Origin of the sequence: Dielma fastidiosa (genome assembly GCF_000313565.1) — a bacterium.
GTDB classification, from domain to species: Bacteria; Bacillota_I; Bacilli_A; order Erysipelotrichales; family Erysipelotrichaceae; genus Dielma; species Dielma fastidiosa.
The window spans coordinates 343552-401222 of record NZ_HE578924.1 but is presented as its reverse complement, the minus strand read 5'-3'; the positions used below and the strand labels follow the sequence as shown (position 1 = coordinate 401222).

62 protein-coding genes (2 of these 62 only partly in view) are annotated in these 57671 nt (G+C 40.9%); 54 read left to right on the top strand and 8 right to left on the bottom strand.

The genetic code is table 11. From position 1 onward, the window contains the following. The 8 genes from DAHG_RS05450 to DAHG_RS05415 form a co-directional block, all read left to right on the top strand. Positions 1–739, top strand: the 3' portion of a protein-coding gene (locus tag DAHG_RS05450; protein ID WP_022937325.1) for a PTS ascorbate transporter subunit IIC. It extends 539 nt beyond the left edge of the window; only the last 739 of its 1278 coding nucleotides appear in the window; its start codon lies beyond the left edge, outside the window; it ends in the stop codon at positions 737–739. A 66-nt stretch (positions 740–805) separates the two neighbouring features. Beyond that, a complete protein-coding gene (locus tag DAHG_RS05445; protein WP_022937324.1) occupies positions 806–1561 on the top strand; it encodes an HpcH/HpaI aldolase family protein in 756 nt (251 codons plus the stop codon). A gap of 10 nt (positions 1562–1571) precedes the next feature. Next, positions 1572–2177, top strand: coding sequence for a KpsF/GutQ family sugar-phosphate isomerase (locus DAHG_RS05440; RefSeq protein WP_022937323.1), 606 nt, complete (start codon positions 1572–1574; stop codon positions 2175–2177). Between the two features lie 9 nt (positions 2178–2186). Beyond that, entirely contained in the window at positions 2187–3065 is an 879-nt protein-coding gene (dapA, locus tag DAHG_RS05435; RefSeq protein ID WP_022937322.1) for a 4-hydroxy-tetrahydrodipicolinate synthase, read from the top strand. Between the two features lie 14 nt (positions 3066–3079). Continuing rightward, positions 3080–3718: a beta/alpha barrel domain-containing protein gene (locus tag DAHG_RS05430; protein ID WP_022937321.1), complete on the top strand. Its 639-nt coding sequence runs from the start codon at positions 3080–3082 to the stop codon at positions 3716–3718. A gap of 157 nt (positions 3719–3875) precedes the next feature. Further along, entirely contained in the window at positions 3876–4460 is a 585-nt protein-coding gene (locus DAHG_RS05425; protein WP_022937320.1) for a helix-turn-helix domain-containing protein, read from the top strand. A gap of 456 nt (positions 4461–4916) precedes the next feature. Further along, on the top strand, positions 4917–5471 hold the full coding sequence (locus DAHG_RS05420; protein ID WP_022937319.1) for a GNAT family N-acetyltransferase: 555 nt from the start codon (positions 4917–4919) through the stop codon (positions 5469–5471). 160 nt (positions 5472–5631) lie between these two features. Next, positions 5632–5868: a hypothetical protein gene (locus tag DAHG_RS05415; RefSeq protein ID WP_022937318.1), complete on the top strand. Its 237-nt coding sequence runs from the start codon at positions 5632–5634 to the stop codon at positions 5866–5868. A gap of 142 nt (positions 5869–6010) precedes the next feature. On the opposite strand, the gene DAHG_RS05410 is transcribed toward DAHG_RS05415, so the two are convergent. Continuing rightward, complete coding sequence (locus DAHG_RS05410; protein ID WP_022937317.1) at positions 6011–6643, bottom strand: hypothetical protein; 633 nt, start codon at positions 6641–6643, stop codon at positions 6011–6013. Between the two features lie 208 nt (positions 6644–6851). On the opposite strand from DAHG_RS05410, the gene DAHG_RS05405 reads away from it, so the two are divergent. The 15 genes from DAHG_RS05405 (at position 6852) to DAHG_RS05335 (ending at position 20971) form a co-directional block, all read left to right on the top strand. Further along, on the top strand, positions 6852–8945 hold the full coding sequence (locus tag DAHG_RS05405; RefSeq protein WP_022937316.1) for a BglG family transcription antiterminator: 2094 nt from the start codon (positions 6852–6854) through the stop codon (positions 8943–8945). Between the two features lie 177 nt (positions 8946–9122). Then, entirely contained in the window at positions 9123–9329 is a 207-nt protein-coding gene (rpmE, locus tag DAHG_RS05400) for a 50S ribosomal protein L31 (protein ID WP_022937315.1), read from the top strand. Positions 9330–9409: 80 nt separating this feature from the next. After that, positions 9410–9997, top strand: a complete 588-nt coding sequence (locus tag DAHG_RS05395) for a thymidine kinase (RefSeq protein ID WP_022937314.1) — start codon at positions 9410–9412, stop codon at positions 9995–9997. 19 nt (positions 9998–10016) lie between these two features. After that, complete coding sequence (gene prfA / locus DAHG_RS05390; protein WP_022937313.1) at positions 10017–11090, top strand: peptide chain release factor 1; 1074 nt, start codon at positions 10017–10019, stop codon at positions 11088–11090. Beyond that, positions 11090–11947, top strand: coding sequence for a peptide chain release factor N(5)-glutamine methyltransferase (gene prmC, locus DAHG_RS05385; protein WP_022937312.1), 858 nt, complete (start codon positions 11090–11092; stop codon positions 11945–11947). Before prfA ends, prmC begins: the two co-directional genes overlap by 1 nt. Before the next feature lie 70 nt (positions 11948–12017). Beyond that, positions 12018–12395 carry a hypothetical protein gene (locus DAHG_RS05380; protein WP_022937311.1) on the top strand — a complete coding sequence of 126 codons (378 nt, stop codon included), beginning with the start codon at positions 12018–12020 and terminating at the stop codon, positions 12393–12395. 64 nt (positions 12396–12459) lie between these two features. Continuing rightward, a complete protein-coding gene (locus DAHG_RS05375; RefSeq protein WP_022937310.1) occupies positions 12460–13074 on the top strand; it encodes an L-threonylcarbamoyladenylate synthase in 615 nt (204 codons plus the stop codon). After that, a complete protein-coding gene (gene rpiB / locus DAHG_RS21730; RefSeq protein ID WP_022937309.1) occupies positions 13075–13515 on the top strand; it encodes a ribose 5-phosphate isomerase B in 441 nt (146 codons plus the stop codon). Between the two features lie 3 nt (positions 13516–13518). Next, positions 13519–14748, top strand: coding sequence for a serine hydroxymethyltransferase (glyA, locus tag DAHG_RS05365; protein ID WP_022937308.1), 1230 nt, complete (start codon positions 13519–13521; stop codon positions 14746–14748). A 106-nt stretch (positions 14749–14854) separates the two neighbouring features. Next, the gene (locus tag DAHG_RS05360; protein ID WP_022937307.1) at positions 14855–15532 is read left to right on the top strand and encodes a response regulator; all 678 of its coding nucleotides are present in this window, start codon (positions 14855–14857) and stop codon (positions 15530–15532) included. Continuing rightward, complete coding sequence (locus DAHG_RS18895; RefSeq protein ID WP_022937306.1) at positions 15529–16680, top strand: sensor histidine kinase; 1152 nt, start codon at positions 15529–15531, stop codon at positions 16678–16680. Before DAHG_RS05360 ends, DAHG_RS18895 begins: the two co-directional genes overlap by 4 nt. Before the next feature lie 87 nt (positions 16681–16767). After that, entirely contained in the window at positions 16768–18525 is a 1758-nt protein-coding gene (locus DAHG_RS05350; protein WP_110370646.1) for an HlyD family efflux transporter periplasmic adaptor subunit, read from the top strand. Positions 18526–18528: 3 nt separating this feature from the next. Then, positions 18529–19737, top strand: a complete 1209-nt coding sequence (locus DAHG_RS05345) for an ABC transporter permease (RefSeq protein WP_022937304.1) — start codon at positions 18529–18531, stop codon at positions 19735–19737. A 29-nt stretch (positions 19738–19766) separates the two neighbouring features. Continuing rightward, complete coding sequence (locus DAHG_RS05340; RefSeq protein ID WP_022937303.1) at positions 19767–20300, top strand: hypothetical protein; 534 nt, start codon at positions 19767–19769, stop codon at positions 20298–20300. After that, entirely contained in the window at positions 20297–20971 is a 675-nt protein-coding gene (locus DAHG_RS05335) for an ABC transporter ATP-binding protein (RefSeq protein ID WP_022937302.1), read from the top strand. The genes DAHG_RS05340 and DAHG_RS05335 overlap by 4 nt, the downstream gene beginning before the upstream one ends. A 45-nt stretch (positions 20972–21016) precedes the next feature. On the opposite strand, the gene DAHG_RS18890 is transcribed toward DAHG_RS05335, so the two are convergent. Beyond that, on the bottom strand, positions 21017–22048 hold the full coding sequence (locus DAHG_RS18890) for a MerR family transcriptional regulator (protein ID WP_022937301.1): 1032 nt from the start codon (positions 22046–22048) through the stop codon (positions 21017–21019). Positions 22049–22239: 191 nt separating this feature from the next. Here DAHG_RS18890 and DAHG_RS05325 point away from each other — a divergent pair, with 191 nt between their 5' ends. From DAHG_RS05325 to DAHG_RS05315, 3 genes are all read left to right on the top strand, one after another. Then, on the top strand, positions 22240–24021 hold the full coding sequence (locus tag DAHG_RS05325) for an FAD-dependent oxidoreductase (protein WP_026880827.1): 1782 nt from the start codon (positions 22240–22242) through the stop codon (positions 24019–24021). A 126-nt stretch (positions 24022–24147) separates the two neighbouring features. Next, positions 24148–24561, top strand: a complete 414-nt coding sequence (locus DAHG_RS05320; RefSeq protein ID WP_022937299.1) for a DUF3788 domain-containing protein — start codon at positions 24148–24150, stop codon at positions 24559–24561. Between the two features lie 29 nt (positions 24562–24590). Beyond that, the gene (locus DAHG_RS05315) at positions 24591–24977 is read left to right on the top strand and encodes a hypothetical protein (protein ID WP_022937298.1); all 387 of its coding nucleotides are present in this window, start codon (positions 24591–24593) and stop codon (positions 24975–24977) included. Positions 24978–25141: 164 nt separating this feature from the next. Here DAHG_RS05315 and DAHG_RS05310 read toward each other — a convergent pair whose 3' ends face one another. Continuing rightward, a complete protein-coding gene (locus DAHG_RS05310; RefSeq protein WP_022937297.1) occupies positions 25142–26866 on the bottom strand; it encodes an FAD-binding protein in 1725 nt (574 codons plus the stop codon). Between the two features lie 143 nt (positions 26867–27009). Here DAHG_RS05310 and DAHG_RS05305 point away from each other — a divergent pair, with 143 nt between their 5' ends. The 13 genes from DAHG_RS05305 (at position 27010) to DAHG_RS05245 (ending at position 37057) form a co-directional block, all read left to right on the top strand. Then, positions 27010–27882 carry a LysR family transcriptional regulator gene (locus DAHG_RS05305; protein WP_022937296.1) on the top strand — a complete coding sequence of 291 codons (873 nt, stop codon included), beginning with the start codon at positions 27010–27012 and terminating at the stop codon, positions 27880–27882. Between the two features lie 438 nt (positions 27883–28320). Then, a complete protein-coding gene (gene upp, locus DAHG_RS05300) occupies positions 28321–28941 on the top strand; it encodes a uracil phosphoribosyltransferase (RefSeq protein WP_022937295.1) in 621 nt (206 codons plus the stop codon). Further along, on the top strand, positions 28941–29129 hold the full coding sequence (locus tag DAHG_RS18885) for an AtpZ/AtpI family protein (RefSeq protein ID WP_022937294.1): 189 nt from the start codon (positions 28941–28943) through the stop codon (positions 29127–29129). Before upp ends, DAHG_RS18885 begins: the two co-directional genes overlap by 1 nt. Next, on the top strand, positions 29122–29484 hold the full coding sequence (locus DAHG_RS05290; protein ID WP_022937293.1) for an ATP synthase subunit I: 363 nt from the start codon (positions 29122–29124) through the stop codon (positions 29482–29484). The genes DAHG_RS18885 and DAHG_RS05290 overlap by 8 nt, the downstream gene beginning before the upstream one ends. Beyond that, the gene (locus DAHG_RS05285; RefSeq protein WP_022937292.1) at positions 29485–30201 is read left to right on the top strand and encodes a FoF1 ATP synthase subunit A; all 717 of its coding nucleotides are present in this window, start codon (positions 29485–29487) and stop codon (positions 30199–30201) included. Between the two features lie 21 nt (positions 30202–30222). Further along, positions 30223–30471 (top strand): ATP synthase F0 subunit C, encoded by a 249-nt coding sequence (gene atpE / locus DAHG_RS05280; RefSeq protein ID WP_022937291.1) that lies wholly within the window; start codon positions 30223–30225, stop codon positions 30469–30471. A gap of 34 nt (positions 30472–30505) precedes the next feature. Then, on the top strand, positions 30506–31024 hold the full coding sequence (gene atpF, locus DAHG_RS05275; RefSeq protein WP_022937290.1) for a F0F1 ATP synthase subunit B: 519 nt from the start codon (positions 30506–30508) through the stop codon (positions 31022–31024). Then, complete coding sequence (atpH, locus tag DAHG_RS05270; RefSeq protein WP_022937289.1) at positions 31012–31551, top strand: ATP synthase F1 subunit delta; 540 nt, start codon at positions 31012–31014, stop codon at positions 31549–31551. Before atpF ends, atpH begins: the two co-directional genes overlap by 13 nt. A 14-nt stretch (positions 31552–31565) precedes the next feature. Then, the gene (atpA, locus tag DAHG_RS05265; protein WP_026880825.1) at positions 31566–33086 is read left to right on the top strand and encodes a F0F1 ATP synthase subunit alpha; all 1521 of its coding nucleotides are present in this window, start codon (positions 31566–31568) and stop codon (positions 33084–33086) included. A 4-nt stretch (positions 33087–33090) separates the two neighbouring features. Continuing rightward, positions 33091–33927: an ATP synthase F1 subunit gamma gene (atpG, locus tag DAHG_RS05260; protein WP_022937287.1), complete on the top strand. Its 837-nt coding sequence runs from the start codon at positions 33091–33093 to the stop codon at positions 33925–33927. 11 nt (positions 33928–33938) lie between these two features. Next, the gene (gene atpD / locus DAHG_RS05255; protein WP_026880824.1) at positions 33939–35345 is read left to right on the top strand and encodes a F0F1 ATP synthase subunit beta; all 1407 of its coding nucleotides are present in this window, start codon (positions 33939–33941) and stop codon (positions 35343–35345) included. Position 35346: 1 nt separating this feature from the next. Beyond that, complete coding sequence (gene atpC, locus DAHG_RS05250) at positions 35347–35742, top strand: ATP synthase F1 subunit epsilon (protein WP_022937285.1); 396 nt, start codon at positions 35347–35349, stop codon at positions 35740–35742. 163 nt (positions 35743–35905) lie between these two features. Continuing rightward, on the top strand, positions 35906–37057 hold the full coding sequence (locus tag DAHG_RS05245; protein ID WP_022937284.1) for an O-antigen ligase family protein: 1152 nt from the start codon (positions 35906–35908) through the stop codon (positions 37055–37057). A gap of 27 nt (positions 37058–37084) precedes the next feature. Here the strand turns inward: DAHG_RS05245 and DAHG_RS05240 are convergent, their stop codons facing one another. After that, complete coding sequence (locus DAHG_RS05240) at positions 37085–37936, bottom strand: AraC family transcriptional regulator (protein WP_022937283.1); 852 nt, start codon at positions 37934–37936, stop codon at positions 37085–37087. 51 nt (positions 37937–37987) lie between these two features. Further along, complete coding sequence (locus tag DAHG_RS05235) at positions 37988–39427, bottom strand: arylsulfatase (RefSeq protein ID WP_022937282.1); 1440 nt, start codon at positions 39425–39427, stop codon at positions 37988–37990. 275 nt (positions 39428–39702) lie between these two features. Here DAHG_RS05235 and DAHG_RS05230 point away from each other — a divergent pair, with 275 nt between their 5' ends. The 7 genes from DAHG_RS05230 (at position 39703) to DAHG_RS05200 (ending at position 46603) form a co-directional block, all read left to right on the top strand. Continuing rightward, entirely contained in the window at positions 39703–41058 is a 1356-nt protein-coding gene (locus tag DAHG_RS05230; RefSeq protein ID WP_022937281.1) for a carbohydrate ABC transporter substrate-binding protein, read from the top strand. Between the two features lie 70 nt (positions 41059–41128). Next, positions 41129–42019 carry a carbohydrate ABC transporter permease gene (locus tag DAHG_RS05225; RefSeq protein ID WP_022937280.1) on the top strand — a complete coding sequence of 297 codons (891 nt, stop codon included), beginning with the start codon at positions 41129–41131 and terminating at the stop codon, positions 42017–42019. 9 nt (positions 42020–42028) lie between these two features. Further along, on the top strand, positions 42029–42913 hold the full coding sequence (locus tag DAHG_RS05220) for a carbohydrate ABC transporter permease (RefSeq protein ID WP_022937279.1): 885 nt from the start codon (positions 42029–42031) through the stop codon (positions 42911–42913). Between the two features lie 12 nt (positions 42914–42925). Next, complete coding sequence (gene gnpA / locus DAHG_RS05215) at positions 42926–45097, top strand: 1,3-beta-galactosyl-N-acetylhexosamine phosphorylase (protein WP_022937278.1); 2172 nt, start codon at positions 42926–42928, stop codon at positions 45095–45097. Next, entirely contained in the window at positions 45090–45257 is a 168-nt protein-coding gene (locus DAHG_RS21635; protein WP_022937277.1) for a DUF6903 family protein, read from the top strand. Before gnpA ends, DAHG_RS21635 begins: the two co-directional genes overlap by 8 nt. Positions 45258–45268: 11 nt before the next feature. Then, positions 45269–46360 carry an ABC transporter ATP-binding protein gene (locus DAHG_RS05205; RefSeq protein WP_022937276.1) on the top strand — a complete coding sequence of 364 codons (1092 nt, stop codon included), beginning with the start codon at positions 45269–45271 and terminating at the stop codon, positions 46358–46360. A 48-nt stretch (positions 46361–46408) separates the two neighbouring features. Beyond that, entirely contained in the window at positions 46409–46603 is a 195-nt protein-coding gene (locus tag DAHG_RS05200; protein WP_022937275.1) for a DUF1146 domain-containing protein, read from the top strand. Between the two features lie 109 nt (positions 46604–46712). On the opposite strand, the gene DAHG_RS21105 is transcribed toward DAHG_RS05200, so the two are convergent. The 3 genes from DAHG_RS21105 to DAHG_RS18880 all read right to left on the bottom strand — a co-directional run bounded on the left by DAHG_RS21105 (position 46713) and on the right by DAHG_RS18880 (position 49750). Continuing rightward, positions 46713–46859, bottom strand: a complete 147-nt coding sequence (locus DAHG_RS21105) for a hypothetical protein (protein WP_022937274.1) — start codon at positions 46857–46859, stop codon at positions 46713–46715. A gap of 167 nt (positions 46860–47026) precedes the next feature. Beyond that, positions 47027–48358 (bottom strand): HAD hydrolase family protein, encoded by a 1332-nt coding sequence (locus DAHG_RS05190; RefSeq protein WP_022937273.1) that lies wholly within the window; start codon positions 48356–48358, stop codon positions 47027–47029. Positions 48359–48466: 108 nt separating this feature from the next. After that, positions 48467–49750 carry a patatin-like phospholipase family protein gene (locus DAHG_RS18880; protein WP_022937272.1) on the bottom strand — a complete coding sequence of 428 codons (1284 nt, stop codon included), beginning with the start codon at positions 49748–49750 and terminating at the stop codon, positions 48467–48469. 108 nt (positions 49751–49858) lie between these two features. Between DAHG_RS18880 and spoIID the strand changes: the two genes are divergently transcribed. The 8 genes from spoIID to tilS all read left to right on the top strand — a co-directional run. After that, positions 49859–50791 (top strand): stage II sporulation protein D, encoded by a 933-nt coding sequence (gene spoIID, locus DAHG_RS05180; RefSeq protein WP_022937271.1) that lies wholly within the window; start codon positions 49859–49861, stop codon positions 50789–50791. A gap of 40 nt (positions 50792–50831) precedes the next feature. Further along, complete coding sequence (locus tag DAHG_RS05175) at positions 50832–51422, top strand: M23 family metallopeptidase (protein ID WP_022937270.1); 591 nt, start codon at positions 50832–50834, stop codon at positions 51420–51422. Positions 51423–51534: 112 nt separating this feature from the next. Beyond that, on the top strand, positions 51535–52524 hold the full coding sequence (mreB, locus tag DAHG_RS05170; protein WP_022937269.1) for a rod shape-determining protein: 990 nt from the start codon (positions 51535–51537) through the stop codon (positions 52522–52524). Positions 52525–52543: 19 nt separating this feature from the next. Continuing rightward, positions 52544–53623: an MraY family glycosyltransferase gene (locus DAHG_RS18875; RefSeq protein WP_022937268.1), complete on the top strand. Its 1080-nt coding sequence runs from the start codon at positions 52544–52546 to the stop codon at positions 53621–53623. A 47-nt stretch (positions 53624–53670) separates the two neighbouring features. Further along, on the top strand, positions 53671–54915 hold the full coding sequence (locus DAHG_RS18870; protein ID WP_022937267.1) for a hypothetical protein: 1245 nt from the start codon (positions 53671–53673) through the stop codon (positions 54913–54915). Positions 54916–55049: 134 nt separating this feature from the next. Continuing rightward, complete coding sequence (locus DAHG_RS05155; protein ID WP_022937266.1) at positions 55050–55610, top strand: hypothetical protein; 561 nt, start codon at positions 55050–55052, stop codon at positions 55608–55610. 57 nt (positions 55611–55667) lie between these two features. Beyond that, on the top strand, positions 55668–57527 hold the full coding sequence (locus DAHG_RS05150; protein WP_022937265.1) for a SpoIIE family protein phosphatase: 1860 nt from the start codon (positions 55668–55670) through the stop codon (positions 57525–57527). 120 nt (positions 57528–57647) lie between these two features. Continuing rightward, positions 57648–57671 carry the start of a tRNA lysidine(34) synthetase TilS gene (gene tilS / locus DAHG_RS05145; protein ID WP_022937264.1) on the top strand. It continues 1176 nt past the right edge of the window, so 24 of the gene's 1200 nt are visible here — the first part of the coding sequence; its start codon is at positions 57648–57650; the stop codon falls past the right edge of the window.

Sequence of the window (57671 nt, the reverse complement as noted above, 5' to 3'; positions counted from 1 at the left end):
TCACTTCAACTGTATTGGTTATGCTTTCTCTGGTTATGTTGGTAAATTATTTGCTGGTTCAAAAGAAAAATCTGATTCAAGCAATGTTAACATGCCTAAATTCTTTGAATTATTCCGTGACTTTATCTTCTCAATTGCATGCTTCATGGTTGTATTATTCTACATTGCTGTATTTGCATGCGTTGCAACAGGCAACATGGAAACAGTATTGGCAATGTCAGGCAATGACTTATGGTTTGTATATCCGCTGCTGCAAGGTCTGCAATTTGCTGCTGGTATGAGCGTATTGATCTATGGTGTTCGTCAGTTCATCGCTGAAATCACAGCTGCATTCGTTGCTATCTCTGAAAAATATATCCCTAATTCTAAACCAGCTGTTGACTGTCCTGCTATTTTCCCATTCGCACCTACTGCAGTTGTTATCGGTTTCGTCGGTGCATTCTTAGGCGGTCTGTTCGGTATGGCAATGATGGTTCTGTTTAAGAGTCCGGTAATTATGATTCCAGCTGCTGGTATCTGCTTCTTCTCAGGCGGTACTTGCGGTGTATTCGGTAATGCTTATGGTGGATGGAAGGGCGCTCTTGCCGGTTCATTCTTAGTTGGTATTGGTTTAGTTGCTTTACCTCTGGTTCTTTATCCGGTATTTGAAACACTTGGTATTGCTGGTGCTTCATTCCCGAACATCGACTACAATATTGTCGGAACACTCTTGTACAAGGTATTAAGCATTTTCCACTAATTAGATTTATAGTTGTACAGGAACAAGGAGTGAAAATTCCTTGTTCTTGCTTTTTAAGGAGAGCGTATGATCAAAAGTAAAATGAAACAGCAGCCATTATTTGGTACCCTGATAAAAATTGTAGATGATCCGGCGATGTTGATTATGGCAAAGGATGCGGGTATGGATTTTGTCTTTTATGATTGTGAGCATGGGATGATTCCTTATGATCGGCTGCATGATCTGATGCTGATGGGCAATGGCATTAAGATGCCATCAATCGTAAGAGCTGCACAGCTTGCGCGCAGTGATGTATCAAGAGTGCTTGACTGCGGAGCTGCGGGTGTGATGGTACCGATGATTGAAACAAGTGAACAAGCCAGACAGCTAGTGCAGTGGAGCAAGTATCCGCCGCTTGGCAGCCGCAGCTATTCAGGCGGTGCAAATACATTCTACAAACCATCAGGCAACCATCAGGAAAATATGCGTGAACTGAATCAGGCAACGATTACGATTGCGCAGATCGAGACCGTTAAGGGTGTTGAAAATGTCGATGAAATCGCTCAGGTAGAAGGCATTGACGCTTTGATTGTCGGGCCTGCTGATTTGGGAATATCAATGGGCAATCCCGATAATATGATGCATCCTGATGAGCTGGCTTTGATTCGTAAGGTTGCGAATGCTTGTAAAAGAGCAGATAAGGGATTTGGAATTATTGGGCCGCTGCCTTTGATTGCCGAATTTAAAAATGATATTGATCTGCTTATCTCAGCCATTGACGTAAATATTCTGCGTGATGGTTTAAAACAATATGTTAAAGGCTATCAGGATATTATTAAATAAAGGAGGATCTATGGAAACAAAGAAAGTAATCAAAGAATTCCTTGATATTGAATTCTCTGAAATACAAAATTATATCAATCATATTGATTATTCTGCCATTGAAAAGGCAAAGGATTTGATTCTGGCTGCGGAAGCTAAGAATAATCGCCTGCATGTGACAGGCATCGGCAAACCAGGACATGTAGCTGGCTATGCGGCTTCGCTGCTTTCATCTACCGGTACGCCAACCTATGAACTGCATGGGACAGAAGCTGTTCACGGCAGTGCCGGTCAGGTACTCAGCGGTGATGTGGTAATTGCTATTTCCAACAGCGGAGAAACATCAGAATTAAAGGCAACCGTTGAGACATTGAAAAAGAATGGTGCTAAGATCATCGCGGTTACGGGCAATCCGGATTCATGGCTGGCAAAGAGCGCGGAGGTTGCACTGATTGCCGGTGTTAAACATGAGGGAGATCCATTAAATAAGCCGCCGCGGGCATCTATTTTGGCAGAGATTGTCATGTTACAAAGCTTAAGTGTTTTACTCCAGGAAACCCGTGGTTTAACACCGCAGGAATATGTCAGATGGCATCCAGGCGGTGCGCTTGGTCAGTCGATCAGAGAAGGAAAGTAGGAAAGAACTATGGAAATAAAAGGTATTATTACCGCAATGGTAACTCCTTTTGATGAAAATCAGAAGATTAATGAGACAGCTGCCCGTCAGTTGGTTGATAAGCTGATCAGTCAGGGTGTACATGGCTTGTTTATTTTAGGCACAAATGGAGAATTTCATGTGCTGAGCGATGATGAAAAAGTAGAATTTGCTAAAATTGTAATCGATCAGGCAGCCCATCGTGTACCGGTTTATGTCGGTGCCGGCGCATGCGGAACTCAGGAAACAATTAAATTGGCACAGCGGATGGAAGCTGTCGGTGCTGATGCGTTATCCGTGATTTCCCCTTATTTTATCGCTCCAACTCAGCAGGAACTGGCTGACCATTACCGTAAGGTTGCGGAAGCTGTAAATATTCCAATTATCATGTATAACATTCCGAAGAATACCGGTATTAATATTGAACCAGAAACCGTCAAATCATTGATTGGCGTTAAGAATATTGCCGGCATTAAAGACAGCAGCGGCAACATGGAAAATATGCAGGGTTATATTGACGCGGGTAAAAACAGTGATTTCGTAGTCTTAGTTGGTTCTGATTCAAAGATTCTGCCGGCTTTGAAGATCGGTGCCGCAGGAGCTATTGCCGGTACAAGCAATGTTATTGCGGAATTAGATGTGTCAATTTATGAAAATTACTTAAAGGGCAATTTGGAAGCTGCCGAGCAGGCACAGAAGGATATTGATGTTCTGCGTGGTGTTTTAAAGCTAGGAACCGTGCCGTCAGTGATGAAAAGAGCAGTGACTTTATTAGGCATTAATGTGGGGGATGCGCGTTATCCAGTAAGCAAGCTGCCGGCCGAGGCTGATGAACAAATTAAAGCAGCACTTGCTTATTATAAATTGTAAGAGGGGAATGGGATATGTTTAAAACAGATATCATAACAAGAATTGAGAAAACCGGCGCAATGGCCATCGTTCGTACAGAAACCATTGAGCGCGGCATTGAAATTGCGCAAGGCTGTTTAAACGGCGGCGTAGATGTTTTGGAAATCAGCTATACATTACCTAATGCCGGTGAAGTGATTGAAGCGATTAATCAAAAATTTAATGATCAGCTGGTAGTGGGTGCCGGTACGGTACTCGATGCAGAAACGGCACGTTTAGCAATTCTTAAGGGTGCTAAATTTATCATTGCTCCTAATTTCAGCAAAGAAGTTGCCAGATTATGCAATCGATATCAAATTCCTTACGCACCTGGCTGTACCACAATTACCGAAATGGTTGAAGCGGTGGAAGTTGGTGCTTCCTTTATCAAAGCTTTCCCAATCTCTAATTTCTATGGCCCAGAGCTTGTATCGGTACTAAAAACCCCAATCCCGGTTATGCCGATCCTTGCATCAGGCGGCATCACTTTGGATAACTTATCTGATTGGATAAAAAAAGGTACTGAATGCTGCGGCTTCGGCGGTTTGCTGACTAAAGGGACATCTGAGGAAATTACGGAAAATGCGAAAAAGATCCGTGCGATTATTGATGAAACTCGTTCAGCAATGAAATAATTGAGTAATCATAAAGAAAACTGTCATGTTGATATTCACATGGCAGTTTTTTTGTTGAGTGTATTTGTTTCAATGTATAAGCATGACTCTACGCAGCGTAGGTTGTTCCTTAATATGAATAATGGTATTCTAAGCTAGTAAAGTGAGGGTATATGAAATGAATACTTATATAACAGGCTCTGCAATTAAAATGTTAAGAGAAAAGCAATGCATGACGCAGCTTCAGCTGGCAGAAAAGCTGAACGTGAGTGATAAAACTATTTCCAAATGGGAAACAGGAAAGGGATTACCTGATATCTCATTAATTGAACCATTAGCCGCAATTTTAAAAGTTTCACTTCCGGAATTATTATCCGGTGAGCAAATTATAAATACGAATCGCTCGGCTAATATTATGAAATCAAATCTTTATGTTTGTCCGATATGCGGAAATATTTTACATGCCACTGGCTCGGCAATGATTTCCTGCTGCGGCGTCACACTGCCGTCTTTAGAGAATGAGCAGGTTGATGATGAACACCAAATAAGCTGTGAAAAAATAGAAAATGAATATTTTGTCTCACTTCATCATCCCATGACCAAAAATCATTATATTTCTTTTATGGCATATTGTACCGGTGAACGATTTGAATTGGTAAAACTGTATCCTGAAAGTTCTATTGAAGTACGGTTTATCTGCCGTGGACATGGCTTATTGTATTGGTATTGCAACCATCATGGCTTATTCATGAAGAAAATTTAGGGGGATAAGTAATTGTATTTAATGGAAGTCCGGCAGGTGTAAATAGCACCGCTAATCTTATTGCCGAAGCATTTTTAAAGGGTGCTATGTCAGCCGGAGCGGAAATAGAAAATATCTTTTTGAAAGACATCGCATCCTTCAATGTCATCAAGTTTACGCAGATATTATGAATGAGCTGAATACTCCGCTCATGTCCACACAAGATTATGTAACTTACATTCAAAAGGTTTAAAGATATTAAATACCTGTTACGATCAAGAATCATGACAGGTATTTTAGTTCATCATTAATAACTCTTGTTACACAATACTATTTTGCTGAAGGAATTAAAGATTAACTGCTTGTGGAAAATGCATAATATTCTTTTCAGAACACAAACCTAAATGACGTTATGGAAGCATTATGTTATTATGTACTTAAAGAAAAAATTGAATTTTTAGTAGGAGGAAATATTAAATGAATACTGAAATTCTTGGTAAGAAAGATGGTTATATAATACGATTGGCCAAAATTCAAGATGCAACTAATTATTATGAACAAAATTTTTGCCCTTTAGATAAAGAAGTTGCGCGATTGACCGGTAGTAAAGAAGTATACACAAAAGAAGAAGTTGAAACCTTTTTCTTAAGATCGCTTGAAGATGATGATAGATATTTCTTTTTGATTATAGCACCTAACGGCAGAATAATTGGTGAAAGTATTATTAATGAAATTGATTGGAATTTACGCAGCGCTAATTTTCGTATAGGTCTTTATCAATTGACGGAGAGAGGTAAGGGAATTGGAACTTGGGCAACAGAAGCAACGCGTGATTTTGCATTCGAAAAATTAAGGTTACATCGATTAGAGTTGGATGTATATTCATTTAACCCAAGAGCTGAAAAAGTATATTTAAAAGCAGGATTTAAGAGAGAGGGTGTTTTAAGAGATGCTATTATGGACGGCAATGAATATGCAGATGATATTTTGATGTCAATTTTAGAAGATGAATGGAAAGCATTAAAGAAATAAATAGTAAGTATAATTAAATAAACTGAAATCCTACAAACCTATAGGGTGAAGCTATGGCAAGTGATGATGAAGTCCTATTTAACAATGTTTGACTAGACATAATAGAAGGTAAAATAAATCATAAATTTATAGATCTTGGAAAATAATAAGGAGGAGTATAATGCTGACAATAGAAGAATTCAGGCTATTACCGGATGATGAAAAAGCAGAGAGATATAAAGAGTTAAGTGATCATGATCGCTTTATATGGCGGATATCAAGTCCTTTATCAGCTAAGGTTGTAACTAATAAGGAATTATCTAAAGAGCAGAGAGAAAGTGTTAGAGAATCACGATTAAAACTGCTGAAGGAAGGCAAAATTACGCAGCAACAGTTTGATGAGTTAGAAAAAGATTAAAATCTTCATAATTTTTGAAAATATAATTAAGTGTGTAACGTTCATTCTAGGAATATGTAAATTTATCAGTAGAAAGTAATTGACACAAAAAATAACTGTCTTGAGGTTCATCACCAACAAGACAGTTATTTTAGTTTCATTATTAATATCCGTACATCTCTCCCCAATATATCTCATAAATCAGCCAATCATCATCGGCATTTACTTTACCGCATAAAAAGATTCTCGGATAACGTCCACTGTCAATCTGCGCTCCAACGGCATCCTCGCCCCACACGAAATCAATATCCGCCTTAACAACAGCTGTTTCACTAAGACTGTATTGATCGATATCTGCTTGTATATGCTCAGCCAATAAAGCATCAATTTCATTTTGGGTTAGGGTCGTTACCTCATGGATAACATAATCCTTAACATATATACCCTCATCAAAGTTCTTCTTCTCATTGGCAGCTGATATCTTTAATGCTTCGTTATCACCATACAAGTCACTCAGCTTTTCATATTCACTGGCAATATCATAATAATAATTATTTACTACTAATTCTTCCACACTGCTTTTTGGAGCTGTTTCTAAAGTAAAACTGCGTCCATTAAATTGAGCGTTCATTTCACCATGATATTCATAGACATCAGAAGCTTTATTTTCATCTTGTGCTGCATTATTTTGTGAATCATGATTATTTATTTCCGGTTGCTTGTCAGCCGGTGCAGCACATGCACTCAGCATCCCTGCCATAAGCAATATGCTTAAAAACTTATTTATGTTTCTCATCAGTTACCTCCATTTGTTGATCTTACCATTATCTTACCATAAAATATCAGCTTATTATGTGATTTAAAACGCACATATAAAACAAAGTTTAAATTTTGTATAGGTACTTGACAAAAATAAGACATAAATTCAATTGAGGTTTTGCAGCTTATCCAGTAGAATGAAAGTGGAAAATAATAACAATTCAACTGTGATCGGGGGATTGAAAATGGATAATGACTTAATAACATTGATTAAAATCTTGAATAAGAAATCATATCTGACATTGAAAGATCTCGAAATTGAAACAAAAGCAACTAAAAGACAAGTAACTTACCGCCTTGAAAAAATCAATCATCTGCTTAAATCTGAAAATCTGCCCATTATTACAACAGGCGGTAAAAAAGAATTGCTGATTGATGCTCATACGCGTGAATTCCTTGTCGGTTTTATTCATGAGATGAAAAAAGATGATGTTTATTATCTGAATAAAAAAGAGCGTCTGGCTTATATTTACCTGATGCTTTTTATGAATCCTGAGTATATCGCTCTTCAGCATTTTATCGATGCCCTTCAGGTGAGCCGTTCGACAGTGTTGCTGGATTTCAAGGATTTGGTATTAGAATTAGACCAAGATCACATCACAATAAAAAATAATCGTATCAAGGGATATTACCTTTCAGGTTCTGAAATGGAAATCCGCCGTTATATGATGAAGCTGATTATCTCTTCCTTAGCTGATGAACGCAATACGAAAGTATTTGATTTATTTATCGATGATTTTAATTTGGATACATTTGAATATTCCAAGCTGGTAATAACTGAATTATCAGAAAGAAATCATATATCCTTTGTGGAAGACCGTCTTGTAGAATTTATTTATATTTTTATATTCCTAAAAGCAAGAATGATCAGCGGCAAGGATGCCAGTGCTGAAATCAGTATGATGCCTGATTTAGATGCGATGAAATCAATGAAGGAATATGCCTTTACGGAAGCCCTGCTGACAAACTATAAGAATACAAGCTTAATTCCTGAAAAAGAAATCAATTATATCAGTTCATGGATTCTGGGCATATCGGTGGGAAATGTTGAAGAAGATGCGCAGGACTGCTTAATTATCGGCGAAATTGTCGGTAAGATTATGACTCGTTTTGAGTTCTTAAGCGGCATCCATTATAAGGATAGTGAGGAAATTTTCCGTCAGCTGTTTTCACATTTTCGTCCGGCTTATTATCGTTTGCTGTTCAAATTGCCAATCTATAATCCGCTTTGTCAGCGGGTAAAGGATGAATATAAAGAGCTTTATGCTTTAGTTAAGGAAACTATGAAACCATTCACTGTTCTTTTTGGTGAAGAGATTCCGGAAGATGAATTGGCTTATCTGACAATCCATTTCGCAACCATCTATTCCAAGAATCGTGAAGGTGAAGCGATGGAGAAGAAAAGGGCGCTGATTGTTTGTTCCAATGGCATTGGTTCCTCCGCAATTTTATATAATGAATTAAAGAACATGTTTCCTGAAATATATTTTTATCTGCCCATTGAAGCTGCCGGTTACGCTGATTTTAATGAACCGGTAGAGATTATTTTTACGACGCAGTTTCATCGCGGTATGAATGAACTTAGTATACCAGTGGTTAAGGTCAGTCCTGTCATGGATATGCGCGAGCGTTATGAAGTAGTTCGTGAGGTATGCTCCCGATTGAAAATGTCGCTGGTCAATCAGCCTAATGTGGAAATGATTTTAGAAGCAGTTCGCAAGCATGCACTGATCAGTGATGAGAATGCATTATATAATGAGCTTTACGCGATGTTCTCACCCAATGAGAATGCAGTTAAGGATGAGCTTAAGGGATATAAGCTGACGGATTTAATTTCTAAAGAGCTGATCTGTCTGAAACTTGAAGCAAGGGATTGGGAAGACGCTATCCGTCAATCAGGTGCTAAGCTTGTGGATACCGGCAAGGTTACTCAGCATTATATTGATGAAATTATCCGTATCAATAAAGCGACGGCTCCCTATATCGTAATTACTAAGCATGTGGCACTGCCGCATACACGGCCTGAAAATGGTGCTTTAGAATGCGCGCTAGGGGTAGCGGTGCTTAAAAATCCAGTCGTATTTGGCAGCGCAGAAAATGATCCGGTCAAATATATTTTCTGTTTGAGTGCATTGGATAATGAAAGCCATCTGCCTGCGATGTCAGAATTCCTAGATTTGATTAACAGACATGAATTTTTTGAAATGCTGGATCAGGCAAAGACAGCAGATGAGGTAATTAATTATATTAAAGAATATGAAAGTAATGAAGCAGCTTAAGGTTTATTTTTATAACTGAAGTGAATCACAATCTTTATAGCATTAACTTTTTATTGAAAAAGTAGCTGAAAATGGCTAAAACGTTGATTTACTACTTGCTTTCTTGAATTCTATCCGCTATAATTATAAAGCACTTACTTTAGGTAAACTGTTACTTAAGGCGGAAGGAGAAAAATTATGAAACAAGGAATTCACCCAAAATACAATCGTATTATTGTTAAGTGTTCAACTTGCGGAAATGAATTTGAAACTGGTTCAACAGCTAAGGAATTACGCGTTGATACTTGTTCAAACTGTCATCCTTTCTTCACTGGAAGACAACGTTTCGCAGCTGCACAAGGACGAATTGAAAAGTTCAATAAGAAATACGGCATTAAGGAATAATGAAAATCAGGACTTAAAAAGTCCTTTTTTCTTGCCGTGTTATCGAGTATAATAAAGAATGGATAACGAGGTAATCATGTATGTATCAACAATATCGTGAAGGCTGGCTGGAAGTAATCACCGGCTGCATGTTCGCAGGCAAGACGGAGGAGTTGATCAGACGGATCAATGTGCTTCAGTTTGCCGGTAAAAAGGTTGTCGTTTTCAAGCCGAAAATCGATGATCGTTATAGTAAAGATCAAGTTGTTTCGCATTGCGGCAAATGCATCGAGAGTTTTGCGGTTTCCAGTTCAAAAGAAATTTTAAAGCTGGCAGGTGATGCCGAAGTCATTGCCATCGATGAGGTTCAGTTTTTTGATGAAGGTATCATTGAGGTATGCAACTCGTTTGCGGATCAGGGCAGGCGTGTGATGGCCGCGGGTCTGGATCTTGATTTTAGAGGTGAACCTTTTGGGGTTATGCCATCCTTAATGACCTATGCAGAATTTGTTACTAAGCTGACGGCTGTCTGTATGCGCTGCGGCGCTCCGGCTACCCGTACACAGCGGCTAGTTGATGGACATCCGGCCCGTTATGATGATCCGATCATTCAGGTTGGAGCCAGTGAAAGCTATGAAGCACGGTGCCGTCATTGCCATGAGGTACCAGGCAGAACTTTGATTAAATAAAAAGAAAGAAGGTATAGTTATGAATCCGATGATCGAACGTTTAGAATCAATCACAGCGCGTTATGAAGAATTGGGCCAGCTGCTGCTGGAACCAGCTACGTTGTCAGATAATCGTCTGATGGCTAAGCTTGCGAAGGAACAGGCTTCATTGACGCAGACGGTTGAGGCTTATGAAGAATATAAGAAAATTGAAGAAGAACTAGTCAGCGCTCATGAGCTGTTTCATGAAAAAGATGAAGAGATGCGTGAGATGGCAAGAATGGAGATTGAAGAGCTTGAACCCCGCAAGGAAGAGCTGATTGCTAAGCTTGAAGTATTATTAATCCCTAAGGACCCAATGGATGATAACAATGTTATCGTGGAAATCCGCGGTGCAGCCGGCGGTGATGAAGGTAATATCTTTGCCGGTGATTTATACCGTATGTATACACGTTATGCTGAAACAGTTGGCTGGAAGACTGAATTAATGGAAGTTCAGGAATCAGAAGCCGGCGGTTTCTCTTTGATTTCCTTTATGCTTAAGGGTGATCGTGCTTATGGCCGTTTAAAATTCGAATCAGGCTCACATCGTGTACAGCGTGTGCCTAAGACAGAATCAGCCGGACGTATCCATACATCAACAGCAACGGTATTAGTTTCTCCGGAAATTGAAGCGGCAGATTTTGAAATTGATGATAATGATCTGGAAATTGAAACATGCCGTTCATCAGGTGCCGGCGGTCAGCATATCAATAAGACTGACTCTGCGGTGCGTATCGTACATATTCCTACCGGTATCACGGTAAAGTGTCAGGATGGCCGTTCTCAGCATGAGAATAAGGCAACGGCTATGCGTTTAGTTCGTTCCCGTGTCTATGAGGAGCATATGCGCAAGCTGGAAGAAGAAGCCGGTGCAGAACGCCGCAGTAAAATCGGTACTGGTGACCGTTCAGAAAAAATCAGAACATACAACTATCCGCAGAATCGTGTTACCGATCATCGCATCGGCTTAACGATCAACCAGCTTGACCGCATTATGGAAGGTAAGCTGGGCGATGTATTAGATGCGCTTGAAGAATACGATCAAAAGCTGAAACTGGCTGGTGAAAAATAATGCCGACCTATCGTCAATGTCTGAAACAGGCTCAAAAGCAGATGCAGAATGCCGGTTTGAGTGAACAAAGTGCTACTTTACTGATGCTTGAGCTGGCGAATATGGATTCCCAGAATCTTTATATGGATTATGAAAAAGAGATGCCATCAGAGCTTGAAGAAAGCTTTAACGAAGCCTTTCCGAGATTATTAAGCGGGGAACCGCTCCAGCATATTCTGGGCTTTGAGTGGTTTTATGGCTATCGCTTTAAGGTGAATGAAGATGTGCTGATTCCACGCCCGGAAACTGAAGAACTGGTTGCCAATATTTTGGCGGCCTATGATGAGCATTTTGCTGATAAGGAAAATGTGATGGTTTGCGACATCGGTACTGGTTCAGGTGCAATTGCGATTTCATTAAAGAAAGAAGAACCTAAATTAAACGTCATGGCTACGGATATCAGTGAACGGGCATTAGCGGTCGCTGGTGAAAATGCAAAAATCAATGAAGCACAGGTAGCCTTTTGCTGCGGTGATATGGTAGAGCCTTTAATTGAACGTCAGCTGCATTTCGATATTCTGATTTCTAATCCGCCTTATATTCCTAATGATGAGGAGCTTGAACATTCGGTTAAGGACTTTGAACCGCATGTTGCTTTATTTGGCGGTGATGATGGTTTGAAATTCTACCGCATCATATTTGAACGCTCTAAGCTGATTCTAAACGAAAAGAGTATGCTTGCCTTTGAAATCGGATATAATCAAAAGGAAGCATTGATGGCTGAGGCTGCAAAATACTTTCCTGATAGTAAGATTGAAGTGTTAAAGGATATGAATGGCAAGAATCGTATGTTATTTATTTATAATCATTGTGACTAAGAACCTAATGGTTCTTTTTCTATGTTTAAATTAAGCAGAACTGTCTATCCTTAAGGCAGGAGGCTGACATATGAAAAAACTGACACTAATCCTGCTGATCTGGACATTCTGGCTGGTAACGCCAATAAAATCAGAAGGCGTGGTTCCTGAATATACAATATATAATGATTCAAAGGCAGCGGATATTGCTGCTGTACATGATGAGGTGATGACGATTGCCAGTGATTTATTTCAATATGCGGATGCTGACAGTTATCAGACACTGCTGCAAAGCGGCATTCAAAAATTCAGTCATGAAGGCTGGCAGGTTAAGCTTCATAACCATTCTTTAATCATAACTATTGGAGATGGCAAAGGCGATGTTGTCGGCGGTAAGTTTACAAAAAATGAATTTTGTCTGCCAGAGGTAAAACCAAAATCAATTGTGCGTGAATGGCTCGGATTTTAATTCGAGTCTTTTTCTTTATAAGTATGAATAATTGTGGTAAACTGTTTGCAGAGTGGTGATATAGATGGAAACAAAAAGAAAAACAAAAGAAGAAATGGATGAAGTTATTGAGTGTTTACAAGCCGGTGGCGTGGCAGCATTTCCTACCGACACAGTGTATGGTTTAGGTGTCATTTATGATGATGAAAAAGCCTTGGAGCGTTTAAAAGAAGCGAAGGGAAGACCGGAGAATAAACCGATTCCGCTGATGATTTCTAATCTGAAGCAGATTGAAAGCGTGGCGGTAGTTACGGAAAAAGCAAAGAAGCTGATTCAGAAATTTATGCCGGGTGCCTTCACAATCATTTTAAAGAAGCGTGAAAATGTACCTGCCTATGTAACTAATGGCTTTGATACCATCGGCATCCGTATGCCTGATGATGATTTTATCCTTGAATTAATGAACCGCATTGGTAAGCCGATGCTGGTAACAAGCGCAAATATGTCCGGTATGCCGACAGGTACAACTTTCATGGAAGTTATTGAACAGCTGGAAGGCAGAATTGACATGGTAGTTAAAGGAATGTGTGGCTGTAAGGAAAGCTCAACCATTGTAGACGCGTCTACGGATGCGGTAAAGCTGATCCGCAAAGGTCCGATCAGTGAAGATGAAATCATGAAAATCGTGGAGGAAAATTAAATGAAAGTTGCAATTGCTTGTGATCACGGTGCATATGAATATAAGGAAATCTTAAAAAAGATGCTGATTGAGGAAGGATATACGGTGACTGATTTTGGCACTGATTCTACTGCTTCAGTCGATTATGCGGATTATGCCTCAGCCGCCGCCAGAAGTGTAGCGGCTCATGAGAATGATAAGGGTATTGTCTTATGCGGTACCGGTATTGGTGTAAGTATTGCGGCCAATAAGATCAAGGGCATCCGCTGTGCCTTATGTTCAGATCCATTGAGCGCCCGTTTAACCAGAGAGCATAATGATTCCAATGTATTAGCCATGGGCCAGCGCATCATCGGTGAAGAATTGATGAAGGAAATTGCTCATGTATGGCTGACTACTGAGTTCTCACATGAAGAACGTCATCAGCGCCGTATTGATAAAGTAAGCAAATTGGAGGACTAAGAAATGAAAGATCTTGAAATTCAGGCAGCCATTGAAGAAGAAGCAAAGCGTCAGTTATATAACATTGAACTGATTGCCTCCGAGAATTATGTATCCGATGAAGTTATGGAAGCAGCCGGCAGTATTTTGACAAATAAATATGCGGAAGGTTATCCAAGCAAGCGTTATTACGGCGGCTGTGTCAATGTGGATGTCGTGGAAAACATTGCCAGAGAGCGTTTATGCCGTATTTTTGGTGCTGAGCATGCGAATGTGCAGCCGCATTCAGGATCACAGGCTAATATGGGTGTTTATATGGCTGTCCTTGAACCTGGTGATAAGGTTTTAGGTATGGACCTTAGCTCCGGCGGTCATTTAACGCATGGCCATCCTTTAAATTTCTCAGGAACGCTGTATCATTTTGTCAGCTATGGCGTTAACCGTGAAACTGAAATGATTGATTATGATGAGGTTATGGAAATCGCAATGCGAGAAAAACCGAAGCTGATCGTAGCAGGCGCAAGTGCTTATCCGCGGATCATTGATTTTGCTAAATTCAGGGAAATCGCTGATGCATGCGGTGCTTATCTGATGGTGGATATGGCGCATATTGCGGGTTTAGTAGCTGCCGGTCTGCATCCAAATCCAGTTCCTTATTGTGATTTTGTCACGTCCACAACCCATAAAACATTAAGAGGCCCGCGCGGCGGTATTATTCTCTGTAAAGAGAAATACGCGGCATTATTGGATAAGAAAGTGTTCCCTGGCATGCAGGGTGGTCCGCTGATGCATATCATCGCGGCAAAAGCAGTGTGCTTTAATGAGGTACTACAGCCTGAGTTTAAAGAGTATGCAAAGCAAATCATTGATAACTGTAAAGTTTTAAGTGACACATTAAAAGAGGAAGGCTTCAGAATCGTAACCGGCGGTACCGATAATCATTTGATTTTAGTTGATGTGATGGGTTCAATCGGTGTCAGTGGTAAGGAATGCGAAAAAATTCTTGATGAAGTATGCATTACCTGCAACAAGAATACGATTCCTTTTGATACACAAAAACCATTTGTAACATCAGGTATTCGTTTGGGTACAGCGGCAATGACAACCCGTGGGTTCAAAGAAGCTGAATTTAAACAAGTAGCGCTTTGGATTTCAAGAGCGTTAAAGAATAAAGAGAATGCGGAAGAACTGGCAAAGATTCGTGACGAGGTACGTTCATTGACCGTCAATTATCCGATTCACCGCGCTTATTAATCGAATAATAATCAAAGGTGGTAGCAAGCTAAAACTATCACCTTTTTCTTATCCTTAACCGCATCTTAACCTTCGTGTGATAAGATTATTGAAAGGATGTGTTAAAATGAAAATACTGATTATTGAGGATGAGATTGATTTGTTGGAAGCGCTGGCTATGGGCTTTAAAAAGAAAGGCTACGCGGTAGATATTGCCGATGACGGCAGTTTGGGCTTAGAGTACCTGCTTACAAATGACTATGATCTCTTAATTTTAGATTTGAATTTACCGTCTATGGATGGTATTGAAGTCCTGCAGGCGATAAGAAAAGAAAATAAGGAATTAAAGATATTGATTCTTTCCGCGAGAACAGAAATTGATGATCGAGTGAAGGGACTTGAACTAGGGGCTAATGATTATTTGATTAAACCCTTTGCGTTTGCGGAATTAGAAGCTCGCTCAGCAGCTTTATTAAGACGTAATTTTATACAGCGAGATCCTTTGCTTTGCTATGGCAGTCTGACGCTTGATATGAATCTTCGAAGCGTTATGATTAATGAAAATAAAATTGAATTAGCACCTAAGGAATATGCCATCCTTGAATATCTGCTGTTTAATGCCGGCCGGGTTGTGAGCGCGGAGGAGCTGATTGAACATGTATGGGAAAGTGATGCTGATTATTTCAGTACATCACTTAAGGTTCATATGAGCAATCTAAGAAAAAAATTAGTGGAAGCAAGCGGTGCGGAAATGATTCTTACGATCCGCGGTGCCGGTTATTTGATTGAGGAGTGTAAAGAATGAAAAAAATATCCTTACGCTGGCGGGTTACGATAGCGGCCGCTTTTGTATTGACCTTGTTTTGTGTGGCGATGACGCAGTCTTCAATCCGTGATGCCAATCTCATCATCGCCGATCCAATCCTTAAATTAAGAACAGAGGCCATTGCTGATCCGATTCTTAATGGCGATCAAAATTTTTCACCGGATACGGCGCTTGATGAGACGGTATATAATGGCTTAGATAATTTTACCCAAAGGAGCTATTTGTTTATGCTGGCAGCGATTGGCGGCGGGTCTTTTTTAGTTTATCTATTGGCAGGATATTCATTGCAGCCAGTTAAAAAGCTGAGCAGCAGCATTGAAGCAATCAGTGAAAAACAGCTGTCATCACGAATTCAAGGCTTTGACAGCAAAGATGAAATTGCGAAACTGGCAGATGATTTTAATGCGATGATGGATCGTTTGGAAATTGCTTTCCTTCGTGAAAAGCGCTTTTCTTCAAATGCCGCTCATGAATTGCGCACACCCTTAACGATTATCCGTACTAATTTAGAAATTTTGGCGATGAATGAAACACCGGCAATAGAAGATTATGAACATGTTGTGAAAATCATTAAAAAACAAAATCAGCGGATGATTGCCCTCGTTGAGGATTTGTTTGCTTTATCGGCAATGAAATCATCAAGCATTGAGGATGTCTTTGACGTCAAGGAGATAATTGTGGATATCATACGGGAAATGCAGCCTTTGGCAAATCAGCGAAAGATTGATATTCAATCAGAATTATCATCAGGACTGATTAAGGGTAATCCAATTATCTTCCGACAGGCAGTAGCCAATTTGATTGAAAACGGCATCAAGTATAATACTGAGCAAGGCACTTTAAAGGTGCGTTCTTTGATTGAAAAGAATCAATATATAATTGCTGTTGAAGATACAGGGATCGGTATTGATCAGGAGCAGGCAGCGCATATTTTTGAACCCTTTTATCGAATTGAAAATTCACGTTCAAGAAATACCGCCGGCGCCGGTCTTGGTTTAGCGCTCTGCCGTGAAATCATTGAGGGACATGGCGGCAGTGTTGCATACAGCCCGCTGGAACATGGCAGTTTGTTTACCATTCAGCTGCCTTTAAATCAAAATCTAACAGCTGTCAACGAACCGGATTAAACCGGTTTTTTTTCTGTAACTTATGCTGAGTCTTAACTTAGTCTTAACCTAATCCCTGATAAACTAAAACCCGGGAAGCGAGGTTTGATGATGAATTTATTAAATAAAAGTGTACATTGGTTTAAAAAGAATCCCAAACGTCTGATTATAGTCGCAGCAGCCTCGGCGATCATACTGGGCGGCTGGTCATTGTTTAAACCAAAGGATATTGATGATGGCGCAATCTTGCGCGAATATCCAGTTACACGCGGTAATATTACGGTAGGTGTAGAAGCAAGCGGCAAATTAACTTCAAAGCGAACGATTCATACATTTGCGGAAGGTTTGATATTTGAAGAATATTTAGTGCCGCTGGGAGGTGAGGTCAAGAAAGGTGATGCACTCGCCAGAATTTCACTGACTAATTTGAATGAGGTGATTGATCGATTAGAAAAAGAGGCAGCAGACGCGAAAGATGCCTATCTCCAAGCAGGCAACGCGATTACCCGCTTTCAGCTTCAGTCTTCTTTATCAGCAGAGGAGAAGCAGCAAAATTCAAAATTAAAATATGAGGCTGATTTGAAGCAGATTACAGAGGAACTGGACGATCTTGCTAAGCAGTTGGAAGCATTGGAAAAGCAGAAGCTGACGCTGTCGCCTAACAATAAGGAAGCGTTGGAAGAGGAAAAGCAAACACTTGAAAAGAGCTTAAAAGCAGCTCGAGCGGAATTAGATGCGCTAGAAGAAGCTCGTGAAGCAGAGCTGGAACGTGAAATGGAAGAGGCTGCTTATCAAAGTAACATTAATAAGGAACAGCTGATTGCCTATCAAAATGCGATTGAGGAAGCCGCAGCGGCATTAAAAAAAGCTGAAGCAGAGGCCGAAGAGGAAGCTATAAAACGTGCTAAAGCGGCGCTTGAACAGGCGGAAGCAGCCAAGCGTCTTTATCTGATGCAGAGTAATAAGGGCTTAAGTGACCGCTTTGAAGCAAGCCGTTTAGCCTATGAGGAAAAGAAAAAGCAGGCCGAACAAAATATCTCTGATCTGCGTACGAAAATCAGAAATCTCGCAAGTAAATCAGAGGAAGTGCTGGCCAAGCAAAGCGCTGAGCTGGATACTCAGATTGCGGAAATAAAGGATAAAATTGAAAAGGCAAACCGTCGGATGGAGGATTTGAAAAAGCAAAGAAATGAAGAGCTGGAAAGAGAAGCGGCTGCTGGAGATACACAGGATAAGCTGAACGAACTTGAGCTATCTTCTTTGAGAGCCAGTGAACAAAGAGCTTACCGGACTTATGATACTGCACAGCAGGAACTTGAAAAAGCAATAAAACTGTTGGATGAACCTATATTATATGCCGAGACGGACGGTATTGTTTTGACTGCACCTTATCGCAGTCAGGAAAAGATAACGAATGAGAAAGCGGTTGTTGAGATTGGCAGCTTAAAAGACATGGAGCTTGAATTAGTCATTGAGCCGGTGGATATTAACGATATTGAAATCGGTCAGTTTACATCAATCAGTGTCAGCGTCTTTCCATCTGATGAATTAGAAGGTGAAGTCATCTCTAAAAATTTGGCGGTGAATGACGGTAATTATAGCATTAAAGTAAAACTGAAAGAGAATCCATTAAGTCTGCTTGAAGGAATGGCGGCAAATGCGACCATTGTTACAAAACAGAAAAAAGATGTTCTGATATTATCCAATAAAGCAATTAAGCTTGTTGATGGAAAACAGGTTGTAAAGGTTAAGGATGAAAAAGGACATTTACAGACAATTGAAATCACGGCGGGATTTTCAGATGGTCAGGTTAGTGAAATACTCAGTGGTCTTTCTGAAAATGATGTAGTTATCGTAGAGGATTAGGTCATGAAAATAACCGAGCTGATCCGTCTGATTTGGATCAATGTTAAACAGAATCGATTCAAGGTAATGCTGACATCACTGGGTATTATTGTTGGTACGCTGACTATCGTTTTAGTTATAGCGATCGGCCGCGGCGGTGAACAGGAGGCGGCCCGTCAATTCTCGGGGTTGTCGGCAGATACGATTTATATAAAGCCTGATTGGGCATCCATTTATTCAATGCAGGGCAGTAATAAGATTGAAAAGCTAGATGAGGAAGACCTTGGCCACATCATGGATGAAACAACGGTACTGAGTGGTATTTATTTAAGAGAAAGCGGCTATAAGCAAGTAAAGATCAAACGTCAAAAGGCTAATCTTTCAATTGTTGGTGTAACAGAAGGATATGCGGAAATATCAAACTTCACCTTTGCCGCCGGCAACGATTTCTCAGAATCGGACTATGAACAAGGAAGCAGTATTGTTGTGATCGGACATGGAATCGCAGAGACGTATTTTAATGGCGCTGAGGGTGCTGTCGGAGAAAAGTTGGTGATTGATCAGACCGTCTATAAAGTCGTTGGCGTACTCAGCAGAAGCGGCGATGGCTTACAAGGATTAACCAGTGATGATTCAGTCTTTATGACTTATAAAACTTTTAAAAAAGCAAAAATCACTGCCGAGGATAACTATGCTGAAGCGGTAGGCAAGGCAATCAGTATAAAAGCTGTTCCCCGTGCGATTAAAGAAATCACCAGCACCTTGAATTATTATATGGTAAATGGCGATAAGTACATTGTTGAGGATGCCGGCAGCCGTATTGAAGCGGCTACCAAATCAGCACGGACGATGAAACTGCTGCTGATCGCGGTGGCGGCGATTGTCTTTGTGGTCGGTGGTATCGGCATTATGAATGTACTGTTTGTGACGATTAAAGAGAGAACTAAGGAAATCGGTATTCTAAAAGCTCTTGGTTCCAAGCAGCATGACATATTACTGCAATTTCTGCTTGAATCGGTAGCAATCGGCATCTTTGGCGGCGGTGTCGGAGTGTTATTGAGCTTTGGTGCATTACCGCTCCTAAACCGTTATACAGATATTCCAATTGCCCCGTCATTTGAAGGCTTTGTGCTGGCATTTGGATTCGCGGTATTGACCGGAACTTGTTTTGGCTTCTATCCAGCATATAAGGCATCACAGCTTGTACCGGTGGAAGCATTAAATCATGATTAACGCTGTAAACAGCAAGAAAGGAACAATTTATGAAAAAAACAATTAAATTTATGAGCGCATTACTTTGCGTGTTGGCATTAGCTGCCTGTTCAGCACAGCCAAAAGAAAATACAAATCAAAATCCAGGCAATGAAGTAAGCATCAGTGATGACGGAGCGCAAGAAACGCCAAAAGAAGAAAGCAAAGAATACTTTGGCCGTGTAGAAAGTGTTGTCGGTAATGAAATTGAATTGCAATTAGCGCTGATGCCTGGGACTACGGACGGCAATAATGAAGATTCAGCAGGCGGCGGCATGGAAGGTGAAACAGCAATCGGCGGTGTGGCAGACGGCGGCGGTTCAGATGCAACCGCTGAAGACCCGCGTACTGAGTCACCAAAGAAATTATCCGAAATGATCGAATACAGCGGTGAAAATAAATCATTTATCCTGCCGGCAGGCATAACAATTAACAGCCTAAGCGGCGGCAAAGCTGATTTGACATCAATTCGCAAAGGCTCCGTCATCCTAATTCAAGTTGATGAAGCTGGCAATGTTACAGCTTGTGAGATTTGGGAATCATGATTACGCTGAAAAATATCAACAAATCTTATTGGATCGGCGAAAATAGGCTGCATGTCTTAAAAGATGTAAATCTTACCGTTAAGCAAGGTGACTTTGTAACAATTCTTGGTGCTTCAGGTTCAGGCAAAAGTACGCTGATGAATATTATCGGCTGTATGGATAACTTTGACAGCGGCAGCTATGAATTAGATGGTTTATCAATCACGCCCGATGACGAAGATCGCATGGCGGAAATCCGCAATCATAAGATTGGCTTTATCTTTCAGAAATACCATCTCATTCCCCAGTATGATGTGCTGCAAAATGTCGTAATGCCTTTGTTGATTCGAGGCGTGGATCGGAAACAGGCAATTGAAAGAGCCTATCAAGCAATTGAAATGGTTAATCTTAGTGAAAGAACCGATCATTTGCCCAATGAATTATCCGGCGGTCAGCAGCAGCGTGTCGCGATTGCCCGTGCCTTAATTACTCAGCCCTCACTGCTTTTGGCTGACGAACCAACGGGTGCATTAGATTCAAAAACAAGTGAAGACATCCTGACACTGTTTAAAGAATTAAATGCGAAAGGAAATACCATTATTCAAATCAGTCATGATGTGAAGGTGGCGCAAGCAGGAAAACGCATCGTTTATATTAAAGATGGTGTATTAAGTGATACGGAAAGCGATTAAGAAACAGAAAGCCATGGTGAATTTCAATCCCATGGCTTCATTTAATTATTCACTGGCTAAAATCTTCTTCATAACTGGAATCGGTAATTGTGTATATAATGCTTTTTCAAATGAATTATAACCAATAATACCTGGATAATTTTCAATATCAAATTGATCATGCAGCACTTGCTTTAATGATTGATATAAATCATTCAGACTGCCATGCAGCAATTCCCATGCTACTTCATTTACACAGATATTTAAGTGATTCAGGTAGAGCTTATAATTTTCATTGTATTGGATCATCAGCTCATTAAGCGGGCCGTTTTTAAGATTGAATATAGGAAACATAACCTTTTCATAATTAAGATTCCAATAGATCTGCAGCGTTTCATCATTTGACAGTGTAATTAAATCATTGATGAGCCGCTGTTTTACATTTTCTTTAGAAGCATTGTTCATTTTGATCACCAGCATCGAATCCTGATAGCGATTTAATGAATTACTGCGGATATATTTAGGGTCTGTGGAATAAATTACCTTGGCTACATAACGCAGAGAACCGCTTAATTCTTTCTGGGTTAATTCAGTCATTTTACGCCATAAAAAGTGCCGGTATTCACTTTCTTCCACATCTAGAAAAGTACACCAGATAAATATTGATACCATGCGGGCGTCCTGTGACGGGCATAAGAAATCAAGGGCCGAACGTTCCTGATCGGTTAATTGATATTGGCGGTCTAAAAATTCATCTAGTGAATCAATGTTGTACTGCGGCGGCATCGACAATAATAATGAACTGATTGAACGTACGTTTTCAAGATTGGAGGCAAGCTGCTGACGCAGAGTTTCCATATGCTGATGCATAAAAAAATTAACCATATTCGGATAGCGGAAGGCTAATTTCATCTGTTCACAGGACATGCCAAAGTTACGCATGACCGCGATAATGCGCAGACGGTGAAGATCTTCCTCACTAAAATGATGATAGCTGTTATGCTTATCGCGTTCAGGATTTAAAAGTTGGGCATTTATATAATAATAAATCGCTTTCTTAGTTAAACCGGTCGCTTTGCAGACATCGCTGATTTTCATTCTATCATCCTTTCAAACTGTTCCCCAGGGTATGCTTTATTTTACATGATTTTGTTAATTATTGCACTAATTTCAGGAAAATTGCTTTAAAAATATTAAATAAAGCTTGAAAAAAGGAGGGTTGACTCGTGCTTCACAGGACAGCTTATAATTTAATTGCGAAAGCATTAACAAAGAAAGAGGAGGATATAATGAAACAAAACATGATTAAATTATCTTCATTGCTGATGTGTGCGGCTTTGGCCTTATCACTAGGTGCATGCAGTAAGCCGGCAGAGCCTGAAACAGAGGCAGGCAGTTATACAGCTGGTACTTATACAGGTGAAGCAGCCGGTATGAAGGGGCCAATTGTGGTTGAGGTAACATTTACTGACAGTGAGATTAAGGAAGTAAAGGTAAAGGAGCATAACGAAACATTTGGTATCGGTTATGGTATGACAACGACACCTATTGAAGTGCTGCCAAATGAAATCGTGGAAACACAGTCATTGAACCTTGATGCTATTACGGGTGCGACAATTACTTCAGCGGCTGTTAAATCAGCGGTTGCTGAGGCGGTGAAGCAGGCAGGCGCAGATCCGGAAGTTTTAAAAGCTGTGCCGGCAGTAAAGGATGAAGCAAAGGATGAGGTTTATGATGTGGACATTGTCATTGCCGGCGGCGGTGTAGCCGGTTTGAGTGCTGGCATTGAAGCGGCTGCTCAGGGCGCTAAGGTACTGATTGTTGAAAAACAGGGAATTGCCGGCGGTACGACTTCACGCAGCGGCGGTAAATTATTAGCAAGCGGTACTTCTTGGCAGACAGCGCAGGGTTTTGATGACAATCCTGAATTAATGTTTGAATACTTAAAAAGTGTCGGCGGTGATCTGCTTGATGATGCTAAGCTGATGGAATTCTGCAATGAATCGGTGGCCAATCTTGATTGGGTTGCTGAACAAGGTGTTCCAGTACAGGATGTAGAAGCCATTCATTCATCATTAACCCCTTGGCGTGTTCATAATGTAGAAGGCGGCGGCGGAATGACCAACGGTCATGGCGGTCAGATTATTGTACCGCTGTTAGATAAATTCTTAGCGCTTGGCGGTGAAATCATTTATAATACCGCGGCTGATGAATTGCTGGTTGATGAAAACGGACTTGTCAGCGGTCTGCATGCGCTAAAGAGTGATGGTTCGAATGTTACTGTAAATGCGCAGGCCACAATACTGGCAACCGGCGGTTTCTTCCAAAATAAAGAATTAATGTCACGCTATCCAGCGGCTGTTAACGCTAATACAAGCGCGCCAAAGGGGAATGTCGGTGACGGCTTGAAAATGGCAGAAAAAGTAGGTGCTGATGTATTTATGAGCAATGGTGTACATATCGTATTCTGTAATTTCGCAAGCGGTGTCGGTATTAATGAAGAAGCGGGACTGATTGTCAATGAGGAAGGCAAGCGGTTTGGCAATGAATATACATATCAATATCACGTTGCTAAGAATCTGATGGATACCGGCAGTGTGAAAGGGTATTATATCGCTGCTGAAAATGATCCTAATAAAACTGTACAATATGCATTAACCCTTGATTCAACATTAAAATCTGACAGTATTGAAGGACTTGTTGAACTGATGGGGGTTGATGCTGAAACATTAAGGGCTACAGTGGATCGTTATAACGAATTATGTGCGGCAGGCAATGATGAAGATTTTAATAAGCCGGCGGATAAAATGATTCCTGTTGAAGGTACAACCTATTATGCATTAGAAATGAAACCAGCCGGTTCAGTGACTTACGGCGGTTTAGTCACCGATCTTGATTCAAGAGTATTGGATAAGGAAGGCAAGCCAATCGATCATCTGTATGCTGCCGGTGAGGTTGCTTTTACAGGCTTCTTTGGTGAAGAATATCCATGCTGCGGGATGGCTATATCAACAGGTGTTTACATGGGCAGAGATGCTGCGAGAATAGCTGTTGCTGAATTAAAAAAATAAGCTGAATAGGTACTCGACAGAGTGCCTTTTTATTTGATCTATTGAGCTGAGGATGCTTTGACATAAACCATAAAATCAATTAAACTGATAGTAGATCAATTAATGATAAAGCAGGAGGTAGTTAACATGGGCGAGCGAATGCTTAATAAACAAGTAATGCCAACGATGGATGAAATGAGGGCCACCTGCGGCAGCAACGCAGAATTATTTACAAAACTGAATCAATGGCTGCATGAAACTTACAACACTGAGGAAAAGATTGTTTTTCCTTACGGCAATAATTACGGCTGGGGAGTAGCGCATAAAATTAAACAGAAATTAATATGTAATGTATTTGCGGAAAAAGATGCATTTACGGTAATGTTACGCTTAACAAATAAACAGTTTGATGCTGTTTATGATCAGGTGCGGAAGGATACGCAAGTCTGTATAGATAATAAATATCCATGCAATGATGGCGGCTGGGTCCATTATCAGGTTACAAATTTGGAGAATTTTGAGGATATTCAGCAATTGCTGGCGGTTAAGTGTGGGAAATAAGCAGCCAGCGTAATATTGGGGGAACAATTATGAAGAATAAATGGCTAATATCAGCGATAATTGTTTTAGTGCTATGTAATTTAGGTTTGCTTTCTATGTACATGAGTGAAAAAAGCGATAAAGTATATCCGCTTTTAGGTACTTATTCAAATCAAACTGAAATAAATGATAATCTTATCTATTTTGTGTTTGACCGCGATAATAATTATTACTTTTATGAGGTCAATACTTTGGTTGATCAAGGTAATTGGCGAAAAGCTAATGTCTACCTGATACAAGGTGATCATACAGATACGATGGTTGTTACCGATGAGGATCATTTTTATTATTATTTGCCGGATTATCGTGAAGAGGTGATTGAGTTTAAACGCGTTTCCTTTACACCAACACTTTTTGGATCAGAGGATCAGGAATAATCCTTATCTTTAAGCTATTTTATGACAGCGCTTGAGAGTGCATTGCTAGTAATCAAGCAAGTTAGCTGAACGGAATTATGAATCATTTAAATTTTTATAAACATGAAAAAATCTGTGACTTTCGCGTATTTTAGCTGAATCACAGATTTTTAATTTATCTATTCTTATTCTAAACTAGCCGCAGCATTTTCACCAGCCACACGACCGAATGAAACTGACTGTGAATAACCGCCTGACTGCCATGTAACTTCACCAGAAGCGTACAGTCCTTTTACAACTGAACCATCTTCATAAAGTACCTGAGCTTTTTCGTTTGCAACGACACCGCCCTTAGTCATATGATTTGCTGATTCAACACGTACTGCGTAATAAGGCCCCTGAGCATCCATAGGACGATTTTCAGGCTGACCTGAGAATTCATCATTTTCGCCAGCTGCCGCCGCTGCGTTGAAGCTGTCAAAAGTTGCTTGTAATTGTTCAGCATCAATACCTAATTGTTCAGCAATTTCAGCCATTGTCTGACCTGTTACATAATAACCAGCATTAACGTGCTTTCTGATACGATAGAAAGAATCATAGCCTGATTGGTCAGTGATATAATAAGCTGCACCATCGCTCTGAGCTTGGATTGTTGTACCTAATTTAATACCGCCGGCACTTTCAGCGATGAAACGATTACCTTCTTTATTAACAAGAATGAATTGATCGGCACCGCCAGTTAAATCACGGCGTACAGAAATAATTAATGGGAATACACGAACCATGTCCATGTTCTCCATTGCGAAACCATTCTTTTCAAATACTTTTACGAAATCACCTGTAGTACCTAATTGATTTGATGTATTTAATACTTCATAACCAGGAGCGTATTCAGCAACCAATTCCTTGTTAGAACAGAAGCCGCCGGTTGCGATGATTGTTGCAGCTGCCAGAATGTTATAGCTTTCATTGTTGTTGTTAGTAACCATAACACCTTTACATTCACCGTTTTCCATGATTAAGTCATTACCCTTAGTACCGGTGCGGATATCAATATTTAATGCTTGTGCGCGTTTTTCTAAACCAGCTTGTACAACCTCACCGGCATATTGGTCTTCTTTAGCCATGTGGTTTGTACTGCCATAGTTGTAATCAAGTTCAACACCCATGCCTCTCAGCCATGCATCAAGCTGTGCTTCCTGCTCAGCCCATACCTGCAGACGCTCAGCTGTATCACCGGCATCCTTCATATCTTCAATGAAGTTTTCCACAGCATTTTCAGTGTAGCGTTCTGTACCTGCTGCTTTTTGTGCTTCAGAATTAATCAGGTCATAGAAGTTCATATCGAACTTACCATTACCGCTCAGAATATCAAATTTTTCTACCAGAATAACATTCGCATCGGGATTTGCTTCTTTAGCCGTAATTGCTGCAGCCAATCCAGAAGGACCGCCGCCGACAACTACGATATCAGCATTTACATCTTCGATCGTTTTAGCCTCTTTAGCTGGGCCTGCAGTTGTCATGGTGATTGCCTCAACCTCCATGCCAGCCTGTTTCATTGCGTCAGCTACAGCGCTCTTTACTGCGAAAGATGAGAATGTAGCGGCACTCACGCTGTCAACGACAGGTGAATTAGCTTCTAAAATACGATCCCTGATAATTGGGAATGCGCGGTCGATAACGACATTTGTTTCATGGTTTTCACCTAATGCGATATCTGTAATAACATTGTTGTCAATGGTAACTGTCAGATTCAGTTCACCACCGTAGCCTGAAGCTTTCGCTTCAAATGTGCCAGCTGCTGTTTCTGGTTCTTTGTTGTCAACCGGAGCATTGCTGCTGGAACAAGCGCCAAGACTTACAGCCATTAAGCCGGCAAGACTTGCCTTTACAAATTTGTTGTTCATATTTCCCTCCAAGAAAAAGGTTCCTGACCTTTTAGTTAATATATTATCAAGCCTAAAACATTATGTAAAATTATGATTACTTATTTAACGATAAGAATATCTTATAGATAAAAAATAAGTTATACTTAATGTGAGGTGATTTTATGTTAGACGTTAAAGTTGAAACCTTTTTAGTTGTCTGTGAAACCATGAATTACACAAAGGCGGCTCAGCTGCTGCATATTACCCAGCCGGCAGTCTCTCAGCATATTCGAGCTTTGGAGGCTCAGGTAGGTACCCGGCTTATCAGCTATGAAGGCAAACAGCTGATACTGAGTGAGGCTGGCATGATGTTTCGGCAGGCGGCTACTACGATGCGTCATGACGCGCAGAAGCTGATTGAAATGATTCATCAGCAAACCTCAAAAAGAGTTCTGCATTTCGGAGCTACCCTGACGATTGGGGAATATATCATGCCGAAGGTCTTGCTGAAGGTTTTAGAACGTGAACCTGACGCGGAAATACGCATGTTTGTTACCAATACAGCAAAGCTGATTCAAATGCTGGATGATGGAGATATTGATTTTGCGATTGTTGAAGGCTTCTTTGCAAAATCCTCCTATGACAGCATCGTATATAGCTGTGAGCGATTTCTGCCGGTTTGCGCCTATGATACTCAATGCTCTGCAAAATCAATGGCTGATCTGCTGAATGAAAGACTGCTTGTCCGTGAAGCTGGTTCAGGAACACGTGAAATGCTGGAGCGGAAGCTGAAAGAGAAAAATCTGACACTGAATGATTTTTCACATAAGGTTGAAATCGGCAACCTGAATACAATTAAGAAGATGGTTTGCGCGGGAGCCGGTATATCATTCTTTTATCAGCCGGTGGTTCAGCAGGAATTGGATCAGGGAATCTTACGGGAAATCACATTAAATGATTTTTCCGCAACTCATGAATTTAATTTTATCTGGCGTAAAAACAGTATATATAAGGACATATATCATGAAATCTACACGATGCTTGGGAAAGCATAAAAATTATCGTTAAACATAGTCATAATATAGGGAATTATCGGCTAATTTGTCAATATTCATGACCATGGAAATCCCAATTATGCAATTTAGACAGAAAATTGATTTTGTGTAAATACAAGATTCAATTTTAAGGGTATAATTATATCTGACAGAACTGCTGAGGCTGTTAGTAAGTATATTTTTCTATGCTGAATGGCGGTTGTTAAAAATATTACTATTATCACAAGATGAAAAAGGTTACTTAGGAACACTTATGCTTGATGTATGCGCTTTATATAAGTGACTGCCTAGGCAACTGCTTAAAAGCAGTGAGTTGAACTCCTTTTATAGTTTGTGAAAATGGCTAAAAAAATTAGCAAACGGGCTACTCATTTGGTGTCAGAAATGGTATACTTATCAAGAATTAGTGGCTGTGATCCACAGTAATGGAGGAAACGTATGTTACATGTTTTAGAACACCCTTTGATTACGCATAAACTGGCTATCATGCGGTCGAAGGATACGTCTACCAAAGATTTTCGTCAGAATCTTGACGAGATTGCCGGTTTGATGGCGTATGAAATTACCCGTGATGTTCCAACCCGTGATGTGGTTGTGGAAACACCGATGGGTGACTGTCATACCAAGACATTGGCAACAGATATTGTTTTAGTGCCAATTCTGCGTGCGGGACTGGGTATGGTTAATGGTATCTGCGATCTGGTGCCGACGGTAAAGGTAGCACATATCGGATTGTATCGTGATGAAGAGACGCTTGAACCACATGAATATTTTGCGAAATATCCAAAATGCATGGATGATGCAGTTGTGATGATTGTTGACCCAATGCTGGCGACCGGCGGCAGCGCGAATGCGGCAATCACCATGGTAAAACGTCAGGGCGCGAAGAATATTCGCCTGGTTTGTCTGGTTGGCGCACCGGAAGGTGTTAAAGCTGTTGAGGCGCAGCATCCGGATGTTGATATTTATCTAGCGGCATTGGATGATAAGCTGAATGAAAAAGGTTATATCGTACCAGGTCTTGGTGATGCCGGCGACCGTATCTTTGGTACAAAATAATGAATGGCTATCATAAGGCGACGCGCTTTGTCACACGGATCGTTGTGGGAAGTATCTTTGCGATATTTTTTGGTAAATGGGTTGATGAACAATTACATACGACACCATGGATCATGATTGCGCTGCTGCTTTATGTGCTGTTTGGCAGTTTGTATTTATTAATAAGGGAGACTTCAAAAAATGGATGAAAAAACCATACTGGCCTATCAGATACGCAAGCTGACATTGCTTTTAGCCGGAGTCCTGATTGTACTCTCGCTTATTTTTAAAGAAGCATCGATTACAGGTGGAATTGCGATTGGTGCATTGGTATCGATCATCGGCTTCAACATGGTAGTTAAAATGGCTTATAAAATCAATGGGCCAAGTGCCGGCCGAAGTGCCCGCGCGAACTATCTGCTGCGCTATATGATCTATGCGCTGATTTTCGGCGTCAGCTATTGGCGGGGTTTTAATATATTCGCGCTGTTAGCTGGTTTCCTTTGCAACAAGGCAGCAATTTTAATCTATACCCGCTTTTTTGCGGACAAGGAGGTGAAATAGTTGGAGAATTTTGATGGCATATTGCTTACGATCGGTTCGCTTGAGATTCAGATTCATGTTTCAATCTTAGTCTGGCTGGCGATCTGTACGATTGTAGCTGTACTGATGGTCGTACTTGGCAGCAAGTTCAAGAAGGCTGACGCTTCACAGGCACCGCATGGCGTTTTGCTGGTTGCGGAAGCGGCTGTGCAGTTAGTGATCTGGATCGTAAACAACAGCCTCGGTAAACGGACGCGAAAGTTCCTTCCATTATATGGAACCATGATTATTATCATGCTGCTTTCAAATCTGAGCAGCCTGTTAGGTGTACAGGCACCGACATCCAACTTAAGCGTCAATGCAACACTTGCCGTAATCATGTTCTGTGTGATTCAGTTCACCGCCTTTAAGGAACAGGGGATTTTGGGTCATCTTAAGGGATGGACCGAGCCTATCTGGATTCTGACACCATTGAATATTCTTGGTGACTGCGTATTCCCGCTTTCGCTCTCATTGCGTCTGTTCGGTAATATGCTTGGAGGAACGATCATCATGACGCTGATTTACAGTTTGTTTGCGGTGTTAAACAATCTGTTTACAGGATTAGGCGTTTCGTTGTTCATTGTTACACCATTTCTACATATGTATTTTGATATTTTCTCAGGATGCATTCAGACTTACATCTTTTTCACTTTATCAACCTTTTTCTTGGGACAGGCTTTCCCGGAAGAAGACTAAAAGCTATAGGAGGAACACAAAATGGCTGAGTTTAATGAATTTTTCGTTGCCGGTATGGCAGTTTTAGGTGCTGGGATCGCAATGGTAGCTGGTCTTGGTCCTGGTATCGGTGAAGGTATTGCCGCTAGTAAGGCTTGTGAGGCTGTGGGCAGAAATCCGGATGCTGAAAGCAAGATTCGTAATATGATGGTATTAGGTATTGCATTATCAGAAACAACAGGTATCTATGCGTTAATTATCGCTCTGATTCTGATTTTCCTTAAAGCGTAGTCTAGGTAGTGAAAATTAAGAAAAGGAGGGTATCATGAATATTAATATTGATAACTATCTGCGTCTGAATGTCATAGATATGATACTCGTTCTGATTTCTACTGTGCTGATCTGTCTGCTTGCTAAACATTTTTTCTGGCCTCAGGTGCTGGGGTATTTTGACCGCCGTCAGAAATTGATTGCCGATGAAATTGCCAGCGGCCAGCAGGCACACGCGGAAGGTGAAGCATTTAAACAGCAGTATGCTCAACAATTAAAAGGAGCTAAGAAAGAAGCTCATGAGATTATTGAGGCGGCAAAGCTCAGCGCGAAGCAGGAAGGTGCTCAAATTTTGAGCAAGGCTCGTGTTGACGCGAACAATGCTGTTGAAAAGGCACAGCGTGATATTGAACGTGAAAAGATGATGGCTGAAAAAGACATCAAGAAAGAAATCACAGAGGTTGCCTTCCTTGCGGCTGAAAAGATTGTCGGCAAGGAGTTAAATGATGAAGAACAGAAGAAGTATATCGATGACTTTATCAATAATGCAGGTGAAACACCATGGCAGGGTTAGTAGCGAAGGGTTATGGTGAAGCGCTGTTTGAGATCGGCCTTGAATGCAATAAGCTGGATCAGTTTAAACAGGAGTGTCATGTTGTTTTATCAACGATGACGCCTGAATTGGCAAAGGTTTTGAATCATCCAAAGGTTCGCAAACAGGAAAAGAAAGAACTGCTTGAAAAAATTTATGGGAAAGATATCGATCATTTATTATTGAATTATATGAAGTATATGATTGATAAGAACCGTTTTGTCAAGTTTAAGGATGCTGTTGAGGAGTTTGAAGCATTGTATAATAATCATTTTCATATCGCGGTTGCCTATGTAGCAAGTGCCGTTGAATTGGATGAGAATGAGAAAAAGCGTGTTTCAGAAATGCTTGAACAGAAAATGAATCAAAAAGTTGAATGCAGGTGGTCAGTGGATAAAGCACTGCTTGCGGGTCTAAGAATTAAAATCAATGACCAGATTCTTGATAACTCTGCGGCTAATCGTTTAGCCCGTCTCAGGGAAGAAGTTGTCAATACTGCGCTGCAATGAGTGAGGTGACGAATGTGAATTTAAGACCTGAAGAAATTAGTAAAATCATCAAAGAGCAGATCATGCACTATGATGAAGAACTTGAAGTTGCGGAAACAGGAACAGTAATTACGATTGGTGACGGTATTGCCCTGATTCATGGGCTGGAAAATGCCATGTCCGGAGAATTGCTGTTATTCCCGCATGATGTATATGGAATGGTACTGAATCTTGAAGAAGAACATGTCGGTGCTGTTTTAATGGGAAGTGATACACTGATCAGTGAAGGTGATACGGTAAAGCGTACCGGCAGGATCGTTGAGGTTCCAGTTGGTGATGATCTGCTTGGCCGTGTGGTTAACGCATTAGGTCAGGCAATCGACGGCGGACCGGAAATCAAAGCGGATAAATTCCGTCCGATTGAGCGTGTTGCACCTGGTGTTATGACGCGTAAGTCAGTGCATCAGCCGGTTCAGACTGGTTTGAAAGTTATTGACTCAATGATTCCTATCGGCCGCGGTCAGCGTGAGCTGATTATCGGTGACCGTCAGACTGGTAAGACGGCAATTGCAGTTGATACGATCATCAATCAGAAAAATGAAAATATTAATTGTATCTATGTAGCGATTGGCCAGAAAGCCAGTACAGTCGCTCAGATCGTTGAAAAGCTCCGTCAGCATGGCGCGATGGATTATACGACCGTGGTAGCTGCTACGGCTTCTGAGCTGGCGCCTTTACAGTATATCGCACCATACAGCGGCTGCGCGATGGGTGAAGAGTGGATGGAACAGGGCAAAGATGTCCTGATCGTTTATGATGATTTAAGTAAGCATGCGGTTGCTTATCGTACACTGTCATTGCTGCTGAAACGTCCGCCGGGCCGTGAAGCTTATCCAGGTGATGTATTCTATCTGCACAGCCGTCTTTTAGAGCGGGCAGCGAAGATGAATGAGGAATATGGCAATGGTTCATTAACCGCTCTGCCAATCATTGAGACGCAGGCGGGTGATATTTCGGCTTATATTCCAACCAATGTAATCTCAATTACCGATGGTCAGATCTTCCTGCAGACAGAATTGTTTAATGAAGGTATAAGACCGGCAGTTGACAGCGGTTTGTCCGTATCCCGTGTAGGATCGGCAGCGCAGGTTAAAGCAATGAAAAAAGTATCTGGTTCTTTGAAGCTGGAACTTGCTCAGTATCGTGAGCTGCAGGCATTTGCTAAATTCGGTTCGGATCTTGATCCGGCAACAAAAGCAACCTTGGATCACGGTGCAAAATTGACTGAATTGCTGAAACAGAATCAGTATGATCCGATGAGTGTCGCAGATCAGGTTTTATCTTTATTTGCGGCTAAATATGGCTATCTCAAGAATGTGGATGTGGAGAATGTCCATTATTATGAGACCGAAATGCTTAAGATGATGCATGAAAAGCATCCTGAAATTGTGGATGAAATCAATGAAAAACACGATATCAGTAATGAATTGAATGCACATATCAAAGAAGTGCTCGACGAATTCGCTGACGTTTTTTCAAAGCTGATCGAAGGTTAGGCTTATGGGAGCTAGTCAATTAGCCATCAAGAGCCGTATCCGTTCCGTTGATTCAACGATGAAGATCACAAAAGCGATGCAGTTGGTTGCCGCTAGTAAATATACCCGTCAAAAGGAAAGAATGAAGCAGAATAAGGAATATGCTCATTATCTGAAAGAAGTGTTGGAACAGATCTTAGCAAACCTTACAACTTTTGATAATCCTTATCTGGTAGAAAATACGGATGCACCGACGCTGACGATCGTTTTTACTTCCGATATGGGTTTATGCGGAGCTTATAACGCAAATGTTTATCGTCTTTTGGAAGCTGAATGTCCGCAGGATGAACAGCTGGTAATGCTTGGCACACAGGGGGCTGTCTGGGCTAAAAGCCGTCAGCGCAATGTGGTTGAGGAGTATATCCAGGTTGAGGATGATAATTACGCGCTGTTAGCGCAGCTTGCGGAAAGTGCTCTTGCGAAATATCGAAATCAGGAAATTGGTAAGATTCGTATCGTTTATACGGAGTTTATCAATCCGCTGCGGTTTGAACCTAAAATCGTCACTTTGCTGCCGGTTGAAAAGGTTGAAAAGAAGGGGGCATCTGCTGATACCATCTTTGAACCGAGTGAAGAAGAAATTTTAAATGATCTGATCCCGATGTCAATTAAATCGTTGGTTTATTCTTATTACCTGGAAACAAAAACGAGTGAGCAGGCATCAAGGAGAACTTCGATGGAAACAGCAACGGATAATGCTGAGGATTTGAAGAGTACATTAGAATTAGCATATAATCAAGCACGCCAGGCGGCAATTACCCAGGAGATTACGGAAATTGTCGGCGGAGCGAATGCTTTATAATGAGAGGAACAATGATGAAAAATATTGGAAAAATTGTTCAGGTCATCGGACCGGTTGTCGATATTCTATTTGCTGACGGACATCTGCCGGCATTGCTGACAGCCATTGAAATTGACAATGTCAACAGCCATGAGAAATTGGTTGTTGAGGTTGCTCAGCACATTGGTGATGATCGGGTGCGTACGATTGCGATGGGTTCTACCGACGGATTGGTTCGCGGTATGGATGCTGTTGATACAGGTGCGCCGATCAGTGTGCCAGTTGGTGAACAGGTGCTGGGAAGAATGTTCAATGTTTTGGGCCGTGAGATCGATGGACTTGAGCCGCTTCCGGATACTGTGAAGCATATGCCGATTCATCGCAGCGCCCCAAGTTTTGATCAGCAGCAGACAACCGCCGAGGTACTTGAAACAGGTATTAAGGTTATTGATTTGCTGTGTCCTTATGCCAAGGGCGGTAAAATCGGTTTATTCGGCGGTGCCGGTGTTGGTAAAACCGTATTGATTCAGGAGCTGATTCATAATATCGCGACAGAACATGGCGGTTTATCCGTAGTTGCCGGTGTCGGTGAACGTACTCGTGAGGGTAATGATCTGTACCATGAAATGAAAGAAACCGGTGTTTTAGATAAAACGGTTCTGGTTTACGGACAGATGAATGAATCACCGGGCGCTAGAATGCGTGTAGGTTTATCAGGATTAACAATGGCAGAGTATTTCCGTGATGTTAACCATCAGGATGTACTGCTGTTTATTGACAATATCTTCCGTTTTACACAGGCGGGTTCAGAGGTTTCAGCGCTGCTTGGCCGTATGCCGTCTGCGGTAGGTTATCAGCCGACATTGGCAACTGAAATGGGTCAGCTGCAGGAGCGGATCACTTCCACAAAAGATGGATCAATCACTTCTGTACAGGCAATTTATGTACCTGCCGATGATTTAACTGACCCGGCGCCAGCGACTGCGTTCAACCATTTGGACGCAAAGACGGTACTGGATCGTTCAATTGCCGCGTTAGGTATCTATCCGGCTGTTGATCCATTGGAATCAACATCAAGAATGCTTGATCCTTTAGTTGTCGGTGAAGATCATTATGAAGTAGCCCGCGGTGTTCAGCAGCTGCTGCAGCGCTATAAGGAGCTTCAGGATATCATCGCTATTTTAGGTATGGATGAATTAAGTGAAGAAGATAAGGTCGTGGTTGGCCGTGCCCGCCGTGTCCGCAACTTCCTGTCACAGCCTTTCTTTGCCGGTGAACAATTTACTGGTATGAAGGGACGCTATGTTCCGAAGGAAGACACTGTCCGCAGCTTTAAAGCACTGCTGAATGGTGATTATGATGAATATCCGGAACAGGCATTTATGTTTGTCGGATCGATTGAAGAGGTAGTGGAAAAAGCAAAGGCACTTGGTGAATAAGATGCTGAAGGTTAAAATCATAACTCCTTATGGTTTATATGGGAATTATGAAGCAGAGAAAATTCATTGTACAACGACAACGGGGGAATGTGCGATTCTGCCTAACCATATGCCGTTAGTCGCAATGATTACTACCAGCAGTATGATCCTGACAATTAATCATGAAGAACGTGTCTATGCCATCACCGGCGGTCTGCTGCAGCTTAACGATAACGAGGTGCGGATTCTGGCCGATGCCTTTGAAGGCAAGGATGAAATTGATGTTGAACGTGCAAAACGCGCTAAGGAAAGAGCTGAAAAACGGCTTGCAAGAAAAGACGCTAATACGTCAATTCGTCGCGCTCAGGTTGCCTTAGATCGGGCAATGAACCGGATTCGGGTTGCCAATTTCAAATAAAGAGCTTCGGCTCTTTTTTCTTTAACTCGATGAATCAATATTTAATAGGTATAAGGTTATAACTTTTTATTACAGTCAGCCAAAGAAATTCTTTCAATTTTGTGACATTCCTAATGAACTGACTGAAACGTGCTATAATAAGAATCATCTAAGGGGTGAGTCTTTGATTAACCTAATTATTAAAGAAGCCAAATCTTATACAATGCATCAGCTGATGCTGCTAACCTGTCTGTTATCAATGTTTATGCCTTTTTATATTGGCTTAATGATGCTGGCGGCATTGACCTTAGGGCTGATGATGAATGGTGAGCTTAAAGTGCTGCTGCAAGAAACACCGCAGGCGAAAGCAGGTCTGCTGGTTATCCTTGCCGGCTTTATCGGCGCGCTGGTTTATGGCAATTTATTAGGTATCGGCTGCAGTTTTATGATGCTGGTGATATTGATTGCCGCCTGTGATCTGCGCCGGCATTGTGACGCCCATTTTTATGACCGCTTTATTAAGCTGATATTACTGATGAGTGTTGTATGCTTTGCTCATGCGCTGCTTGAATATTTGAATATTACAGAATCGCTGAATTATCAGTTTACCGATTTAATTATTCCTGATCTGCCTAAATATCGGGTCAATTCAGTCTTTTTTAACGCTAATTATTATGCGATGATGTGTGAGTTTTTCATCATCATTGCTTTAGCTAAATTAATCACTTCAGAGAATAAGGGAATCTATTTCTTTATCATTTTATGCAATCTCAGCGGTTTATATCTAACTGGCTGCCGCAGCGCATGGCCGGCATTGGCAGTGGCAATCCTCATTCTGTTTTACTTTGCAGGCAAGCGAAAAACAGCAGCGCTATTGCTGCTGATTGAAATCTGTTTAGGTTTGTTTGTACTCATGGAACCTGAATTATTACCGCGTCTTGAAAGCTCTGATTCATCGATGGATGTGCGCATCGGCATCTGGCAGACAGCAGTTCAGCAGTTTAAAGTGAATCCATTATTGGGACATGGACCATTGACCTATATGCAGGTTTATCCCCAATTTAACGGCATTGCCACCCAGCACGCCCACAATATATTCTTAGACGCATTAATCAATTTTGGTATCCTCGGCGTTGTGCCATTAATCATATTTATTGTGAATCGTTTAAAAGAGGCGTTCAAACTTTGTGATATCCGCAAAGCTTTAGTATTGGCATTAACGGTCATTGTCATGATTCATGGCTTGTTAGATGCGACAATTTTTTGGAGTCAGACAAGCTTTCTTTATTTATCCTTGTTAATGATGACAGTCAATTTAAAAACTGATGAAGCATAATAAAAGCTAAGTACGAAACTTAGCTTTTTATTGAGACTTTTCTTCACGCTTTTTCTTGCGTATTTCAAAGGGCGTTGTACCCATGGTCTTCTTAAATACTTGTGAAAAGTATGACTGCGATGAGAACCCAACGATATCCGAAATCTGTGAAACCGAGTAGTTTGTAGTTTCAAGTAAAACCTTGGCTTCCTCTACACGCTTAGATATCAGATAATTTATCGGGGATAAACCGATATACTTCTTAAAGGCATGAACAAGATAATACTTATTTACATATGTAAGACGGGATAATTCATCAAGGGTGATATTCTCTTGATAGTGAAGATCAATGTATTGCTTCACATAGGAGCATTCCTTGTTCATTTTTTTAGTAGAAGCGATACTGAAGGTATTATTAGCACGGCGGATCATGTTAATGATACATACTTCAAGCAGATCCTGACACAGGCGATCATAATGATCTTCCTTATTCTCTACCTCCGCAACCAATGTTTTCAGATAAAAGAGAACTTCATGCTTATAGTCTTGATAATTCTGAAGAAAATAATCAGCATGCGTATCTTCATTTTTAATGATCTGTGAGAAGAGCAATCCTTCAATGCCCAGCGCGATATATTCCAATGGCGATTGTTCACTGGAAACTTCAGTATGAGAAACATTTGGATTAACGATGATCATATCGTCGGCTTTTACCTCAAATTCACTGTCTTCGACGATGAAACTGCCATCACCGCGCACAACATAGAATATCTCAGTAAAATTATGGAAATGAATTGTCGAATGCCAGTCAGAGTCATAACGAGCCGTCGTGACATAGAGCAATTTGCAGTTAATTTTATCCAGATCAGTATCGGATAGTTTATAACGTGTATTGGCCATAAATTTCCTCCTTTCTATATTATAAACGAAAGAAGGTGAAGTGTATAGTTTCTAGAACAGCATATTTTTTGATGGACGGCCAGAAATTAACTTAAAACCATCACTATACCCCTCTTCACGGTCAGCAAGCTCATCGATCAGCAGCTTACGCAGCTCATGAATCCGATCCTGGTATTGTGTATCATGAATGGCATTGTGGGATTCATGAGGATCATTGATAAGATCAAAATATTGTTCCTGTCCGGTTTCTGAATACCAAATGAATTTATCTTTATTGGTGACAATGTAATGATTGCTTAAACCGGAATGAAAGGAATGTTCGCCATGCAGCCATGAGCGGATAGATGTATTGGCGGTTATGGCGGGCTGTAAGGATTTGCCGTCAACGGTGTCCGGACAATTCAGTTTGGCATAATCAAGCAGGGTCGGCATGATATCACGCAATTCAGCAATCGTATCGGCATGATGCGGTTTAATATCCGCGATATGCTTTCCGATCCGGAAGATCAATGGGATATGAATACTGCCCTGATATGGGTAGACTTTGCGCCAGCAGTGATGATCAAACAGCATTTCACCATGGTCAGAGAGAAAGAGAATAATTGTATCTTCATAGCTGCCATCTTCAATCAGACTCTGTATAATACGTCCTAATTGATGGTCAATATGCGTAATGCTCGCATAATAGCCAGCCATGGCATCATGACGCAGCTGTTCGTCTGAGCAGCCATAAATTGAGTCTTTAATGCGTCCATATGTTTCCGTCAGCGTTGGATCTGACCAATCATCTTCAAAAGGCGGGCGCAGCGCTTTATCTTTGTATAAATCATAATAAGACTGGGGGGCATCAAAAGGCTGATGCGGGCGGACATAGGAAGCCATTAAGAAGAAGGGCTTCGTTCGGTCACGGGTTTTTAAAAAACGAATGGATTTATCACTGACCCAATTTGTCGGATGCAGGTGTTCAGGGTAGATCCATGGATGCGTAACCCATGAATTGCATTCTACCCCGGTTGATGTGATATCGGCGTCCTGTCCCATCGCGTTTTTTAAATCATAAAGATAATCATCGCTGACTTCCTGGTGCATCCAATGCGGTATCTTCTGTGAACGATAATGTCCCAGATAACCGTCATGCAGCTGAAGGCCCTGAAACCCGCATAATAAGCGCGGCGGGTGTACGTGCATTTTGCCGATGCATTGGGTTTGATAACCGGCATTACTGAATTCCTCAGCCATATAATGCTGATAATCCCAGTCAATACCATCTTCATAGCCAACCCGGCCATGTTTTTTCTGAGAACGTCCGGTTAATAATGCGGCACGGGCAGGAATGCAGCTGGGGCATGCGGAATAGGCATGGTCAAAACAGACACCCTGTGCAGCCAGGGTATCTAAATTCGGTGTTTTTACATCGGGATGCTGCTGACATGACAGCGCGTCACCGCGGTATTGATCACACATGATCAGTAAGATATTTGGTTTTTGCATACTTGTACCTCTTATGGTATCATTATAGCACTTTGTTTAGCGCCAAACTTCTTATATCTTCAATTGTTTTTTAGTTATTTTGCTCAAAATCAATAGAAAAAGGGCTTCAAATGGCATAAAAATGGGAATATTTGTATAAAAATTGCAGTTTTTTAATAAATATTGAAAAAATTAAACGTTAGCAATATAGTTAAAAATGCGACCAAGATTTGTATAGAAAAAGCGCTTTCATCAAGGTATACTGAAATCAAGAAATAACTTAGGAGGCAATAGTTATGAAAAAGATATTAGCAATGGCATGTGCATTGTTGATGGCAACAAGCTTAGCTGCATGTTCAAAACCAGCGGAACAGCCTGTTGACAACGGCGGCGATGACAAACCGACAGAAAATCAAGTGTTGAAGGTAGCTGCTTTCAAAGGTGGTTATGGGGAAGTTTGGGAACCACTTGCACGTAAATTCGAAGAAACACATGAAGGTGTTACAGTTGAATTAGTTACAAGTCCTAAACTTGATGAAGAATTACGTCCACAATTACAGGCTGGTGACTATCCAGATGTAATTCAATACAATATTGGTCAGCCAAGCGGCTTTACAGAAACATTAATTAAAGAAGACGCGCTGCTTGATATTTCTGATGTATTTGCAGATCCAGCAATTAAAGATAAGTTAGCAGATGGTTTTGCTGACAATGCTATCACTGCTCCTTACGGCGATGGAAAAACTTACTTAGCACCAATGTTCTACAGCCCTTGCGGTCTTTGGTACAATAAGGCATTATTTGGTGAAGGCGGTTATGCCCTGCCTGAAACATGGGATGACATGTGGGCACTTGGCGATCAGCTGAAGAGTGAAAACAACGGTGTTTCATTATTCACATATCCAGTTAAAGGCTATTTTGACTCAGTATTATACGCGCTGCTGAATCAAGCAGGCGGCGATGAATTCTATGGCAAGGCTTTAAATTATGATCCTGAAACTTGGACTTCTGAACCAGGAAAATTAGTATTAGATACAATTGGTAAATTAGTTTCTGAATATACAGCTCCTGAAGCAAGTGCTAACGCAAACAGCGGTAACTTCAAGATGAATCAGCAGGCTGTATTAGACAACACTGTATTATTTATGCCTAACGGCAACTGGATCATCGGTGAAATGGGTGATGCACCGCGCGCAGAGGGATTTGAATGGGGCTTTATGCCAATGCCTGCATTTGAAAAAGGCGGCGCTCGTTATTCTTACACATTCTTTGAACAAATGTATGTTCCAAAGGAAGCAGCTAATCCTGAATTAGCAAAAGAATTCATTAAATTCATGTATTCTGATGAAGCTATCGAAATCATGCTGAACAATAAGACAGAAGAAGGCGCTCCTTCGATCGTTGTTCAACCAGTTAAGGGTATCGTAGAGAAATTAGATGGCGATAACAAACTGATTTACAGTATTTATGAAACACCGAATACATTCCCTGCATTAGGTGGTTTCGCAGCTACCGATTCAATCGAAGGCTTAGAATTAAAACCTGTAGTATTTGGTCCGATCGATACGATCTTAGAAGGTACAACTACAGTTGACGAATGGCAAACGCAATTAACTGATGCTTTTGTTAAATTCCACGCTGCATTGAAATAAATCGGATTAAGGATTCAAAAACGGTGGGTGAATGTCACTCACCGTTATTCTTTAAATAAGGAGGAGAACCATGAACAAAAGAAGAGCAAAAAGACGGTTTATCATCGGCTGTCTGACTCCTGCGATTATCTTAGTGACAATCTTCATGATTATACCGACAATTAATGTATTCTACATGTCGTTATTCAAATGGGGCGGTTTGTCTAATAATAAAAAATTTATAGGCTTTGAGAACTTTCAGAAGCTATTTAACGATACTAACTTCCTGCGCGCCATGCAGAACACGATTCTGCTGGTTGTCGTAGTTACAATTATCACTTTATTCTTCGCAATTATTTTCGCTTCAATTTTATCCCGTGAAAAAATCAAGGGACAGAATTTCTTCAGAATTGTATTCTATATTCCAAATATCCTGAGTGTTGTTGTTATTGCGGCTATCTTCGGTGCTATCTATAACCCAACGACTGGCTTGCTGAATTCTTTGTTTGATATGCTGAGTCTGCCGGGCTTGAAACAGATGTGGATGGGAAACAGCAACATTGCCCTTTATTCACTGGCGGCAGCTTTAGTATGGCAGGCAATCGGTTACTATATGGTAATGTATATGGCCAGTATGAGCAGTATTCCTGAGAATCTATATGAGGCGGCAAGTCTTGAAGGGGCTGGCAGAATGAAACAGTTCTTCTTGGTTACACTGCCATTAGTATGGGATAACATTCGTACGACACTGACATTCTTTATTATTTCAACAATTAACCTGAGCTTCCTGTTTGTTAAGATTATGACCGGCGGCGGGCCAAACGGTGCGACGGAAGTATTCCTGAGCTATATGTACAATCAGGCTTATACAAATTCAAGCTATGGTTATGGTATGGCTATCGGTGTTATCGTCTTTATCTTCTCATTTATCCTGTCAGGTATTGTCAATAAAGTCACCGAACGCGATGTTCTGGAATTTTAGGAGGGTGTCATGAACAAAAAGAAAAAATCAATAGGTCTTGATACCTTATATAAAGCCTTTATCTATGTGGCATTGATTACGCTGGCAGTAGTTATTCTGGTACCGGTTGGCTGGGTTTTCCTAGCTTCAATCAAAACCAATGCTGAATTTTATGGCAATCCATGGACATTGCCGGCAAGCTTCTATTTCCAGAATTTCATCGATGCTTTCCAAAAGGCAAAAATGGGTGAATATTTCATTAACTCGGTAATAGTTACCGGAATTGCTTTAATTATCATGCTGGTAGTAGCGCTGCCGGCGGCTTATGTTCTCGCGCGTTTTAATTTTAAAGGCCGAAAGTTCTTGAATACAGCGTTTATGGCGGGTTTGTTTATCAATGTAAACTACATTGTTGTACCGATTTTCCTAATGCTTTTAGATGCTGATAAATTTTTAAAGGGTATAATCGGAACTGGCTTTTTCTTAAACAATCGTTTTATTTTAGCGCTTGTTTATGCGGCTACCCATCTGCCGTTTACGATTTATTTACTGAGCGGTTATTTCAAGACATTGCCGAAAGCCTATGAGGAAGCGGCATTTATTGATGGCTGCGGATATTTTAAAACGATGACGGATATTATGATACCAATGGCAAGACCTAGTATCATTACGGTCATATTATTTAACTTTCTATCCTTCTGGAATGAATATATCATCGCTTTGACATTAATGCCAAGCGGCCCGAAAACATTGCCGGTAGGTTTGGAAAATCTGATGGCTGTACAGAAAACAGCGACTAATTTTGGACAGATGTATGCAGGCTTGGTTATTGTAATGCTGCCAACGCTGATCTTATACATTATGGTGCAGAAGAAACTGACTCAAGGTATGAGCCTTGGCGGCTTAAAAGATTAAGGAGACACACAAATGGCAAAATCAAAAGGCAGAGTTACGCTGCCAAGCGAAAGTAACTTTTTATCGCAGACAAAAGAATTGCTTGAACGCTGGGGGGCAGATGCAATTCGTGACAGTGACGGTACAAAATTAAGTGATGATGTAAAAGAACTGGACGCGAAAATCTATACAACATATTTTGTAGCTCGCGGACATAATGACTTTGCACAAAAACATATGGATGAATGTCAGCAGGCATTCTTAATGAGCAGTTATACACTGGCAACAGAAGCAACTGTGAAGATTGAATTTTTAAAAGATTATTTTGATCAGCAAGTCAAAGCGGATTATGATCATGATCCAAAATTATGGTGGGAAGTTTATGACCGTACTGAGAATCAATTAATCAGCACAGATGCATGGTATGTTGATCAATGTACAGATACGGTAATTGTTGAAAATTGTAAACCATTTCATGAATATACAGTATCATTTTTAGCTTATCTGATTTGGGACCCAACGCAGATGTATAACCATATCACGAATGATTGGGGTGATAAGCCGCATGAGATTCCATTTGATGTAAGGAAACAGGCATCACGTGAATATGTCAAAGATTATTTGAAGCAGTGGCTGAAAGATAATCCGAATACGGATGTGGTACGTTTTACTACTTTCTTCTATCATTTCACATTGATTTTCAATAATCTGGCTAAAGAGAAATTTGTTGATTGGTGCGGCTATGGCGCCAGTGTTTCCACAGAAGCGATTCTGGCATTTGAAGAAGAATATGGGTATCGTTTAAAGGCTGAGGATTTCGTTAAGAACGGTTATTACAACTCGACCTTCTGTGTACCAAGCAAGCAATATCTTGATTATATTGACTTCCAGCAGCGTTTTGTGAAGGATCGTGCGAAAGAATTGGTCGATCTGGTTCATGAAGCTGGTAAAGAAGCCATGATGTTTTTAGGCGATAACTGGATTGGGACCGAACCGTATGGTAAGTATTTTCCACAGATCGGTCTTGATGCAGTGGTTGGCAGTGTCGGAGATGGTGCAACCTTACGATTAATTTCTGATATACCTGGGGTGAAGGTACATGAGGGCAGATTCTTACCGTATTTCTTTCCGGATACATTCTATGAAGGCAATGATCCTACATTGGAGGGTATCCGCAATTGGCTGAATGCCAGAAGGGCGATCATGCGTAAGCCGGTTGACCGTATTGGGTATGGCGGTTATCTGAGTCTGGCCTATAAGTTTCCTAAATTCGTAGATTATATTGAAAAGGTCTGCGATGAATTCAGAACGATTTATGATACAATTCAAGGCGTCACACCTTATTGCGGCTTGAAGGTAGCTATCCTTAACAGCTGGGGAGCATTGAGGAGCTGGCATCCATATATGGTAGCGCATGGCTTATATTGCAAACAGATTTATTCCTATAATGGAATGCTGGAAAGCTTAAGCGGCGCCAGTGTAGATGTGCAGTTTATCAGCTTCTCTGATATAATGGAACATGGCATTCCTTCTGACATTGATGTTATCATCAACGCGGGTGATGCGGAAACGGCATTCTCAGGCGGCAGTGTCTGGGATGACAGTAAGCTGGTATCCATGGTGCGTGAATGGATCTATAACGGCGGTGGTTTTGTCGGTATCGGTGAACCTGCGGCTTATGAGAAGGGCGGTCATTTCTTCCAGCTTGCTGATGCGTTAGGCGTTGACAAGGAGCTTGGTTTCACACTGCATACAGATAAATATTTTAAGGATGTTGTGAAGTCGCATTTCATTACTGAAGATATTGTAGATGAATTTGATTTCGGGGAAGGGATGAAAAATATCTACGCGTTGAGTGAAAACACAGAGATTATCGTTCAATCGAAGGATGAAGTAAATTTAGCTGCGCATAGTTATGGAAAAGGCCGCTGTGTTTATATTGCCGGTCTGCCGTACAGTCAGCAAAATACTCGTCTGTTGATGCGTTCTATGTATTATGCAGCGAATAAGGAAGCTGATTTTAAAAAATGGTATGCCGATAATCTATTCTGTGAAGTGCATGTTTATCCATCCATCAATAAATATGCAATTCTGAATAATACGAATGAGTATCAGAAAACAAAGGTTTACGATGGGGAAGGAAACAGCGTTGAACTGACTTTAGAGCCAGGTGAAATTAGCTGGAAGGAAATTAGCCATGAGTGATTTAACTAAAAACATAGTAATGGCAGTCTTGTTTGTTTTCTTTCTTGCATTGATTTTTATAGGTCAAAAAACAATCAGCCGCATGAACCTAGTTATAATGCTTGTAGGATTAGCAGGCTTGCTTGGTTTATTGTATGTTTATAACCGAAAATATAAATAAGGAGTGAAAACATGGCAGAACTATCATTAAAACACATCGATAAAGTCTATGACAATAATGTACAGGCTGTATTTGATTTCAATTTAGATATTAAAGATAAAGAATTTATCGTCTTTGTAGGCCCGTCAGGCTGCGGTAAGTCAACGACATTGCGTATGATTGCCGGATTAGAGGATATAACAGCAGGGGAGCTATCAATTGACGGCAAGGTTGTCAATGATGTTGAACCTAAAGATCGTGATATTGCGATGGTTTTCCAATCTTACGCATTATATCCGCATATGTCTGTTTATGATAACATGGCATTTGGTTTAAAGCTGCGCAAGGTTAGCAAGGATGAAATTGACAAGCGTGTGCGTGATGCCGCGAAGATTTTGGAAATTGAAGAATATTTGGACCGCAAACCCAAAGCGCTGTCCGGCGGTCAGCGTCAGCGTGTTGCGTTAGGGCGCGCGATAGTGCGTAATGCGAAAGTTTTCCTGATGGATGAACCATTAAGTAACCTTGATGCCAAGCTGCGTGTACAGATGCGCAGTGAAATCATTAAATTACATGAGCGGATCGGTGCTACGACCATTTATGTAACCCATGATCAGACTGAAGCAATGACAATGGCGACCCGCATCGTTGTTATGAAAGGCGGCTATATCCAGCAGATTGGTACGCCGAAGGAAATTTATAACAACCCGGCTAATATGTTCGTTGCTGGCTTTGTCGGTTCACCGGCTACTAATTTCTTGAATGGCCGTTATGAGAATAAAGGCTTTATCATCAATGGTCAGCGTATTGAATTGCCGGAAATGTTTATTGAATCATTAAAAGATTATGAGGGCAAGGAATTGGTGTTCGGTATCCGTCCTGAAGATATTCATGGCGAGGGCATCGTCGCTGAGACATACCCATCAAGCAGCATGCAGTTCTATGTTGAGGTCAGTGAATTACTGGGACATGAATTCATTCTGCATGGTAAGGTAGGCGAACAGCGTTTAGTAGCGAAAGTTGCGGCACGGCTGGAAGCAAGACCGCATGATACAGTGCAGATTGCATTAGATCTAAGCAAAGCGCATTTCTTTGATCCGCAGACTCAAAACTGCATTATTTAGTCAAAAACACTCTCCTATGGTATAATAACCATAAGGGAGTGATTTTTTATGTCATATAAATTTATAAGTGTGTGCATCGCGCTGTTTTCATTTGTTGTATCTTTTTATGCGCTGAGTGCTATTAAATTTGATAAATTTTGTCAGGTGGAAAAACCGGCAAAGGTTCAGACGTTGCTGATTGTCTTATCGTTTGCGCTGGCTGGCTTGGTAGCTAATTTTTTAATGATGTTTATCAATTTCTAAAGCTGAAAATTCATAAAAGTTAAAGCTTAAGCATGTAAATAAACAAAGAGTATTCAAAATAGAAGACGGTCATGTTTCTAAATTGAATACTCTTTTATATAGCCGGAAACTAATGCTGATTCAAATCATTTTTGCTCTCTGTCAGACAAGACCTGATCGCTTTTAAATCTTGATGAATTTTATACAAAACACTATTCATAATAATAACACAAATCATAGCGGCAATTTGCAATGCTAATAACAAGAAACCTAACATATAGAACCCCCTTTTTTAATAACATTATCATTAACATAAGCTAATGAACAGTCTATAATTTATTTATATATATGTTATAGTCAAATAGTTGGGGACAAGTTATGTAATCCTGATAAATAAAAAGTATTCAGCATTGATATCTTTGAACTGAATACTTCTTATATGATTTATTTACCTTGTGGTTTACGTCTTACAGGTTTATTAAAGGCAGCTGTTTCAGACTTCTTAGGAGAATCCTTATGGAAGTCTTTTTTATAACCTTCTTTATTAAATGATTTTTTATCATCTTTATTATATGGTTTTCTGTCATCCTTGCGGTAAGGCTTCTTATCATCCTTGTTGAAAGGTTTTCCATCTTTACGATAAGGTTTTTTATCATCGCGGTTGAACGGTTTTCTGTCATCTCTGCTGTATGACTTTTTATCGTCATGATTGAAAGGTTTGCGGCCATCTCTTCTGAATGGTTTCTTATCATCGTCGTTTGATGGTCTGCGCTCAGAAAACGCTCTTTTTGGCTTTGGTTTCAAAAGTTCAAGATCGGCTTCTGTGGCGATGCCGTTATCGACATTATACTGTGCGCGCCGTCTTGCTTTTTCAGCTTCTCGCCGTGCCATCTTAGCATCTTCACGGGCATTGTCACGGTCACGTTCTGCCTTTGTGTCATTGCTGATCGTTGTGTAGATAGCCTTGGAGGCATTCAGCGCGACTGAAGAAGCACGGCTGATTAATTCTTGTTCACTGCCTTGAATCGCACAGCAGTTAGGATAAGCTTCAAATAAGGATAAGCTGTCCTTACAGCCTGAAATAATCAATGTTTCACCTGCTGTAACTTTTACCGCATTCATAAATTTTAAAATCATCTGATCAAAAGTTGCAGTCTTATCTGTAATTGTAAACTCATGTTTATTTAAGTCATGAAAAGCAACGCCGCTCATAGCCTTGATCGTATGTTCAATCGCGCCAATTCTTGCTGGATTTGCCGCAAATACTTCAAAGCAGTACACCCTGCGGTTTGTTAGTTCATCAAGAGTTTCAAATTGATGCAGATGGTCAAAGAAATGATTGTTTTGAATCAGCGCTTTCGCTGTTTTCTTATTCTTTTTCAACTGCTGACTCATGATGAATTCACCATATTCTTCGCTCAGCTGATTCTCATCATAGGGACTGTAAATGCCTTTATCCGTATCACAGAAAAACATCAGCTGTTGATCAATCAATAATTGAGCGGCAGCAGCAACGTCCTCCGCATTCATAAAGATTTCCTGTAACAAGTGACCATTCTCATCGATGGCCTTGGCGCCGTTCATCAAGATTTTATCACATTTGATATGTGACTTTTCACAGGCATTCTGAATGCGCTGTGCATTTCTCGGCGTAAAAATAACAAAACGCTTCCCCTTTGCACGGGCTACTTCAACAGCATCAATATTAGCTGCTGAGATTTCATATGTATTGTTTAACAATGCTTTTTCTAAATCAGAAAAAATTAATTGAATCATAATTCTACCTCTATTTCCATCCATTATTATAACAGACATAAGGGCTATAAAGCTACTTTATCTTCATAAATATCAGCATACCAAACCCATATTGTCTGTGAGATTTATTTATTTCATATTGGCAAGATAGAGTGCCGCTACATATTCTTTATCGATTAATGGGAAGAAAGAGCGCGGTTCAAAGAGATAGGTCTCTGATTTCATGATTTGTGAAACAATTAAACTTAAAATCTGCTTGCTGTTTAAGCTGTTAAGCAGCATCTTTACCGTTGACAGATTTTTGTTTCGCATACCTTCCACAATCTCATCTGTATTACTGCGCTGTTTCAAAAATTCTGAGCGAATCAGCTTCCTCAGTTCCTTGATTTCATAAATAGGAGTAACATCAATATCCAGAATCTGCGCGCAGATTTCCATTGCCGCGTGGTCATAATCTTTGATAGCCAGTGCTTGTTTACGGGTATAATTTCGCAGAACGTCAGTTAAAGGCTGAGGATTGAATACTTTCACTTTTTTGCGGATCATGCCGTCATTAAGCTCGGCTTCAATGTCGAGAATCAGGTTGTAAAAACGGATCGCTGCCGCATCGGTACGCCGCTGTATATATGTATAGACAAAGCCATCGTAGGCATTAAAGGCTTTCATTGTATCAAGATATCCCAGCTGAATGCGGCGGTCGAGGTTTTCACGGTCAAAGTCCAGAAAATTACCAAGATCCTGACTTGGAATGATATATTTAATATTAGGCCGGTGCAGATATTCCTCATGAATAATTTTTTTATGATTTAAGTCGACAAGGACAAGCTCATCAGCTCCCATTTTCATCGCCAGACGTACCGGCAGATTATCATAATAACCGCCGTCTACATATTCCTTGCCATCCATGACATGAGCTGGGAAAGCTGGATAGCAGGAGGCGCTGGCAATCAGATAATCTTTTAAAGTATCCGGCGCCATTTCATGCTTCGTAATCTGAACTGGCTTTAAAGATGGATATTCCACCGTCACCAAGCCAAAATCAATCGGTGATGCCAGCAGTCTTTCTTGATCGCTGAGCCGGATGATCATTTCCTTCAGGGGTGTGATATCAGCCCCTTTATCATGGATGAATTGTTTAAAGAAGGGAACAACACGATTGCGCTGCGTCACTAAGGAATCAATATTCATACTGACAGAGATACCATTGTTCATTACCTGTGTGATATCCATATTCTCCCATAAGCGAACTGCTTCTTCATAATCATTTTGAGCAATCATACAGCCAATCAATGCACCAATACTCGTGCCGGTTACGATATCAGGCTGGATACCCAGCTCCTGAATCGCTTTATAAAAACCGATTTCATAGGCTCCCTTGGAACCGCCGCCGGCTAAGACAAACGCACGTTTCATATGCCACCTCATTTCTCAATTAGCATACCACAATCTAATTAAAAAAGTGTCTTTTTATGAATTTCTCATAAAAAGTTATGCAGAACATATAATTCTTTGAGGTGCAATATGAAGATGATAATGAAAAGCTTCGCAATCCTGCTTTTTTTAGGTTATACATTTTTTCTGATTTTTCATCCGCAGACAGAAGCTGTAAATCATGCGGCCAGTGTTCTGATTAATAAAGGACTAGATATGCCGATTAATAATGAAGCTGTTGATGCACCAGTACAGTATGTGGCGGTAATGCGCGGCAATACACAGGTCGATTTGCCGCTTGAGGAATATTTGATCGGTGTGGTAGCCTCAGAAATGCCGGTTACTTTTGAGTTAGAAGCATTAAAGGCGCAGGCGGTAGCTGCCCGAACATTTGCCAGCGCCAGAGGTTACAGCGTTGATGATACGACAGCTTCACAGGTATATAAAGATAATGAACAGCTGAAAAGCCAATGGCTTGATCAGTATGATGAATATTATAAGAAAGTAAAGCAAGCAGTTGAAGAAACTGCCAATCAGATCCTTGTCTATCAGGGAGAGCCGATCACCGCTGCCTTTTTTTCATCGTGTATGTCAGCAACAACAAACGCGCAGGATTACTGGCAGAATGAAGTTCCTTATCTGCGTTCAGTCGCTTCACCTTGGGATAGTGAAACTGTAGATATAACTAGAAGCAAAGAGGTGGATGACAGCACTTTAACCAATACTTTAGGCAGCAGTCAGCTTGCGGTTCTTTCATATTATGATAATGGTTATGTGAAGACTGTTCAAGTGGGCTCTCAGCAGTACACTGGCCGTCAGATTCGTGAAATGCTGGGATTAGCTTCAAGCTGTTTCACCATAGAACGCATTGAGAATGGTTTGCGCTTCATCACTTACGGCAGCGGTCACGGCATCGGCATGAGTCAATATGGCGCTCAGGGAATGGCATTGGCCGGCTATACCTATGATGAAATTCTGCATCATTATTATACAGATGTGGAAATTAAGACAACCCTTGTATAATTCAATTTCATGCGGGCATACTCATGCATGAGGTGAAACAATGATTGCTTATGAAAAAAAGTCAAATAAGACAAGAAGAGCATTAATTTTAAGTCTGTTGGTTGTACTGTGTGTCAGCGTCTTTCTGCTGAGTGAAAAAATGATGCAGCAAGGAGAGGAAACACTGGTATTTAATGAAACTGTACCGGTGATTAAACTGCCTGATGATGAAAGCATTCAGCTTCCTTATTCAGTTTCGGCAATAATCGCTATTGATTATTTTGACGGCAAAGAAGGAGATATTCCTAAAGTCGTAGAATTTGAAGGTGTATTCCGGCCGTCACAGGGCATTGATGTCGTATATAACGATGAAGCTTTTGATGTTACAGCTGCGCTTAGCGGGGAAGTTATAGATGTGAAAGAAGATCCGCTGCTGGGTTATTCAGTGACAATTCAAAGTGATAATTTAAAAATCACTTATCAAAGTCTCAGTGATATGAAGCTGCAGAAGGGTGATTCCGTGAAGCAGGGCGATGTATTATCAACAGCAGGAAAGAATGTTTACAACCCTCAGTTGGGAAATCATTTACACTTAATTGTGGAAAAAGATGGGAAAATTGTCGACCCAAAAAGTGTTTTTAAACTTCAATAGTACCTGCCGGGTACTATTTTAATTTGATAATGAAATTCACTTTATAAATCAACGAAATGTGTTATAATGGTAATGCTAATTGTAAAAATTTTATGAATGGAGGAGACCTGTTATGTTATTCACAAAAGAGGTTGGTATCGACTTAGGTACGGCCAATTTATTAATCTACGTAAAAGGTGAAGGTATTGTCATTGATGAACCTTCCGTTGTTGCTATAGATGCTGAAACAAAGAAATGTCTGGCAGCTGGCCAGGACGCCAAGGATATGCTGGGCAGAACCCCAGGCCGTGTATTGGCAATCCGTCCGTTAAAGGATGGTGTTATTGCTGATTTCGAAGTAACTGAAATCATGCTGAATTTTTTCTTGAAGAAATTATCGCTGAAAGGTATGTTTCAGCGTCCAACGATTTTGATTTGCTGTCCAAGTAATATTACCTCAGTAGAAAGAAATGCGATTCGTGACTGTGCTTACCGTGCCGGTGCGAAGAAAGTATATATTGAAGAAGAGCCTAAGGTTGCGGCCGTAGGTGCCGGTTTGGATATTTCTAAACCTAGCGGCAATATGGTATTGGATATCGGCGGCGGTACTACTGACGTAGCAGTTCTCTCCTTAGGTGAAATTGTAAGCTCAACCTCTTTAAAGGTTGCCGGTGATACCTTTGACCGTGATATTATCAAGTATGTTAAAGATGAAAAGAAGCTGCTGATTGGTGATCGTACAGCTGAAGAAATCAAAAAGCAGATTGGTACCGCTTGGAAGGGTTCACGTTCTGAGACGATGGAAGTCAGCGGCCGTGACTTAGTGACAGGTCTGCCTACTTCAATTACCCTTGTATCTGAGGAAATTGAATCTGCTATGCGTGAGAATCTTCAGAATGTCGTGCGCGCGTGCCGTACTGTCTTAGAACAGACGCCGCCTGAATTATCCAGTGACATCGTTACCCGCGGTATTGTTTTAACCGGCGGCGGTGCCCTGCTTCATGGCATTGATGAATTATTACGTAATGAATTACATATTCCGGTTTATGTAGCTGAAAATGCTCTGCGCTGTGTTGCCGAAGGTACAGGAATTCTATTGGAAAACTTGCATTTGGTTCGTTAAAGAGAATTGAGGTGGCAGTATGCAATGGATCTTGTACTTGCTTGTTCCTTTTGTTATAGCAACCATTGCGACGCCGATCGTTAAGTGGATCGCGAAAGATCTTAAGGCGTACGCAGAAATGAATGAGCGGACAATTCACACGAAAATCATTGCGCGTATTGGCGGTGTGGCTATTTATGTAGCTTTTATTATCTCCATGGCGATTTTTATGAAAGCGGATGTTCAGATCCGCGGGGTTCTGCTTGGCGGAACGGTAATGTTTATCGGTGGATTGATTGATGATCTGGTTAATCTGTCACCGAAGAAGAAGTTTGCGTTTCAAATCGTCGCAGCGATGCTGCTGATGTTTTATGGCAATGTGATGCTGGATAAGATTTATCTGCCGTTAGGCATTGTCATTGATATGGGTATTGTATCTTTTATCGTTACTTTTTTCTGGATTACCGGCATTACCAATGCGATCAATCTGATTGATGGTCTTGATGGTTTGGCCGGCGGTATCTGTGTGATCATTATGATCGTTGTCGCTTCTCTGTCAACCATTGACGGCAGAACGGATATTTGTACGATGGCGCTGATTCTGGCAGGTTCGATACTTGGCTTTCTGTTGTTTAACTCTTACCCGGCTTCCATATTTATGGGCGACTGCGGGGCTCTCTTTTTAGGCTTCATGGTTTCCGCGATTGGGTTAATGGGCTTTAAGAGTTCAACCTTTATTACGCTGGGACTGCCGATTTTGCTTTGCGCAGTACCAATCGTTGATACGCTGAGTGCAATCGTAAGGCGTAAATTGAGCGGCAAACGTTTCGATGAGGCGGATAAGAATCATCTGCATCATGTGCTGATGCGCCGTTTCGGACACCGCAATACAGTATTAATCCTATATGCGGTTACCGCGAGCTTTGGCGTCGCTGCTTATCTCTACATATTGAATCGGGCGTTAGGTCTGCTGTGTTTATTTATCATGGCAATCGTTGTAGAGGTTTTCCTTGAAAAGTCACATATGATTTCTGCGTCTTATCATCCATTAACTTCCTTGGTTGATATGATATTTAAGAAAAAAGCACCGGTTGCTGAAGAAACAAAAGATAAAGAATAAAAACTTCAGGGGCTGACATCAGCCCTTTTTCTGAAAGGAGGAGGACAATGAAGAAAATCTGCTGTTTATGTTTAACCTTGCTGTTGGCTGCGGGCTGCAGTAAAGAGATTACAATTTCACTGACTACGGATATGATTACGGTGAATGTTCATGATGAATTGCCGGATGCAAAGATTCTGCAATATGTGAACTGCAACAACATGGTCTGTTCAGAAGATATTGAACTTGATATCCGCAGAGATGAATTGAATCTTGATAAGGTTGGTGAATATACGATTGATGTATTATACAATGGCAGCGGCTATCCGCTGAAGGTAAAAGTCATCGACGTTGAAAATCCGACGATTCATGTTGAACCATTTACGATTGAACAGTATGAAAATATTATCTGGGACCGTGAAATGTATAACCGTATCCAGCTGACTGTCAGCGATAATGCAACAGATGAGAATACATTGTACAATTCCATTAAGGTAGAGGGGCTTGATCCATCGATTGCCGGTGAACAGCTGGTGACTTTCACACTAAAGGACGCGAGCCGCAATGAAACATCAATCAGTGTAACGGTTACTGTCGAGCCGAAACCAGTGGTGGTTGTTAAACCGACACCGCCAGTTGTCGTGCCGCCAAAGGAACCTGAAATAACTACGCCAAGTGATGCGACACCAAACGATGCGACAGGCAGTGATGCAACAGGCAGCGATGCGACACCAAATGATGCAACGCCATCTGATGCGACACCAAACGATGCAAGCGGAACCGATGCAACCCCATCTGATGCCACGGAAAGCGACGCGACGCCAAGTGACGCAACGCCGTCTGACGCGACGGAAAGTGATGCAACGCCATCTGATGCCACTGATACAGACAGTGAAGACGATACGCCTGAGATCCTTCGCCGGGTAACAATGACTGCAAAGGATGTGCTGAATCTGCTGGATAGCTCACGCAAAAATGAGGTAATTTATGTATCACAGACATGGTGTTCCCACTGTCAGGCATTTGTGAAGACTTTAGACAGTTATCTTGCTGAACGTGATGATTTGATTGTGCGTGAAATTGTACTGGATCTTGAACCACAGACCGAAGTAATTACGCAAAATGTGAATGGCGAGGATGTCATCCATTATGAATATGCTGATTTTGAGGCGTTCAAGAAACAATATAATATTGATTTTGTAGGAACGCCAAGTATCTTTATTATTCGTAACGGAAAGGTTAGGGAAACTCTGATCGGCAATCAGTCAATTGAAATCCTGCATGATAAGCTGGATTCGATTTCTAATAATTAAATATTTAAAAACGAGGAGCAATCTTCGTTTTTTTCAGCTTGAAGGAATTAAAATCATTTTCTTGAAGATAAATCTGATTTTATTGTTAGGAAACTGCAAATTTTGAGCATATTAAGAGGTAGGAGGAGATTTGAATGCAAGTAAAAGAAATTGAAGCATTTTATGATGTCTGTACAACCTCGGATCAATCGTTAATCAAACAGGAGTGGAATAAGCTTTGGAATTGGTTTATTAAAGAGAAACGTCAGGAATATTCATCAATCAGCTATCGGGAAAGTGTTCAGCGGCTGATCAGTGAGAAGAATTATAATGTCCGCCGAAATATCCAAAGCAGCAAAGCGATGGGACTTCAGGTTTATCCTGGTGATATCTGTTATATTGATTTTGGTCAGGCTTATCTTTATGAAGCCGGTTATCAGCATTTTGGCTTAGTCTTATCAATCGTTCATTATAAAGCACTGGTAATTCCCATGACCAGTAATCCGCAGACGTATCAGAAAGCGTTTGGCAAGGATGGTACATATTTATATCCGTTAGGTAAAATTGAAGGCATGAATCGTGAGTCGGTACTCTTTTTAAATGACGCGAAATTTATTAATACTGCGAGAATTATCGATGTAAAGGCACATTTAGATGTGGCAGGCTGGAAATTTAAGGAGATAAAGGAAAAATTTAAAACTTCTATGCTGGACTGAAATTCGACAAAACACTTGTCCTGCAACCGTTAGAATAAGGGCAAGTGAGGTGTCTATATGAGTGAAAAAGTACTGATGCAGAAGAAGACAAGGGAGCGTCTGCTGACAGCTGGGGACGGCTGTGCTTTTATCAGCGGACTGCTGCTTTCAGCGCTGCCAATTGAAACAAGCTGGTGGCTGCTGCTTTTGTTGTTCAGCTTCTTTTATGTGCGCAAGCGCAAGGAAATGATTCTTTTAAGTATTGCATGTATCGGCGGCACCATGCTTTTCTATCCGGATCAGTTAATTGAGATTGTTTTATTAAGCGGCTGTGTCTGCGCATGGATGTTAGTGATGCAGCTTTTAAAACGGCCAAGTTATAAAACACTGCCATGGTTTTTGATGCTGATGAGCGGCGGCGTGGCTTATGCGGTGAGTGAGCCTGTATCAAAAATCATTGTGCTGATGCTGGGACAATTTATTCTGGCTTTAGATACATACAGGGATTGCGGCTGGATCAGAAAGGAACTGCAGCTGCCTGATGCAGTCTATGGCAGTTTGATTTTTATCGCTGGACTTCTGTTGATGCAAATACTGAATCAGGAATATTTCGCATTATTAATTTTTGTGTTTATGCTGATGAGTGTTAAGCCAGCAGTGTCAATCTTGTTTTATTTATACTTAGAAATGTTAATGCCGGGTTTAATAACGCCAGTTGCCTTTGGCTTTTTATTATTGGTAAGTCTGCTTCAGGATCAGCCATTGGCAATGAATGGATTGATGCTGGTAGGTATTGCGGCTCAAGGCTTTGATTTTATCGCTATTGTGCAAGGCTTGGTGCTGTTGCTGCTATTTGATTTGCTGCGTACTTCTGAATTGCCGTTTAAGGGCATGATGGAACGTGTGGCATTGAGTGATATGAACCGGATTGCGGTAATGAATCGGCAGCTGAATAATTTCTCTGTGATATTTGAGAATCTGGCGGATTATTATGCGAGTCTGTCAGAAGTTGAATCAGAGATGCTGGAGACGATGGCTAAGGCTTTAAGTTATACCGCTAACAATTGCACAAGACACCAGATTGATGTGGAAAAGCGGAAGGATCAGCTGCTGGATTTTCTTGACGGTTATAAGATTGATGTCGTATCATGCCTGCTTGAAGAAAATGAAGAGGGCTGTATCTATTTAGAATTGGAATTAAAGGAGCTGCCGAGAAGTGAGGTAGAAGCTACCCTGATGCCTTTATTAAATCATGTGCTGCCAACCCGTATGGAATTGGTTGAAAAGAAGAATAACCGCAATTATTCAGGGCTTTTTCATTATTCATTTATCTCATCAGCACCAATTATGATTGATGCCTATGCCGACAGTATCCGTCATGACAGCCAGGCATGCGGCGACAGCTTTTCGATTTTTCGCTATTCTCGTTTTGTTCTCTGTATGATATCAGACGGCATGGGCAGCGGCGAAGCGGCTTCAAGAATCTCAAGGAGCATTACTGCTATCTTTCAGCGGATGATTGCCAGTAATATCCCGCAGGTTGAGGCTATACGCTGTATCAATAAATTAATTTTATCGGATAATTACGCCACCTTTGATGTATTGAATTTTGATCGGTTTAAAAAGACAGTGACGGTTTCTAAATCAGCGGCATGCCCTACTTATTTGATTCGAGCGGATGAGGTATATGAAATCAATGGTTCATCGTTGCCGGTAGGTATCGTGGCATCGATTGAGGTAGACTCAATCCATGTGGAAGTAGAAAAGGGTGACTGGTTCTTAATGAGCAGTGACGGCATTTATGTTGATGAAATATATCGTTGGATTCACCAAAGACGATTAGGCAGCGCTAAAGAGGAAGTAGACGCAATGATGGAAATACTGAGGGAAAAGGAAAGAAATGATGATTCCACCATTTTGTTGGCACAAATTAAATAATGTATGATCAGGGGCGATAAGCTTCTGATTTTATTTTGATTAAATGTTAAATTAATTGACGGAAAGGTTTCTTTTGCTGGCAGCGCTGATTTTACATGCTATAATATTTGCGGTGATGTTATGCTGAAGGGTAAATGGGTTGTG

Bases quoted from the DNA above. Each gene is read 5' to 3' on its own strand.
- DAHG_RS05445 (WP_022937324.1), top strand. From the start codon at position 806: ATGATCAAAAGTAAAATGAAACAGCAGCCATTATTTGGTACCCTGATA.
- DAHG_RS05440 (WP_022937323.1), top strand. From the start codon at position 1,572: ATGGAAACAAAGAAAGTAATCAAAGAATTCCTTGATATTGAATTCTCT.
- dapA (WP_022937322.1), top strand. From the start codon at position 2,187: ATGGAAATAAAAGGTATTATTACCGCAATGGTAACTCCTTTTGATGAA.
- DAHG_RS05430 (WP_022937321.1), top strand. From the start codon at position 3,080: ATGTTTAAAACAGATATCATAACAAGAATTGAGAAAACCGGCGCAATG.
- DAHG_RS05425 (WP_022937320.1), top strand. From the start codon at position 3,876: ATGAATACTTATATAACAGGCTCTGCAATTAAAATGTTAAGAGAAAAG.
- DAHG_RS05420 (WP_022937319.1), top strand. From the start codon at position 4,917: ATGAATACTGAAATTCTTGGTAAGAAAGATGGTTATATAATACGATTG.
- DAHG_RS05415 (WP_022937318.1), top strand. From the start codon at position 5,632: ATGCTGACAATAGAAGAATTCAGGCTATTACCGGATGATGAAAAAGCA.
- DAHG_RS05410 (WP_022937317.1), bottom strand. From the start codon at position 6,643: ATGAGAAACATAAATAAGTTTTTAAGCATATTGCTTATGGCAGGGATG.
- DAHG_RS05405 (WP_022937316.1), top strand. From the start codon at position 6,852: ATGGATAATGACTTAATAACATTGATTAAAATCTTGAATAAGAAATCA.
- rpmE (WP_022937315.1), top strand. From the start codon at position 9,123: ATGAAACAAGGAATTCACCCAAAATACAATCGTATTATTGTTAAGTGT.
- DAHG_RS05395 (WP_022937314.1), top strand. From the start codon at position 9,410: ATGTATCAACAATATCGTGAAGGCTGGCTGGAAGTAATCACCGGCTGC.
- prfA (WP_022937313.1), top strand. From the start codon at position 10,017: ATGAATCCGATGATCGAACGTTTAGAATCAATCACAGCGCGTTATGAA.
- prmC (WP_022937312.1), top strand. From the start codon at position 11,090: ATGCCGACCTATCGTCAATGTCTGAAACAGGCTCAAAAGCAGATGCAG.
- DAHG_RS05380 (WP_022937311.1), top strand. From the start codon at position 12,018: ATGAAAAAACTGACACTAATCCTGCTGATCTGGACATTCTGGCTGGTA.
- DAHG_RS05375 (WP_022937310.1), top strand. From the start codon at position 12,460: ATGGAAACAAAAAGAAAAACAAAAGAAGAAATGGATGAAGTTATTGAG.
- rpiB (WP_022937309.1), top strand. From the start codon at position 13,075: ATGAAAGTTGCAATTGCTTGTGATCACGGTGCATATGAATATAAGGAA.
- glyA (WP_022937308.1), top strand. From the start codon at position 13,519: ATGAAAGATCTTGAAATTCAGGCAGCCATTGAAGAAGAAGCAAAGCGT.
- DAHG_RS05360 (WP_022937307.1), top strand. From the start codon at position 14,855: ATGAAAATACTGATTATTGAGGATGAGATTGATTTGTTGGAAGCGCTG.
- DAHG_RS18895 (WP_022937306.1), top strand. From the start codon at position 15,529: ATGAAAAAAATATCCTTACGCTGGCGGGTTACGATAGCGGCCGCTTTT.
- DAHG_RS05350 (WP_110370646.1), top strand. From the start codon at position 16,768: ATGATGAATTTATTAAATAAAAGTGTACATTGGTTTAAAAAGAATCCC.
- DAHG_RS05345 (WP_022937304.1), top strand. From the start codon at position 18,529: ATGAAAATAACCGAGCTGATCCGTCTGATTTGGATCAATGTTAAACAG.
- DAHG_RS05340 (WP_022937303.1), top strand. From the start codon at position 19,767: ATGAAAAAAACAATTAAATTTATGAGCGCATTACTTTGCGTGTTGGCA.
- DAHG_RS05335 (WP_022937302.1), top strand. From the start codon at position 20,297: ATGATTACGCTGAAAAATATCAACAAATCTTATTGGATCGGCGAAAAT.
- DAHG_RS18890 (WP_022937301.1), bottom strand. From the start codon at position 22,048: ATGAAAATCAGCGATGTCTGCAAAGCGACCGGTTTAACTAAGAAAGCG.
- DAHG_RS05325 (WP_026880827.1), top strand. From the start codon at position 22,240: ATGAAACAAAACATGATTAAATTATCTTCATTGCTGATGTGTGCGGCT.
- DAHG_RS05320 (WP_022937299.1), top strand. From the start codon at position 24,148: ATGGGCGAGCGAATGCTTAATAAACAAGTAATGCCAACGATGGATGAA.
- DAHG_RS05315 (WP_022937298.1), top strand. From the start codon at position 24,591: ATGAAGAATAAATGGCTAATATCAGCGATAATTGTTTTAGTGCTATGT.
- DAHG_RS05310 (WP_022937297.1), bottom strand. From the start codon at position 26,866: ATGAACAACAAATTTGTAAAGGCAAGTCTTGCCGGCTTAATGGCTGTA.
- DAHG_RS05305 (WP_022937296.1), top strand. From the start codon at position 27,010: ATGTTAGACGTTAAAGTTGAAACCTTTTTAGTTGTCTGTGAAACCATG.
- upp (WP_022937295.1), top strand. From the start codon at position 28,321: ATGTTACATGTTTTAGAACACCCTTTGATTACGCATAAACTGGCTATC.
- DAHG_RS18885 (WP_022937294.1), top strand. From the start codon at position 28,941: ATGAATGGCTATCATAAGGCGACGCGCTTTGTCACACGGATCGTTGTG.
- DAHG_RS05290 (WP_022937293.1), top strand. From the start codon at position 29,122: ATGGATGAAAAAACCATACTGGCCTATCAGATACGCAAGCTGACATTG.
- atpE (WP_022937291.1), top strand. From the start codon at position 30,223: ATGGCTGAGTTTAATGAATTTTTCGTTGCCGGTATGGCAGTTTTAGGT.
- atpF (WP_022937290.1), top strand. From the start codon at position 30,506: ATGAATATTAATATTGATAACTATCTGCGTCTGAATGTCATAGATATG.
- atpH (WP_022937289.1), top strand. From the start codon at position 31,012: ATGGCAGGGTTAGTAGCGAAGGGTTATGGTGAAGCGCTGTTTGAGATC.
- atpG (WP_022937287.1), top strand. From the start codon at position 33,091: ATGGGAGCTAGTCAATTAGCCATCAAGAGCCGTATCCGTTCCGTTGAT.
- atpD (WP_026880824.1), top strand. From the start codon at position 33,939: ATGATGAAAAATATTGGAAAAATTGTTCAGGTCATCGGACCGGTTGTC.
- atpC (WP_022937285.1), top strand. From the start codon at position 35,347: ATGCTGAAGGTTAAAATCATAACTCCTTATGGTTTATATGGGAATTAT.
- DAHG_RS05240 (WP_022937283.1), bottom strand. From the start codon at position 37,936: ATGGCCAATACACGTTATAAACTATCCGATACTGATCTGGATAAAATT.
- DAHG_RS05235 (WP_022937282.1), bottom strand. From the start codon at position 39,427: ATGCAAAAACCAAATATCTTACTGATCATGTGTGATCAATACCGCGGT.
- DAHG_RS05230 (WP_022937281.1), top strand. From the start codon at position 39,703: ATGAAAAAGATATTAGCAATGGCATGTGCATTGTTGATGGCAACAAGC.
- DAHG_RS05225 (WP_022937280.1), top strand. From the start codon at position 41,129: ATGAACAAAAGAAGAGCAAAAAGACGGTTTATCATCGGCTGTCTGACT.
- DAHG_RS05220 (WP_022937279.1), top strand. From the start codon at position 42,029: ATGAACAAAAAGAAAAAATCAATAGGTCTTGATACCTTATATAAAGCC.
- gnpA (WP_022937278.1), top strand. From the start codon at position 42,926: ATGGCAAAATCAAAAGGCAGAGTTACGCTGCCAAGCGAAAGTAACTTT.
- DAHG_RS21635 (WP_022937277.1), top strand. From the start codon at position 45,090: ATGAGTGATTTAACTAAAAACATAGTAATGGCAGTCTTGTTTGTTTTC.
- DAHG_RS05205 (WP_022937276.1), top strand. From the start codon at position 45,269: ATGGCAGAACTATCATTAAAACACATCGATAAAGTCTATGACAATAAT.
- DAHG_RS05200 (WP_022937275.1), top strand. From the start codon at position 46,409: ATGTCATATAAATTTATAAGTGTGTGCATCGCGCTGTTTTCATTTGTT.
- DAHG_RS21105 (WP_022937274.1), bottom strand. From the start codon at position 46,859: ATGTTAGGTTTCTTGTTATTAGCATTGCAAATTGCCGCTATGATTTGT.
- DAHG_RS05190 (WP_022937273.1), bottom strand. From the start codon at position 48,358: ATGATTCAATTAATTTTTTCTGATTTAGAAAAAGCATTGTTAAACAAT.
- DAHG_RS18880 (WP_022937272.1), bottom strand. From the start codon at position 49,750: ATGAAACGTGCGTTTGTCTTAGCCGGCGGCGGTTCCAAGGGAGCCTAT.
- spoIID (WP_022937271.1), top strand. From the start codon at position 49,859: ATGAAGATGATAATGAAAAGCTTCGCAATCCTGCTTTTTTTAGGTTAT.
- DAHG_RS05175 (WP_022937270.1), top strand. From the start codon at position 50,832: ATGATTGCTTATGAAAAAAAGTCAAATAAGACAAGAAGAGCATTAATT.
- mreB (WP_022937269.1), top strand. From the start codon at position 51,535: ATGTTATTCACAAAAGAGGTTGGTATCGACTTAGGTACGGCCAATTTA.
- DAHG_RS18875 (WP_022937268.1), top strand. From the start codon at position 52,544: ATGCAATGGATCTTGTACTTGCTTGTTCCTTTTGTTATAGCAACCATT.
- DAHG_RS18870 (WP_022937267.1), top strand. From the start codon at position 53,671: ATGAAGAAAATCTGCTGTTTATGTTTAACCTTGCTGTTGGCTGCGGGC.
- DAHG_RS05155 (WP_022937266.1), top strand. From the start codon at position 55,050: ATGCAAGTAAAAGAAATTGAAGCATTTTATGATGTCTGTACAACCTCG.
- DAHG_RS05150 (WP_022937265.1), top strand. From the start codon at position 55,668: ATGAGTGAAAAAGTACTGATGCAGAAGAAGACAAGGGAGCGTCTGCTG.